The organism is Clostridium sp. D53t1_180928_C8 (assembly GCF_015667795.1).
GTDB lineage: Bacteria > Bacillota > Clostridia > Clostridiales > Clostridiaceae > Clostridium.
Genome location: NZ_JADPEL010000027.1, coordinates 1 through 40683 on the forward strand (window position 1 = coordinate 1; position 40683 = coordinate 40683).

The 40683-nt window shown below is 29.5% G+C and carries 42 protein-coding genes, 5 tRNA genes and 1 other annotated feature; of the genes, 36 read left to right on the top strand and 11 right to left on the bottom strand.

Annotated elements, in window-relative coordinates:
* Positions 1-584: 584 nt before the first annotated feature.
* The 7 genes from gyrA to dnaA form a co-directional block, all read right to left on the bottom strand.
* Complete coding sequence (gyrA, locus tag I4V51_RS14160) at positions 585-3131, bottom strand: DNA gyrase subunit A (RefSeq protein WP_195989090.1); 2547 nt, start codon at positions 3129-3131, stop codon at positions 585-587.
* Between the two features lie 34 nt (positions 3132-3165).
* The gene (gyrB, locus tag I4V51_RS14165) at positions 3166-5082 is read right to left on the bottom strand and encodes a DNA topoisomerase (ATP-hydrolyzing) subunit B (protein ID WP_195989091.1); all 1917 of its coding nucleotides are present in this window, start codon (positions 5080-5082) and stop codon (positions 3166-3168) included.
* Between the two features lie 53 nt (positions 5083-5135).
* Entirely contained in the window at positions 5136-5396 is a 261-nt protein-coding gene (locus I4V51_RS14170) for an extracellular matrix/biofilm biosynthesis regulator RemA family protein (RefSeq protein ID WP_133015125.1), read from the bottom strand.
* A gap of 13 nt (positions 5397-5409) precedes the next feature.
* Positions 5410-6495, bottom strand: a complete 1086-nt coding sequence (recF, locus tag I4V51_RS14175) for a DNA replication/repair protein RecF (protein WP_195989092.1) — start codon at positions 6493-6495, stop codon at positions 5410-5412.
* 66 nt (positions 6496-6561) lie between these two features.
* Positions 6562-6768 carry an RNA-binding S4 domain-containing protein gene (locus I4V51_RS14180; protein ID WP_195989093.1) on the bottom strand — a complete coding sequence of 69 codons (207 nt, stop codon included), beginning with the start codon at positions 6766-6768 and terminating at the stop codon, positions 6562-6564.
* 44 nt (positions 6769-6812) lie between these two features.
* On the bottom strand, positions 6813-7913 hold the full coding sequence (dnaN, locus tag I4V51_RS14185) for a DNA polymerase III subunit beta (RefSeq protein WP_195989094.1): 1101 nt from the start codon (positions 7911-7913) through the stop codon (positions 6813-6815).
* Between the two features lie 271 nt (positions 7914-8184).
* Positions 8185-9537: a chromosomal replication initiator protein DnaA gene (dnaA, locus tag I4V51_RS14190; RefSeq protein ID WP_195989095.1), complete on the bottom strand. Its 1353-nt coding sequence runs from the start codon at positions 9535-9537 to the stop codon at positions 8185-8187.
* 521 nt (positions 9538-10058) lie between these two features.
* Between dnaA and rpmH the strand changes: the two genes are divergently transcribed.
* The 12 genes from rpmH to I4V51_RS14250 all read left to right on the top strand — a co-directional run bounded on the left by rpmH (position 10059) and on the right by I4V51_RS14250 (position 19744).
* Positions 10059-10193, top strand: coding sequence for a 50S ribosomal protein L34 (rpmH, locus tag I4V51_RS14195; protein WP_032116814.1), 135 nt, complete (start codon positions 10059-10061; stop codon positions 10191-10193).
* A 64-nt stretch (positions 10194-10257) separates the two neighbouring features.
* Positions 10258-10611: a ribonuclease P protein component gene (gene rnpA, locus I4V51_RS14200; protein WP_195989096.1), complete on the top strand. Its 354-nt coding sequence runs from the start codon at positions 10258-10260 to the stop codon at positions 10609-10611.
* Positions 10608-10820 (top strand): membrane protein insertion efficiency factor YidD, encoded by a 213-nt coding sequence (gene yidD, locus I4V51_RS14205; RefSeq protein WP_195989097.1) that lies wholly within the window; start codon positions 10608-10610, stop codon positions 10818-10820. Before rnpA ends, yidD begins: the two co-directional genes overlap by 4 nt.
* Before the next feature lie 13 nt (positions 10821-10833).
* On the top strand, positions 10834-11601 hold the full coding sequence (gene yidC / locus I4V51_RS14210; protein WP_195989098.1) for a membrane protein insertase YidC: 768 nt from the start codon (positions 10834-10836) through the stop codon (positions 11599-11601).
* A gap of 30 nt (positions 11602-11631) precedes the next feature.
* The gene (gene jag, locus I4V51_RS14215; RefSeq protein ID WP_195989099.1) at positions 11632-12255 is read left to right on the top strand and encodes an RNA-binding cell elongation regulator Jag/EloR; all 624 of its coding nucleotides are present in this window, start codon (positions 11632-11634) and stop codon (positions 12253-12255) included.
* Positions 12256-12450: 195 nt separating this feature from the next.
* A complete protein-coding gene (gene mnmE, locus I4V51_RS14220; protein ID WP_195989100.1) occupies positions 12451-13830 on the top strand; it encodes a tRNA uridine-5-carboxymethylaminomethyl(34) synthesis GTPase MnmE in 1380 nt (459 codons plus the stop codon).
* 9 nt (positions 13831-13839) lie between these two features.
* Positions 13840-15729 carry a tRNA uridine-5-carboxymethylaminomethyl(34) synthesis enzyme MnmG gene (gene mnmG, locus I4V51_RS14225; RefSeq protein WP_195989101.1) on the top strand — a complete coding sequence of 630 codons (1890 nt, stop codon included), beginning with the start codon at positions 13840-13842 and terminating at the stop codon, positions 15727-15729.
* A 2-nt stretch (positions 15730-15731) separates the two neighbouring features.
* On the top strand, positions 15732-16451 hold the full coding sequence (gene rsmG, locus I4V51_RS14230; protein WP_195989102.1) for a 16S rRNA (guanine(527)-N(7))-methyltransferase RsmG: 720 nt from the start codon (positions 15732-15734) through the stop codon (positions 16449-16451).
* A gap of 161 nt (positions 16452-16612) precedes the next feature.
* Complete coding sequence (gene noc / locus I4V51_RS14235) at positions 16613-17383, top strand: nucleoid occlusion protein (RefSeq protein ID WP_195989103.1); 771 nt, start codon at positions 16613-16615, stop codon at positions 17381-17383.
* A gap of 153 nt (positions 17384-17536) precedes the next feature.
* Positions 17537-18298, top strand: a complete 762-nt coding sequence (locus tag I4V51_RS14240; protein ID WP_195989104.1) for an AAA family ATPase — start codon at positions 17537-17539, stop codon at positions 18296-18298.
* A 14-nt stretch (positions 18299-18312) separates the two neighbouring features.
* Entirely contained in the window at positions 18313-19200 is an 888-nt protein-coding gene (locus I4V51_RS14245; RefSeq protein ID WP_195989105.1) for a ParB/RepB/Spo0J family partition protein, read from the top strand.
* 40 nt (positions 19201-19240) lie between these two features.
* Positions 19241-19744 (top strand): DUF4446 family protein, encoded by a 504-nt coding sequence (locus I4V51_RS14250; protein ID WP_195989106.1) that lies wholly within the window; start codon positions 19241-19243, stop codon positions 19742-19744.
* Between the two features lie 76 nt (positions 19745-19820).
* Here the strand turns inward: I4V51_RS14250 and yyaC are convergent, their stop codons facing one another.
* Both yyaC and I4V51_RS14260 read right to left on the bottom strand, forming a co-directional pair.
* The gene (gene yyaC, locus I4V51_RS14255; protein WP_195989107.1) at positions 19821-20393 is read right to left on the bottom strand and encodes a spore protease YyaC; all 573 of its coding nucleotides are present in this window, start codon (positions 20391-20393) and stop codon (positions 19821-19823) included.
* 62 nt (positions 20394-20455) lie between these two features.
* On the bottom strand, positions 20456-21613 hold the full coding sequence (locus I4V51_RS14260) for an aminotransferase class V-fold PLP-dependent enzyme (protein WP_195989108.1): 1158 nt from the start codon (positions 21611-21613) through the stop codon (positions 20456-20458).
* Positions 21614-21799: 186 nt separating this feature from the next.
* On the opposite strand from I4V51_RS14260, the gene I4V51_RS14265 reads away from it, so the two are divergent.
* The 14 genes from I4V51_RS14265 to I4V51_RS14330 all read left to right on the top strand — a co-directional run bounded on the left by I4V51_RS14265 (position 21800) and on the right by I4V51_RS14330 (position 33993).
* On the top strand, positions 21800-22039 hold the full coding sequence (locus I4V51_RS14265) for a DUF3343 domain-containing protein (RefSeq protein WP_195989109.1): 240 nt from the start codon (positions 21800-21802) through the stop codon (positions 22037-22039).
* A gap of 21 nt (positions 22040-22060) precedes the next feature.
* Positions 22061-22945 carry a mechanosensitive ion channel family protein gene (locus I4V51_RS14270; protein ID WP_195989110.1) on the top strand — a complete coding sequence of 295 codons (885 nt, stop codon included), beginning with the start codon at positions 22061-22063 and terminating at the stop codon, positions 22943-22945.
* 11 nt (positions 22946-22956) lie between these two features.
* Positions 22957-23148, top strand: coding sequence for a DUF951 domain-containing protein (locus tag I4V51_RS14275; protein ID WP_195989111.1), 192 nt, complete (start codon positions 22957-22959; stop codon positions 23146-23148).
* Positions 23149-23248: 100 nt separating this feature from the next.
* Positions 23249-23536 (top strand): 30S ribosomal protein S6, encoded by a 288-nt coding sequence (gene rpsF, locus I4V51_RS14280; protein ID WP_133015217.1) that lies wholly within the window; start codon positions 23249-23251, stop codon positions 23534-23536.
* 13 nt (positions 23537-23549) lie between these two features.
* Positions 23550-23984, top strand: a complete 435-nt coding sequence (locus I4V51_RS14285; protein WP_195989112.1) for a single-stranded DNA-binding protein — start codon at positions 23550-23552, stop codon at positions 23982-23984.
* Between the two features lie 34 nt (positions 23985-24018).
* A complete protein-coding gene (rpsR, locus tag I4V51_RS14290) occupies positions 24019-24261 on the top strand; it encodes a 30S ribosomal protein S18 (RefSeq protein ID WP_005209834.1) in 243 nt (80 codons plus the stop codon).
* A 180-nt stretch (positions 24262-24441) separates the two neighbouring features.
* Positions 24442-24735 carry a MazG-like family protein gene (locus I4V51_RS14295; protein WP_195989127.1) on the top strand — a complete coding sequence of 98 codons (294 nt, stop codon included), beginning with the start codon at positions 24442-24444 and terminating at the stop codon, positions 24733-24735.
* 21 nt (positions 24736-24756) lie between these two features.
* A complete protein-coding gene (locus I4V51_RS14300) occupies positions 24757-26709 on the top strand; it encodes a DHH family phosphoesterase (RefSeq protein WP_195989113.1) in 1953 nt (650 codons plus the stop codon).
* A gap of 24 nt (positions 26710-26733) precedes the next feature.
* A complete protein-coding gene (gene rplI / locus I4V51_RS14305) occupies positions 26734-27180 on the top strand; it encodes a 50S ribosomal protein L9 (protein WP_195989114.1) in 447 nt (148 codons plus the stop codon).
* 12 nt (positions 27181-27192) lie between these two features.
* Positions 27193-29091 (top strand): Lon family ATP-dependent protease, encoded by a 1899-nt coding sequence (lonC, locus tag I4V51_RS14310; protein WP_195989115.1) that lies wholly within the window; start codon positions 27193-27195, stop codon positions 29089-29091.
* A gap of 158 nt (positions 29092-29249) precedes the next feature.
* Entirely contained in the window at positions 29250-30587 is a 1338-nt protein-coding gene (locus I4V51_RS14315; protein ID WP_195989116.1) for a replicative DNA helicase, read from the top strand.
* 92 nt (positions 30588-30679) lie between these two features.
* Positions 30680-31480: a pyrroline-5-carboxylate reductase gene (gene proC / locus I4V51_RS14320; protein ID WP_195989117.1), complete on the top strand. Its 801-nt coding sequence runs from the start codon at positions 30680-30682 to the stop codon at positions 31478-31480.
* A gap of 102 nt (positions 31481-31582) precedes the next feature.
* Positions 31583-31797: a binding site (T-box leader), on the top strand.
* A gap of 52 nt (positions 31798-31849) precedes the next feature.
* Positions 31850-33607, top strand: coding sequence for an arginine--tRNA ligase (argS, locus tag I4V51_RS14325; RefSeq protein WP_195989118.1), 1758 nt, complete (start codon positions 31850-31852; stop codon positions 33605-33607).
* A gap of 152 nt (positions 33608-33759) precedes the next feature.
* The gene (locus I4V51_RS14330; RefSeq protein ID WP_195989119.1) at positions 33760-33993 is read left to right on the top strand and encodes a hypothetical protein; all 234 of its coding nucleotides are present in this window, start codon (positions 33760-33762) and stop codon (positions 33991-33993) included.
* Positions 33994-34039: 46 nt separating this feature from the next.
* Here the strand turns inward: I4V51_RS14330 and I4V51_RS14335 are convergent, their stop codons facing one another.
* On the bottom strand, positions 34040-35212 hold the full coding sequence (locus I4V51_RS14335; protein WP_195989120.1) for a malic enzyme-like NAD(P)-binding protein: 1173 nt from the start codon (positions 35210-35212) through the stop codon (positions 34040-34042).
* A gap of 180 nt (positions 35213-35392) precedes the next feature.
* Here I4V51_RS14335 and I4V51_RS14340 point away from each other — a divergent pair, with 180 nt between their 5' ends.
* The 4 genes from I4V51_RS14340 (at position 35393) to I4V51_RS14355 (ending at position 38074) form a co-directional block, all read left to right on the top strand.
* Positions 35393-36679, top strand: coding sequence for an adenylosuccinate synthase (locus I4V51_RS14340; protein ID WP_195989121.1), 1287 nt, complete (start codon positions 35393-35395; stop codon positions 36677-36679).
* 111 nt (positions 36680-36790) lie between these two features.
* Positions 36791-36991: a hypothetical protein gene (locus tag I4V51_RS14345; RefSeq protein WP_195989122.1), complete on the top strand. Its 201-nt coding sequence runs from the start codon at positions 36791-36793 to the stop codon at positions 36989-36991.
* A gap of 80 nt (positions 36992-37071) precedes the next feature.
* Positions 37072-37254 (top strand): DUF1858 domain-containing protein, encoded by a 183-nt coding sequence (locus I4V51_RS14350; protein WP_195989123.1) that lies wholly within the window; start codon positions 37072-37074, stop codon positions 37252-37254.
* Positions 37255-37318: 64 nt separating this feature from the next.
* Positions 37319-38074 (top strand): acyl-ACP thioesterase domain-containing protein, encoded by a 756-nt coding sequence (locus I4V51_RS14355; RefSeq protein WP_195989124.1) that lies wholly within the window; start codon positions 37319-37321, stop codon positions 38072-38074.
* Positions 38075-38142: 68 nt separating this feature from the next.
* Here I4V51_RS14355 and I4V51_RS14360 read toward each other — a convergent pair whose 3' ends face one another.
* The gene (locus I4V51_RS14360; RefSeq protein ID WP_195989125.1) at positions 38143-39396 is read right to left on the bottom strand and encodes an NAD(P)/FAD-dependent oxidoreductase; all 1254 of its coding nucleotides are present in this window, start codon (positions 39394-39396) and stop codon (positions 38143-38145) included.
* Between the two features lie 151 nt (positions 39397-39547).
* On the opposite strand from I4V51_RS14360, the gene I4V51_RS14365 reads away from it, so the two are divergent.
* From I4V51_RS14365 to I4V51_RS14390, 6 genes are all read left to right on the top strand, one after another.
* Positions 39548-40129, top strand: coding sequence for a hypothetical protein (locus tag I4V51_RS14365; protein WP_195989126.1), 582 nt, complete (start codon positions 39548-39550; stop codon positions 40127-40129).
* Positions 40130-40254: 125 nt separating this feature from the next.
* Positions 40255-40329 (top strand) — tRNA-Glu (locus tag I4V51_RS14370).
* A gap of 8 nt (positions 40330-40337) precedes the next feature.
* Positions 40338-40413 (top strand) — tRNA-Val (locus I4V51_RS14375).
* A gap of 6 nt (positions 40414-40419) precedes the next feature.
* Positions 40420-40496: transfer RNA gene (locus I4V51_RS14380), tRNA-Asp, on the top strand.
* 35 nt (positions 40497-40531) lie between these two features.
* Positions 40532-40606, top strand: a tRNA-Thr gene (locus I4V51_RS14385).
* Between the two features lie 3 nt (positions 40607-40609).
* Positions 40610-40681: transfer RNA gene (locus I4V51_RS14390), tRNA-Glu, on the top strand.
* Positions 40682-40683 lie beyond the last annotated feature (2 nt).

Here is a 40683-nt window from a genome sequence, read left to right on the forward strand (position 1 = left end):
CCGCCAGCGTTCGTCCTGAGCCAGGATCAAACTCTCACTAAAAAGTTTAATCATTTGCTCAAATTACTTTGAGTCTTGTTTTAAGACTCTCAAAAGAATTGCTGGTTTACTTTAACTATATTCTGTTCAATTTTCAAAGACCATTTACTCTGTCGCACCGAAGCGACCTCTTTATCTTATCACTGCTTTCGACTCTTGTCAACAACTTTTTTCAAAAAAGTTTTTCTGACATTTGCTCAAGCAACGAAATTTATCTTATCACTTAACTCCCAACCTGTCAACAACTTTTCATTAAGTTTTTTCTGTTGGTCATCAGCGACGTGTTTTATCTTAACATGAAGTTTACTTTTAATATAAAACAAATACCTTTTGACAGCAAATTATATTATTAATTCTTTGCTTTTCATTAAAATTCTCTTTTTTTCTATTATTGATACGCTAGGATAAGAGTACTTATGAAACATACTATTTCCCCTTTATTTAATAGATTTATATATATAAAGTGGCAAGTTATAAGGTACTATTACTAGCATTTATAACTTGCCATCCATGAGCTTTACTAAATAATAAGCTTATTTTAGTAATTACTCTTCTGTATCTTCTTTTTGAGCTTCTTCAACTAATTTATCTAAACTAGTATCTTTATCCTCTATAGCAACTTCATTATCTGCACAAGCTTCTAATGTTAATTGCTCATCTGTTTCTTCTCCATCAGTACTACTTATCTTAGCAATAGCTACTATATTTTCTTCTTCTGAAGTTCTCATTAATCTAACTCCCATTGTAGCTCTACTAGTTACTGATATATCAGATATATTTATTCTAATTGCAATACCACTTGTATTTATAAGCATTAATTCATCCTCTGGCTTACAAACAGTAGCACCAATAACTTTTCCTGTCTTTTCACTTATTTTATAAGTAATAAGTCCAACCCCGCCTCTATTTTGTCTCTTATATTCAGTTAATGGAGTTCTCTTACCAAAACCATTTTCACTTATAACTAATAAATCTTCATCATTTGATGCTATATCCATACAAACAGCAACATCATCTTGTCTTAAGTTCATAGACTTAACACCTGATGCTGTTCTTCCCATAGGTCTTACATCAGTTTCATTAAACTTAATTGCATTACCATCTTGAGAAACTATTATTATATCTGCATCTCCTCTAGTTACTTTTACTTTAAGAAGTTCATCACCTTCTCTTAAGTTAATAGCAATAAGTCCACTCTTTCTTAAGTTCTTAAATTCAGATAATGGAGTTTTCTTCACTAAACCATGTTTAGTTGCCATGAATAAGTAACCTTCTACTATATTATCTCTAACAGTTAATACAGTTTCTATTCTTTCATCTTGTTCTATTTGAATAAGATTAATTACATTAGTACCCTTAGCAGTTCTTCCTGCATCAGGTATTTCATAAGCTCTCTTCTTATATACTCTACCTCTATTAGTAAAGAATAATACATCTGAATGAGTAGAAGTTACTAAAACATGTTCTACAAAGTCATCTTCTTTTGTAGACATTGCTTGTATTCCTCTTCCCCCTCTTCTTTGAGCAGAATAAGTATCAGCTGATATTCTCTTAATATATCCTGTATGAGTTAAAGTTATAACTGTTTCTTCTTCTTGAATTAAATCTTCAATATCAATATCATTTACAACTTTTTCTATTTGAGTTCTTCTTTCATCATTGTATCTAGCTTTTATTTCAAGTAATTCATCTTTAATTACTCCTAATAGCATTTCTTCACTTGAAAGTATTGAATTTAAATAATCAATAAGTTTCATTAACTCTGCATACTCTTCTTCAATCTTATCTCTTTCTAAGCCTGTTAATCTTCTTAATCTCATTTCTAAGATAGCAACAGCTTGTTTTTCGGATAATCCAAATCTTTCTATTAAAGTATTTTTAGCTATTTCACCAGTTTTTGAATTTCTAATAATACTAATTACTTCATCAATATTATCTAAAGCTATTCTTAACCCTTCAAGAATATGTGCTCTTGCTTGGGCTTTTTCAAGTTCAAATACAGTTCTTCTAGTAACAACTTCTTTTTGGAATTGAATATAGTTAGATAAAATTTGCTTTAAACTTAAAACTTGTGGTTCATTATTAACTAAAGCAAGCATTATAATTCCAAATGTATCTTGCATTTTTGTGTGTTTAAATAATAGATTTAAAACAACATTAGGATTTGCATCCTTCTTTAACTCTATTACTATTCTCATACCATCTCTATCTGATTCATCTCTTAAATCTGATATTCCAACAATTTTTTTATCTTTAACTAAATCAGCAATATTTTCTATAAGTTTAGCCTTATTAACTTGATATGGAATTTCAGTAACTATAATTCTATGTCTTCCATTTTCCTCTTCAATTTCAGTTTTAGATCTTACAACAACCTTACCTTTTCCAGTCTCATATGCAGCTCTTATACCTGATTTACCCATTATTATTCCACCAGTAGGGAAATCAGGACCTTTAATGCATGTCATAAGTTCTAATCCTGTAGTTTCTGGATTTTCTATTAACATTATAGTTCCATCTATAACTTCACCTAAATTATGAGGAGGAATGTTGGTAGCCATACCAACCGCTATACCTGATGATCCATTGACTAAAAGATTAGGATATCTTGAAGGTAATACAACTGGTTCTTGTTCTTCACCATCAAAGTTTGGCATAAAATCTACAGTATTCTTATTGATATCTCTAAGCATCTCTACTGCAATCTTATTCATCTTTGCCTCTGTATATCTCATTGCTGCGGCACTATCACCATCTACAGAACCAAAGTTACCATGACCATCTACAAGCATATATCTCATAGAGAAATCTTGTGCCATTCTTACCAAAGCATCATATACTGATGTATCTCCATGTGGATGGTACTTACCTAAAACTTCTCCAACTATTCTTGCACATTTTCTATATCCCTTATTTGGCTCTAGCCCTAATTCTTGCATTGCATAAAGAATTCTTCTATGAACTGGTTTAAGACCATCTCTTACATCAGGAAGGGCACGCCCAACGATTACGCTCATTGCGTAATCGATGTAGCACTTTTTCATTTCTTTATTTATATCGACATGTATAAATTTTCCTTCATTTAAGTTCATGTACTCACCTCAACTAATACTAAATGTTTTAGTACTATATATCTAAATTGCTTACTTTTTTAGCATTCTTTTGAATAAATTCTCTTCTTGGTTCAACCTTGTCACCCATTAATATAGTGAATATCTCATCTGCTGCAATAGCGTCTTCTACTGTTGCCTTTAAAAGAATTCTATGTTCTGGATCCATAGTTGTATCCCATAATTGATTTGCATTCATTTCTCCAAGACCTTTGTATCTTTGAATATTTATCGAATTATCCTTTCCACCAAAGTCTTCTAAAATTTTATCTAATTCTGGCTCTGTATATGCGTATTCTTCTCTCTTACCTTTACTAACTTTATATAGTGGTGGTTGAGCTATATATACATGCCCTCCATCTATTAGAGGTCTCATATATCTGTAGAAGAATGTTAATAATAGAGTTCTTATATGCGCACCATCTACATCGGCATCGGTCATGATTATTATTCTATTATATCTTAACTTTTCTTCATCAAAATCTTTTCCAATACCTGCACCAAAAGCAGTTATCATAGATCTTATTGTATCTGAGTTAAGTATTCTATCTAATCTTTGTTTTTCAACGTTTAAGATCTTACCTCTTAAAGGTAAAATAGCTTGGAACTTTCTATTTCTTCCTTGCTTTGCTGATCCACCCGCTGAATCCCCTTCGACTATATAAATTTCACATTCCATTGGATCCTTAGATGAACAGTCAGCTAATTTTCCTGGAAGTGTAGATCTTTCAAGAACAGATTTTCTTGTAAGTTCTCTAGCCTTTCTTGCTGCATCCCTAGCTCTTGCTGCCATTAACGCTTTATCAATTATTATTTTTCCTACAGCAGGATTTTCTTCTAAGAAAATACTTACACCCTCAGCTACTATTGAATCTACAACACCTCTTACTTCTGAATTTCCAAGCTTAGTTTTTGTTTGCCCTTCAAATTGAGGCTCTGATATTTTAACTGAAACAACGGCTGTAAGACCTTCTCTTGCATCATCACCAGAAAGGTTTTTGTCATTATCTTTAATATGCCCAAACCTCTTAGCATAATCATTTATTGCTCTAGTTAAAGCACTCTTAAATCCAGCTAAATGAGTTCCACCTTCAATTGTATCTATGTTATTTGCAAAAGAATATAAATTTTCATTATATCCATCATTATATTGAAGTGCTATTTCAGCTATTATGCCATCCTTCTCTCCCTCAACATAAATAGGAGATTCATGTAACACTTCTTTATTTCTATTTAAGTAAGAAACAAATTCTTTTATACCACCTTCATAGTGATATTTTTCAACTCTTTCTTCCTCTTCTCTTTTATCTGTTAAAGTTATAGCTATTCCCTTATTAAGGAATGCTAATTCCCTTAATCTGCTCGCTAATATTTCAAAATCAAATACAGTATCTTCGAATATTTCATGGTCTGGTTTAAATACTACTTTAGTTCCATGGTCATCTGATTCACCTATTTTAGTTAAATCACATAAAACATTTCCTCTAGAGTACTTTTGTTGCCATATGAATCCTTCTCTTGTTACTGTAACTTCACAATATTCCGATAATGCATTAACAACTGATGCACCAACTCCGTGAAGACCACCAGATACTTTATATCCGCCGCCTCCGAACTTACCACCAGCATGTAGTACTGTCATTATTACTTCTACTGTAGCCTTTCCCATCTTAGGATGTATACCAACAGGCATACCTCTACCATCATCAATTACAGTAATTGAATTATCTTCATTTATTGTAACTTCTATGTTTTTACAAAATCCAGCTAAAGCTTCATCAATACTATTATCTACTATTTCATATACTAAATGATGAAGCCCCCTAGAACTTGTGCTACCTATGTACATTCCTGGTCTTTTTCTAACAGCTTCTAAGCCTTCTAAAACCTGAATCTGACTTTCATCATAACTTTGCTTATTCTCTTCCAACATAAACTCCTCCTTATATTCTTATTCTTCTTAACTATGAAGGCTAAATATTGGACTTAAGGATTATAATCAATATTTGTTCTCTTAGTTAAAGTAGATGATGAAATAGGTGATAAATACACCTTACTCATTTTATTAACTTCTGCTATAACAAACGATTTAGGACTTTCCTTTGAAATTTTTTCAACAAATCCGTCTTCTTCAGCCATTCGTAAAAATGATATTGTATCTGAACTATACATTGATGTCTGTAAATCAAAAATACCAATTACATCCTTTATTGGTACTACTACGTTCTCTCCTAAATGTAAAAACATAAGATCTCCTCCCTTAGTTTAGGATTTCACCATCCTTAACTTTAAAAACTTTAGATTTATCATCTAAATATTCATACAAATCTTCTATTCCAGTACATGTGATAATTGTTTGTATATCTCCGATTGTGCTTAAAATATATCTTTTTCTACTAAAATCTAATTCTGATAATACATCATCTAAAAGTAATACTGGATGTTCTCCTGTAAGTTCTTTTATTATTTTCAACGATGAAAATTTAATAGTTAAAACAGCAGTTCTTTGTTGCCCTTGAGAACCGTAACTTTTAGTATCAATATCATTTATTAAAACAGTAAAATCATCTCTATGGGGTCCTACTGAAGTAATTCCTCTTTCGCAATCCCTAACTCTATTCTTTTCTAAAAGAGAATAGAAATTTTCTTTTATGTTTTCTAAATCTTTAATAGTGCTAGTATATTTAAATTCAATTTTTTCTTTACCGGAAGTTATTTCTGAATGGATTTTAGCTGAATATTTATTTAACTTTTGAATATATTCTAATCTATCTATTATTATATTATATCCAAATTCAACCAATTGCATATCATAAACATCTAAAATATCTTTATTTATATTTCTGTTTCTTAATATACTATTTCTTTCATTCAAAACTTTATTATACTGAACAAGATTATAATAGTATTTAGGATTTAATTGGCATAACTCCATATCAATAAATTTTCTTCTTACGCCGGGAGAATCTTTAATTATTTTTAAATCTTCCGGAGAAAACATTACAACATTAAAATTTCCAAATAGTTCTCCTATCTTTTTTATTTTAATCTTATTTATTTGTATTGCTTTTTTTCCGTCCTTAAGAATGCTTATATCTATTCTCTTGTCTAATCTCTCTCTACCAACCATAACACTTAATAATGCATTATCAGCGTTCCAATTAATAAGTTCTCTATCTTTTGACGTTCTGTGAGATCTTGCAAAAGCACAATAATATATGCCCTCTAATATATTAGTTTTTCCTTGAGCATTGTCACCCATAAAAACATTAACATGTGGACCTAAATTTATATCCAATACATTATAATTTCTATAATTAAGCATTTGCAATCTTTTTATAAACATCTTAAACACCTTTAATTATAACATATTAAATTTAACAAGCATAAGCGCTTTGGAAAAAAATAGTTTTTAAACTACTTTATACACTTCTCCATTAAATTCAACTATGTCACCTTTATATAGTTTTTTTCCTCTTTGTATGCAAATTTCATCATTAACTTTAACAAGTTCATCTAAAATATACATTTTAGCTTCTGAACCTAATGAAGCTGCTCCAGAAAACTTTAAAAATGAATCTAATTTTATAAATTCTGTATTAATTTTTATTTCATTCATAACCGACTTCTTGTATATTTATTCAGTATTTATACAAGTTCCTCCTATCTTACTAGTCTAACTGGTAACACTAGATATTTAGCATTATTACTATTTTTTCCCTTTATTACACATGGACTAACACTAGATGTCATCTCTACAACTACATCTTCCTCTTCCATATTCTTAAGAACATCTAATAAATATCTAGAGTTAAATGCAATTTGAACTCCATCACCTTGCAGATTTATATTAACTTCTTCCCTAACTTTTCCCAATTGAGAATTAGAAGTTATAACTAAAGTATCTTCTTGAACATCTAATCTTATTAAATTACTGTTTCCATCTTTAGCCATTAATGAAGCTCTTTCAATACCTTGCTGAAGGTCTTGTTTTTTAACATTTACTAATAATTTATATTCTTGTGGTAAAAGAGAAATATAATTAACAAATTTACCATCTAATAATCTTGAAATAATTTTTGTGTTATTTACATTAAATAATATATGGTTGTTAGTAAATGTGATTTTCACAATTTCAGTATTATCTTCTAATATTTTTGAAACTTCATTTAAAGTTTTTCCTGGAATAACAACCTCAATATTGTCATCTACATCTAATAATTCAGTTCTAACAGCTAATCTATAACCATCTAATGCAACTAAATTTAACTCTTTATTTTTTACTTCAAAAAGAATACCTTGTAATATTGGTCTAGCTTCGTCTTGAGCTATTGCAAATGATGTACCTTTTATCATATTTTTTAGTAAATTTTGAGGAACCTCAACACTTAAGTCTTCATTTATGCTTGGTAATGCAGGATAATCACTAGGATTCATGAAAACTAAGTTAAATACTGACTTTTCACATGTAATTTGAATTAACTCATTTTCTGATATCTCTATTTTTACATCTGAATTTGGTAATTTTCTAATAATTTCAGAAAAGATCTTTGAATCTATTACAATGCTACCTTCCTTGATAACATTTGCTTCAACCTTTGTTTCTATACTTACATCCATATCTGAACCAATAAGTGTTAAACCTTCTTTATTAGCTTCGATATATATACCTTCTAATACAGGCATTGTTGTTTTTCCTGTAATTGCTTTAGTTACTATAGAAATACCTTCTTGTAATTTTTGCTTTGAGCATATTATGTTCATAATCTTACCTCCTAAGTTATACACAGTTATACACATGAAACTATGCAATATAATAAGATAAATATAATAAATAAATATAATAATAGTAGTAGTAAGGGCTGTGGATTTGTGGATAAGTACCTTCAGCCCTTATATTTCAACAATTTTGGTGTAAAAAATACTGTGGATAAGTCGGTAACAAATTCATAGCCTTATCCACAGTTTCCACAATGAAAGACTAAGAAATGACTTATCCACAAAGTATTCACTAGTTATTATGTACAGTTGTTGATTATTTTTGTGTTAGCTTTTTTGTTATATCATTTATTGTGTGTTCTAAGCTTTCATCATTATTTAGACTTTCTGATATTTTTTCATAAGCATGTATAACAGTTGTATGGTCACGTCCTCCAAATTCCTCACCAATCTTAGGAAGTGACATGTCTGTAAGCTTTCTGCTTAAATACATAGCTATCTGTCTTGGATATGCTACGTTTCTAGTTCTTCTCTGTGATTTTAAATCTTCGACTCTTAAATTAAAATAAGCAGCAACTACATCTTGTATTAGATCAATAGTGATGCTTCTATTTTGTTTATTTGAAATTATGTCTTTTAAAGCTTCTGTAGCTAAATCTACAGTAATCTCTCTATTAGTTAGTGATGAATAGGCAACAATTCTAATTAATGCGCCTTCAAGTTCTCTAATATTAGACTTAATTTTAGTTGCTATATATACCATTACTTCATTAGGTACATTTAGATTTTCTACATCTGCCTTTTTCTTTAAAATAGCCATTCTTGTTTCAAAATCAGGGGCTTGAATATCTGCAATAAGACCCCATTCAAATCTTGAACGTAACCTATCCTCTAAAGTTGGAATTTCTTTAGGGGGTCTATCTGATGATAGAATTATTTGTTTGTTGGCTTCATGTAGAGTATTAAAAGTATGGAAAAATTCTTCCTGAGTTCGCTCTTTTCCTGCAATGAATTGAATATCATCTATTAATAGAACGTCTACACTTCTATATTTAGTTCTAAACTCTTCATTTTTATCATCTTTAATAGCATTTATTAATTCATTTGTAAATTTTTCAGATGAAACATATACAACTTTAGCGTTTGGATTATTTTGAAGTATATAATGTCCAATCGCATGCATTAAGTGTGTTTTACCTAATCCTACGCCTCCATAGATAAAAAGAGGATTATAAGCTTTAGCTGGAGATTCAGCAACGGCAAGAGAAGCGGCATGTGCAAATCTATTGCTATTACCTATTACAAAGGAATCAAAAGTATACTTTGGATTTAATGTACTAGACATTTCATCATTAACTGTAACAGCGATGCTATCCTTAGTATTTCCTTTTTCTTTTTTCTCTTCAGCTTCCTGTATTTCAGAAGCAATTAAAAACTCTAAACTATAAGTTTTAGAGCAAGCAGCTTCTATTGAATTTATAACTAAATCCTTATATCTTTTTTCCAATATATCTTGAGTGAAGGAGTTAGGGACACTGATTTTTATTGTGTTGGCTGATATGCATATTGGCTCGCAACTTTTAATCCAAGTGTTAAAACTAACCTCAGTTAACTCGCCTTTTATTATATTTAGGGTTTTTTCCCATAATTCTTTAAGCTCAGTCTCCATTTAAGTATCCTCCAAAAAAAGAAATTTTAAAAAATTATAAACAAGATATCAACAGAATTATTAACAGAAAAATGATTATGTTAACAAAGTTGAAAAAATTAATAACATATTAACAATTTATGTAGATAATATAATCTTAATATAGTTATCCACAGTTTTAAATATTATAAACATAGATATTATTAATAGCTAATAAACGCCCTATTTATGACAATAATATGTAAAAAACTAAATAAAAATAAAAAAAATCGAACAAGTTATTCACAGATTAATCCACAGTTGTGGATAAGTTAAGTTATTCACATATTTATTCACACTTATACTTAATAATATCATAAATCAATATGAGTTATCAATAAGTTATCCACAAATTTTAAACTGTTGATAACTTTATCAACACTTTTCCGGAATTTAATTCATATTGACAGTAAAAAAGTAAATATATATAATAATAAAGTAACTTTAATTTGAGATATATAGTTTTTACTATAAATAAATCACTCAAAGGGGGTGTATTTCGAATGTTCATGACATACCAACCAAAAAAGAGACAAAGAAAAAAAGAACATGGTTTCAGAAAAAGAATGAGCACTGCTTCAGGAAGAACTGTTCTTAAGAGAAGAAGACAAAAAGGTAGAAAAAAATTAACAGCATAAGGGCCGCACTTTGTGGCCTTTTTTCTGCAAGTGCAGGAATTTTAAGGAGAGTTTATTAAAACTTATGATATATAAATTAAGAAAGAATACAGAATTTAGACTTGTTTACAGAAGAGGAAAGTCTTATGCTAATAAGTTATTGGTCTTATATGTATTTAATAATAAAAAAAATGTAAATGAAGAAAATCTACAATATAATAAGGTAGGAATTTCAGTAAGTAAGAAAGTTGGAAATAGCGTAGTTAGAAGTAGAAGCAAAAGACTTATATATGAAAGCTATAGATTAAATATAAAAGATGTTAAAACTGGATATGATTTTGTTTTTGTAGCTAGAAGCGCTATAAATGAAAAAAAATATAGCGATGTAGAAGCTGCTATGATAAACTTATTTAAAAAGGCAGGAATATATTTGCAATGAAAAAATTGCTTTTAACAATTATAAACTTATATCAGAAATATTATTCTCCTATGCGTCCAAGAAGATGTATATTTGTACCTACATGTTCTCAGTATGCAGTTGAAGCTATTACTAAGTATGGGGCTTTAAAGGGAGGATTTTTATCTATAAAAAGGATTTTAAGGTGTAATCCTTTTAACAAAAACGGGGGATATGATCCGGTAAAATAAGGAGGCTATTAGAATGTGGAATGCCATAGTAAATGTAATGACGAAAATGTTTAACGCTTTACATAATGTAATTATAGCATTAGGGGTACCAGAACAAGCAGAAGGGGTTTCTTATGTATTAGCAATCATATTATTTACAGCAATAATTAGATTACTAATATTACCTCTTAATATCAAATCAACAAAATCAAATGCAAAAATGCAAGAAATTCAACCAGAAATGAAAAAACTTCAAGCAAAGTATGCAAATGATCCACAGAAGTTACAATTAGAAACTTCTAAATTAATGAAAGAAAATAATGTTAGTATGTTTGGTGGTTGTTTACCAACATTATTACCATTACCAATATTATTTGCTTTATATGGGGTATTTAGAACTATATCAGCTACACCAGGAGCAGATACATCATTCTTATTTATTCCAGATATTTTTGCTTATCCAAAGGGAATTGGATTTGTTTCAATAATATTAGCAATATTAGCAGCATTAAGTACTTATATACCTTCATTATTATTAAGTAAGTCAATGCCACAACAAGAAGGTGGTATGAATATGAGTACTATGAACATAGTTATGTCTGGTATGATGGGATTCATGTCACTTCAATTCCAACCAATATTAATAATTTATTGGATAACTGGTGGAGTAATTCAATTAATACAAACATATTTCTTAAATTACTTACCAGCAATTAAAAAGAAAAAAATAGAAGAAGAAAAACAAGCTCAAGCAAAAATTGAAAAAGCTAAAAAATCTACACCAAAAACTAAAAAGAGATAATTATCATATTTTCTAGGTGGTGAATAGGGTATGAAAGTAATTGAAATGACTGGTAAAACAGTTGATGAAGCTTTAAAGCATGCGTTAGATGAATTAAAGTTAACAAAAGATAAAGTTGATGTTGAAATAATTGATGAGGGTAGTAAGGGGTTATTTAATTTAATAGGTGCAAAACCTGCTAAAATTAAGGTTACTACAAAACCAGATGCTTTGGATGATGCAAAGACATTCTTAATAAATGTTTTAAACTCTATGAATATAGAAGCAAATATTGATATTAAGGAAGAAAATGATCTTATTAAAATTAATCTAAGTGGAGCTAAAATGGGATTAGTAATAGGATATAGGGGAGAGACGTTAGACTCACTTCAATATTTAGTTTCATTAGTAGTTAATAAGAATCATGCAAATCCATATAAGAGAGTTGTTTTAGATGCAGAGAACTACAGACATAAGAGAGAAGAAACTTTAGTAAGAGTAGCTCAAAAAACTGCATATAAGGTTAAAAAGTCTGGAAGGCCTTATAAATTAGAACCTATGAATCCTTATGAAAGAAGAGTTATTCATTCAGCACTACAAGAATATACTGATATTAACACATATAGTGAAGGTGAAGAACCTTTCAGAAGAATTGTTATAAGCTTAAAAAAATAATAAGAGAAAGCCTAAATTAGGCTTTCTCTTATTATTTTTTAGAATTTTGACTTATATAAAATAGTTTTGTAAAATGAATAATAGCGAAAATAGGGCATAATAAATAAAAAAGTGGAAAATTATAAGTGGCAAGTTTAAATTTGGGCTTGTAACTGTGAACTTACCACTGTACACTTATTAAATTCGGAGGAAAAAATGAAAGAATTTGATACAATATGTGCGATAGCTACAGCTTTAGGAGAAGGTGGTATCGCAATTATAAGAATATCTGGAGATAAAGCATTAGATATAACATCAAAAATATTTAGACCTAAGAGTAATGATGATATTAAAAATATGAAATCTTATACAATGAAATATGGTCATATATATGATATAGAAAATAATGAGTTGGTTGATGAAGTAATAATAAGCTTTATGAAGGGACCAAGAAGTTTTACAGCTGAAGATACAATAGAAATAAATTGTCATGGTGGTGTAGTATCTACTAATAAGGTTTTAGAAACTGTAATTAAGGCTGGTGCTAGACTTGCAGAACCAGGAGAGTTTACAAAAAGAGCATTTTTAAATGGACGAATAGACTTATCACAAGCTGAAGCTGTTATGGATATAATAACTGCTAAAACTGATTTAGCAATGAAGTCTGCTTTAATGCAAAGTACAGGTCATTTATCTAAAGAAATTAATAGATTAAGAGAATATATGTTAAATGTATTAGCGTTAGTAGAATTTGCAGTAGATTTTACAGAAGATGATGAGGAAGTAGATCCAAGTATTCCATTAAAAGTTGGAGAGAGTTTAGATAAGGCAATAAGTGAAATGAAGATACTTCTAAAAGGTGCCGATGAAGGAAAGCTTATTAGAGAAGGATTAAGCCTTGCTATAGTTGGAAAACCAAACGTAGGAAAATCATCACTATTAAATGCTCTATTAAGAGAGAAAAGAGCAATAGTAACTGATATTGCAGGAACTACAAGGGATATAATTGAAGAGTACATAAATTTAGATGGTATTCCACTTAAAATAATTGATACAGCGGGAATTAGAGAAACTGAAGATGTTGTTGAAAAAATTGGAGTAGAAAGATCTAGAGCTAAAATTCAAGAAGCTGACTTAGTTTTATTAGTCCTTGATTCATCAAGAGAATTAGATGATGAAGATAGAGAGATTGTAGAGGCTGTTGGAGATAAAAAATGTGTTGTTATATTAAATAAAATAGACTTAGAGCCTAAAATTAATACAAACATGATAAGCAATTTTGAAAACATAATAAAAGTATCAGCTAAAGAAGAAATTGGATTAGGTGATTTAAAGGAAACTATAAAAGAATTATTCTTTAGTGGAAAAATTGATGCGGAAAGTCTTATAATATCTAATTCAAGACATAAGCAAGCATTATTTAGAGCGTTAGAAAATGCAGAAAATGCATTAAATAGAGTAAGAATGAATGAATATTTAGATTTAATATCTATTTTTGTAACTTCATCTTTAAGGGCTTTAAATGAAATTACAGGAGATGAGCTAGAAGAGGATTTAGTAAATAAAATATTTGGAGATTTCTGTGTAGGAAAGTAGGAGTATAAAATGAGATATAATGCAGGTGAATACGACGTAATTGTAGTTGGTGCGGGGCATGCTGGATGTGAAGCAGGGCTTTCATCAGCTAGAATGGGGTTAAAAACATTAGTATGTACATTAAATCTTGATGCAATTGGTTTAATGCCTTGTAATCCAAACATTGGAGGAACAGCAAAAGGTCATTTAGTAAGAGAAGTTGATGCATTAGGTGGAGAAATGGGTATAAATATAGATAACACATTTATTCAATCAAGAATGCTAAATACATCTAAAGGACCAGCTGTACATTCTTTAAGAGCGCAAGCTGATAGAAAGAAATATCAAGAAAGAATGAAGGGTGTTTTAGAAAACCAAGAAAATTTAGAGGTTAGACAATTAGAAGTAGTTGATATTGAAGTAGAAGACGGAAAAGTTGTTGGAGCTTTAACTAAGAATGGAGCTTTCTTTAACTGTAAGGCTATAGTTTTAACAACAGGTACATATTTAAGAGCAAGAATAATAATTGGTGATGTAGATTATAATAGTGGTCCGAATGGATTAGCAGCAGCTAATGAGTTAACACAACATTTAATGGATCTTGGAATAGAAATGAGAAGATTTAAGACTGGAACACCAGCAAGAATTAACAAGAGATCTGTAGATTTTTCAAAAATGATTGAACAACCTGGAGATAAAAAGATAGTTCCATTTTCATTTATGCATGATAGCATAGAGAGAGAACAAGTTTCATGTTGGTTAACTTACACTAATGAAGAAACTCATAATATTATAAGAGAAAATATAGATAGATCACCTATGTACAATGGTAGTATTGAAGGTGTTGGTCCAAGATATTGTCCATCTATAGAAGATAAGGTAATGAAATTCCCAGATAAAACTAGACATCAAATATTTGTAGAACCAGAAGGCGAGGATACATTAGAAATGTATGTTGGAGGAATGTCATCATCACTTCCAGAGGATGTTCAAGTAAAGATGTATAGAACTTTAGATGGATTAGAAAATGTAGAGTTTTTAAGAACTGCTTATGCAATAGAGTATGATTCAATAAATCCGATGCAGTTAAAACCAACACTAGAGTTTAAAACAATAGAAGGTTTATATGGAGCTGGTCAATTAAATGGTAGTTCTGGATATGAAGAAGCTGCTGCACAAGGAATAGTTGCAGGAATAAATGCTGCATTAAAGATTAAGGGTGAAGATCCAATGATATTAACACGTTCTGATGCGTATGCAGGTGTTTTAATAGATGATTTAGTAACTAAGGGAACTAATGAGCCTTATAGAATGATGACTTCTAGAGCTGAATATAGATTATTATTAAGACAGGATAATGCTGATTTTAGATTAACTGAAATAGGTAGAAAAGTAGGTTTAGTAAATGATGAAAGATATAATAGATTCTTAAATAGAAAAGCGAATATAGAAAATGAAGTTGAAAGACTAAAGAATCTACAAATAACTAATAAGAGAGAGAATAATGAATTCTTAGTATCACTTAATTCTACAGAACTTAAAAAGCCTATAAGTATGTATGAGTTAATTAAAAGGCCAGAATTAGACTACTTTATGCTTTCACCATTAGATTCAGAAAGACCCAATTATACAGATGATATTGGTGAACAAGTTAATATAATAGCGAAATATGAAGGGTATATAACTAGCCAATTAGATCAAGTTAATCAATTTAGAAAGTTTGAGAAAAAATTATTACCAGAAAACATAGATTATAGCGATGTAAAAGGCTTAAGAGTAGAAGCTATTCAAAAGTTAAGTTCAATAAGACCTGTAAGTATAGGTCAGGCATCAAGAATATCTGGAGTATCTCCAGCTGATATATCAGTTTTATTAATATATTTAGAACATCAATATAAGAAAAGTAAGCAGGAGGACTAAGGATGGAGTTTTTTGAATTAATGAAAACAGCTTCAAATGATGTTGGATTAGAATTTACAGAAGGACAATACGAACAGTTTATTAAATATATGAGACTTCTTCAAGAATGGAATGAAAAAATAAATTTAACAGCGATAACTGAAGATGAAGAAGTTGTTAAAAAGCATTTTATAGATTGTATTAAAGCTTTTAAATCAGATAAAATAAAAAATGCTAAAACTATAATAGATGTTGGAACTGGAGCAGGTTTTCCAGGACTTCCAATTGCAATTATGAATCCAAATGTAGAAGTAACGCTTTTAGATTCTTTAAATAAAAGAGTTAACTTTTTAAATCTTGTAGTTGGAGAACTTGGATTAAAGAATGTAAAAACAATTCATTCTAGGGCAGAAGACGGAGCAAGAAATCCTGAATTAAGGGAAAAATTTGATATAGCAACATCAAGGGCAGTTGCTAATATGGCAGTTTTATCAGAATTTTGTATGCCATATGTAAAAAAAGGTGGTTATTTTGTAGCGTTAAAGGGTCCATCTATAGATGAAGAACTTGAAAATGGTAGTAACGCTATAAAAATATTAGGTGGAGAATTAAAAGATATAATAGAAATATCTATCGAAGAAACTGATTTAAAACATAATATAGTAGAAGTAAAGAAAATAAAAGGTTGTCCTAAGACGTATCCAAGAAAAGCAGGAACGGTTAATAAAAAGCCTTTACAATAGCAAGTTATAGAGGATAAAATTATTATAATGGGAATAATTTGTGTAGAAATATAATTAGACAAATTATATTTTAAGGAATATATAAAAGAAAAATAAAAGTATTGTTGTTAAAATATGGAGTTAATTGTTGATTAACAAATTATGAGGGATGGTCGTACAGTATGAATAAAGAAATAATGAACGTAAGGGTTGATAATATTTTTCCTAATACATATCAGCCAAGAAAGTTTTTTAATGAAGAAGCATTAAATGAGTTAAGCCAGTCTATAAAGGAACATGGAATAATTCAGCCTATTACTGTAAGAAAGATAGGAGAAAAGTTTGAGTTAGTTGCTGGGGAAAGAAGATGGAGAGCAGCTAGAATGGCTGAACTTGAATTTGTGCCTTGTAATGTAATTGAAATTACAGATACACAATCGGCAGAAATTGCATTATTGGAAAATTTACAAAGAGAAGATTTAAACTTCATGGAGGAAGCTGAAGCTTATTATAATTTAATTAATGATCATAAGTTTACGCAAGAAGAATTAGCTAAAAGGATGGGGAAAAAGCAATCCACTATAGCTAATAAATTAAGGTTGTTAAAGTTAAGTGAAAAGGTAAGAATTTTATGTCTTGAAAATAATTTAACAGAAAGACATGCAAGAGCGTTATTAAGCTTACCAAATGAAGAATTACAATTAAAAGTTGTAAAAAAGGTAATAGCAAATTCTTTAAATGTAAAAAAGACAGAAGAGTTAATTAACACTGAATTATTAAAATTAGCTGGCGAACAAATGAAAAAGAGAAAAGGAAAAGGTGTTTTACCTGGAAAGTTATATGTTAATACTATAAAGCAAGTATTAAGTAAGTTTAATATTCCAGCAGAGTACAAACTTCAAGATAAGGAAGACTGTATTGAAATAACAGTTTCTATCCCTAAAAATAAATAAAAAAGGCACTCTAAAGAGTGCTTTTTTTATGTTTCACGTGAAACATTTATATAAATTTTACTTGAATTTTATTATGGCTATCTTTAATTATTATATAAAAATATATATAATATAAATATGGGAAGGGGGTGAAGTCCTAAAATAGGGCTTTATATGAAAAAGATATGTATTTTTAATCAAAAGGGTGGAGTAGGTAAAACTACTACTAATATTAATTTATGTGCGTATTTAGCAATGGAAGGTTATAAAGTATTAACTATTGATATTGATCCTCAGGGAAATACAACAAGTGGGTTTGGAATAGATAAAAGAGATTTAGAGCATTCCATGTATGATGTGCTTACAGCAAATGTACCGTTAAAGGATGTTATTATAAAAAGTGAATTAATTACTAATTTATACATAGCGCCATCTACTATGGAATTAGCAGGTGCAGAAGTTGAAATAATTGGCGTGAAGGATAGGGAAACTATTCTTTTAAGGGAAATTTCATCCATACAAGATCAATATGATTTTGTATTTATAGATTGTCCACCATCATTAGGTGTCTTAACAATTAATGCTTTAACAGCAGTTGATTCAGTATTAATACCTATACAATGTGAGTTTTATGCATTAGAAGGGGTAGGACAGTTAATTAATACAGTACAATTAGTAAAAAAATCACTTAATAAATCGTTAGATATAGAAGGCGTAGTTATGACTATGTACGATTATAGAACTAATTTAAGTAATGAAGTATATGATGAGGCCAAGAAATTCTTTAATGATAAAGTATATAAAACAACTATTGCTAGAAATATAAGGTTAGCAGAAGCACCAAGTTTTGGATTACCAATTATGCTTTATGATGAAAAGTGTAAAGGCGCAGATGCTTATAAACGTTTTGCAAAAGAATTTTTAAGTAAGCAATAGGAGAGGTTAAAGATATGAGTAAAAAGTTTGGATTAGGCAAAGGTCTAAATGCTCTTATACCAGAAGATACTATTTTAAGTACATTAGAGAATAAAACTGAAAAAAATCAGGATATTAAAGAAAAAGGCTCTATATTAATAGATATTAATTTGATTAAGAGTAATGAAGAGCAACCAAGAAAATCTTTTGATGATGAAAAAATAATGGAGTTAGCAGAGTCTATAAAAAGTAATGGAATAATACAACCATTAATATTAAGAAAAGACAATAATGAATATATTATTGTAGCGGGTGAAAGAAGATGGAGAGCTGCTAAGTCAATTGGAATTAAAGAAGTACCAGCAATAATAATGGAATTGACGGAAAAGCAAGTTTTAGAAATATCGTTAATTGAAAATATTCAAAGAGAAGATTTAAACTCTATTGAAGAAGCAGTAGCTTATAAAAAATTAATAAGTGACTTTAATTTAACTCAAGAAGAATTAAGCAAAAGAATAGGCAAATCTAGGGTGACAATAACTAATACCTTAAGATTATTAAATCTTAGTGCAGATGTTCAACAATATATTATTGAAGGTGTAATTTCTGAAGGGCATGGTAGAGCTTTATTAGGAATAACAGATAGTAAGCTGCAATGCGAATTAGCACAAAGTGTTATAGATGATAAATTATCTGTAAGAGAATTAGAGATTTTAATTAAAAAGTTAAAGACTAGTTCTTCAAGAACTAAGACAAAATCATCTAAAGAGGCTAATCCGTATTATAAAGATGTAACTTACAAGCTAGAAAATTACTTTGGAACTAAAGTAAATATTACAAATAAAAATAATAAGGGTAAAATAGAGATTGAATACTACTCTGAAGAGGATTTACAAAGAATATTAGAGATAATTAATTTATAAAATGTTTCACGTGAAACATTTTGGAGGGAAGTAACATAAAATGGACAGCATAATAAATATGATTAATGAATATTCAATCTTCATAATAATAGGATTAGCGATAATAACATTATTACTTTTTGTAATTACAATAGTATTATTATCATCTGTAAATAAATTAGAAAAAAAATATAGAAAAATGATGAGAGGAGTTAACAATAAGAACTTGGAACAAGCTCTTAATGATAACTTAGATAATATTGAAAAAGCCTTAATTAAATCACAAGAAGCAATTGATAAATGCCAAAATATTTCGGAAGAGTTAAAAGGTTGTGTTAATAAGGTTGCTATAATGAGATATAAGGCTTTTGAAGATGTAGGTAGTGATTTAAGTTTTTCTATTGCAATATTAGACTCATACAATGATGGTGTTATTATAACTGGAATATATTCACGACATGATAGTACGACATATGCTAAACCAATAGATAAAGGAATATCAAGATATGATTTATCTGAAGAAGAGTTACATGTTTTAAATGAGGCTATTAATAGTAAAAATTAGAAATTAGAAATTAGAAAAGGTGATTATTTAATAAGAAATAATCACCTTTTTTTATGAAAATAATAACAAATTATTTTTAATCATAAGATATTAATGTAGTTTTTGATAAGGCCTTATTTATAAAATATATTATTGCACTTGAAATACAATCGGCTAAAGACATGACAACAAATAATCTAGTATTTTGCAACATCATAAAATCTAAATTGCCAGATATATTAACTACACCCTTTATATTCATTTCGCCTACTTCAGGTAAATCTTTATCTAAAGCTAAACCAGGATGAAGTGGTGAATCTTCAATAAATACTTTACCAATATTTTGAACACTTCCAAGAGAAGCATCTATACCAATAATAAAAGGATTTATAAAGCTAGTTTTAATTTTATTTAAAACCTCAGCTAGATTTATAGAATGTACAGGATACTCTAGAGAACCATAAATATAAATGTTTTTTCTTTCAATATTTTTAAGTTTATATCCAATTATAGGCCCTAATGAATCACCAGTAGCTCTATCAGTACCAATACATAGAAATATTATTGGTCTATTTTCTATAAGAAAATCTTTAAGTTTCATATATAAATATTCTCCTAATTCATGAGATGAATTAGGAGATAATGAATCTACACAAAAACAATTATTCATGTCATAACCTCCTTATTGAAAGTATCGACAAGAATAAGTGAACTTATTCACAAGTAAAAACTTTACTTATAAATTGAATTTATTTTATTTAGAGAGTCAATTGTATACTTAATTTCTTCTAATGTATTAAAATATCCTAAGCTAAGTCTAACTGTACCGTTGGGATAAGTACCTAAAGTTTTATGGGCTAGTGGTGCACAATGTAATCCGCTTCTATTGCTTATATTAAAGTCTGATTCTAAGATATAAGATAACTCACTAATATCTAACTTAGAATGGGTTATTGATACACAAGATGTTCCATGTTTTTTATCTAAAGCGCCACTAATTTTATAGTTAGGAATATTAAGAATTTCGGCTATTAAATAAGATCTTAAATAACTGTTATGTTCATAAATTGTATTTAATCCTTCAGACTTAATAAATTTTATTGCTTCACATAAACCTATTATTCCAGGAATATTTAATGTTCCAGACTCAAATTTATCAGGTAAAAAATCTGGTTGATTAAGAGAGTGGGATAAGCTACCGGTGCCCCCTAATAATAATGGATTACACATTTCATTTAATTTATCATCAATTATAAATCCACCTATTCCTTGTGGGCCTAAAAGGCTTTTATGGCCTGTAAAAGCTAAGGCACTTAATGATAAGTCTTTAAAATCAATATCTAATACACCAGCACTTTGAGCGCTATCTAATATGAAAAATATATCATGTTTTTTGCATAAATTACCTATTTGTTTTACTGGTTGAATGGAACCAGCAACATTTGATGCATGAGTCATAACTAGTAATTTAGTATTAGGTTTAATTAATTTTTCTATATCAGTTACATCTACAATTCCTAAAGTGTTTGCATTAACTATGTCTAGTTCTATATTTAAAAGTTTTTTCAAGTTATATAGTGGTCTGATAACAGAGTTATGTTCCATAGAAGAGGTAATTACATGATCACCAGGTTTTATTACTCCATTTAATAAAATATTTAAAGAAGATGTTATATTATTTGTAAAAATTACATTTTCGGGTTTATCATAATTAAATAAATCACAGATTTCTTCACGAGTAATATATAATGATCTATTTGCTTGTAATGCATTAGAATGATTAGATCTTCCAGGATTACCTCCTATATTAGTTAAATAATTATATATTGAATCGGCTACAACTTTTGGTTTGGGAAATGATGTACTTCCATTATCTAAATATACCTTCATTGTTTTCTCCTTTTTATATACAAGTAAAATATTGCTTCTTATATTATAATAAAATAAATAAATAAAATTGCAATAAACTATTAGAAAAATATGTAATTTTAAAATACTAATATTTAATATATTTATTAAAATATAAAAATAGATATAATATAATTAATATATATATTATAGGGAGGAGATTTTATAATGAATTATTATATTATAGTGTTTAAAAATACTCATGGTGCAATGTCAGCTGAACAAAAATTAAATGGTCTAAATTATCACTTTAGAATAATGCCTACTCCAACTTTAATAACTCAAAGTTGTGGGATTTGTATTAGAGTAGAAGAAGAAGAAAAATTAAATGAAATAATTGACAGTAAAGTAATTGAATTTAAGAATATATATAAAAAAGAAGATTCTAAGTATATACTAATTAAATAGACAAAGAGGTGAATTATTAGTATGTATGGACTTGTGGATGTATCCAGTATAAGTAAAAGTATAATTGATTTTTTTACCAAAAGAATAAACTTAGATGCTGTAGTTGAAAAATTAATATCTGTTATATTTATATCTATTTTAATGTATTTTTCAATAAAAATAGGAAATAAACTTATAAAGAAATTTGTTGATAGACAAGTTGCTAGTAAAAAGAGTTTTTCTTTAGAGCCACAGAAGGCATTAACTATAGGGGAAGTTTTAAAAAGTGTTTTGAAGTACACTGTATATATAATAGGTATAGGATCAATGCTATATGATATTTTAGCTAAGATACCTGTAGCATTAGCAAGTGCGGGAGGTTTTGCAATAGGTCTTGGTGCACAGAGTTTAGTAAAGGACCTTATTAATGGATTTTTTGTTTTATTTGAAGATCAATATGGAGTTGGAGATCACGTAACAATTGGACAATTTTCAGGAATAGTCGAGAGTATTGGTATACGAACAACTGTTCTAAGAGACTTTAGTGGTGATCTACACTTAATACCTAATGGATCTGTATTAGAAGTAACAAATCATTCAAGGGGAGATATAAGGTTTATAGTTGATGTAGAAATAGCTTATGAAGAAAATATAGATGTAGCTATAGAAGTTATTAAAAAGGCTAATTCACAATTTGAAGAAAAATATGAAGAAAAGCTAAGAGGTGAAATAGTTGTATTAGGAGTTCTTTCATTAAATGCATCAGGAGTAACAATTAGAGTTGTTGGAAGAGCGGAACCTTTAAGTCAATGGGAAATGGAAAGGGAGTTACGAAAAGAAATAAAAATAGCATTAGATGAAGCTGGAATAGAGATTCCATATCCAAAAACAGCTATTGTAAATAAAACTAAAAACTATAATATTTAGGGGGTATAAATATGATTGAAACATTTGATTTAGGTGATATTGTTGAAATGAAAAAACAACATCCTTGTGGAAGCAAAGAATTTGAAGTAATAAGATTAGGTGCTGATATTAAAATAAAGTGTGTTGGATGCGGAAGAATTGTAATGATACCACGCCTTAAATTCCAAAAAGATGCAAAAAAGGTGGTTAAAACTAATAAATGAAATAAAAATACTTGAAAAGAGTAGAATAAAGTGATAAAATCTTAAATTGTAATCCCTGCTACAGTAAAATGTAGCCGTTAGTCCAAAGGAGGTGAAAATGATGAGAAAGTACGAAACTATATTTATATTACACCCATCATTAGATGAAGAGGCTGTTAAGGCTGGAATCGAAAAATTCCAAGGTGTTATAGAAAACGGTGGAGGAAAAGTTGAAAATGTTGATTTCTGGGGTAAGAGAAAGCTTGCTTACGAAATAAACAAGGTTAACGAAGGTTACTATACTTTAATTAACTTCGAAGCTAATCCTGAATTACCAAAAGAGTTAGACAGAGTTTTCAGAATTACTGATGGTGTTATAAGACACATAATCGTTAAAAACGAAGCGTAAGAGGTGTATTGAAATGAATAAAGTTATACTTATTGGTAGACTTACTAAAGATCCAGAATTAAGATATGCAGCTGGTAGCGGTACTGCAGTTTGTAGATTTACTGTTGCTATAAACAGACAATTTAAAAAAGATGAAACAGATTTTATAAATTGTGTAGCATTTGGAAAAACTGGAGAAACAATTACACAATATCTTACAAAGGGTAGACAAATTGCTGTTACTGGAAGTATAAGAACAGGTAGTTATGATGCTCAAGATGGAACTAAAAGATACACTACTGATGTAGCTGTAGAAAGTTTCGAGTTCATAGGTTCTGGTGCTGGTGAAGGTAATAACAATAATTCATACTCAAGAAATTCTGATAACGCATGGGGCGCTCCAGCAGAAAGTCCTGATATGGGATTCGGAGATATGACTCCAGTAGATGATGGTGATATGCCATTTTAAAAAAAGTCTAATTATTTTATAAGGAGGGAACATCATGAGAGAAATGAAAAGATCTGGAAAAATGAGAAGATCTAAGAGAAAAGTATGTGCTTTCTGTGTAGATAAAGCTGAATCAATAGATTACAAAGATATCAACAAGCTAAGAAAGTTTGTTACAGAAAGAGGTAAGATTCTTCCAAGAAGAATTTCTGGTACTTGCGCTAAGCATCAAAGACAATTAACTGATGCTATCAAGAGATCAAGAAACATAGCTTTATTACCATTCACAACTGAATAGTAATAAGTTTATTAGCCCCTGATTTTCAGGGGCTTTTATTTTTATATTTCAAAATAATTACATAATTTGTAATTCCGACGCCTATTTAGTTGCATTAATAAAGAAAAATAATTAAAATAAAGATACAAGGGATTGAATAGGGGTGAGAATTTAGTGAAGAAAAAAGAAGAGCTAAATATTATGGCTAATATTAAAATTATAGAAGAGCTTAAAGCTAATTTGTTATGTATAATAGGTGAATTTTTCTCTCTGTTAACAAGAGGTACTAATGTAGCTAAGGATTCTATATTAAACTGTATATCAGGAGCAATTGTAATTTTATATGTATTAGCACAAAAGTTAGGTTATAGTTGTAATGAAGTAGATGACGACATGAGAAAAAAGTTAAAATTAGGAATAGCTGAAGAACATGAATATGAAAAAGAAGGTAAGAGTTTAACAAAACTTCAAAATCATATCAAGGGACGTTATTAATATAAAATTTAGGAGGCTTTTATGAAAAAAAAGCTCAAAAAGTATAGGAAGTTATTAATATCATTTGCAATTATTATTTTAGTAATAATTCTTTATTATATTAAGGCGTTTTATTTAGCAGGAACAGTTCTGCTAATATATGTAGTTTTTAATGAGTACTTAGATATTAATAGGGGAATATACAATGAAAAGGTAGATACTTTAACTGCAAGAATTAAGGCAAATATAAATGATAATATTTCTAATATGTCATATCCATTAGCTTTAATTGATAATGAGGGTAATATACTTTGGGCTAATAAGAGATTAAAAGAAGAATTAAATTTATTAGATTTGCAAGAGCAAAATATACTTAGTATAGGTAGAAATCTTGATTTGCAAAAGCTATTAAAGTGTGATAAAGATTTAAGGCAAAGAGTAAAAATAAAAGATTCTTTTTATAGCATATATGCTACTAATATAAGTAATGAAAATGAGTCATATGTTAAACAAAAATATATAGTATATTTTAATGAAGTAAGCAACTTAAGAGATTTATATTCAACTAGAGAAAGTATAATGTTAATAGAAGTAGATAATTTATCAGAAGCATTAGAGGTAACTGATGAAGCAAATAGACCAATGTTAGCCGCAGAGGTAGAAAAAGCTATAAATTCATATAGCAAAAAATTAAAATCTATGATTATTAAATATGAATATAATAAATATTGTTTATCAGTACAAGATAAATATATTAATGATGAAATTAATTGTAAGTTTAGCATATTAGATGAAATATCAAATATTGATAGAGGTAATAAGTTAGAAGTTACATTGAGCATTGGAATTGGTAGAGGTGGGGATAATTCACAAGAAAACTATAACAATGCAATGACTGCTAGAGAATTAGCACTAGGTAGAGGTGGAGATCAGGTAGTTATTAAAAATAACGAAAAGATAAGCTTCTTTGGTGGAAATACTCGAGAGCTTGAAAAAAGAACAAGAGTTAGGGCTAGGGTAATTGCACAAGCTTTAAGAGAGTTAATTTTTGAGAGTAGCAATATACTTATTATGGGACATAAAAACCCAGATATGGATGCATTTGGAGCATCAGTAGGTCTATGGTCAGCTATAAGGCAATTAGGAAAGAGTTGTAATATTATCATAGATAATGATATAAATGCGATTGATTATTATATGAATAAGCTTAAGAGTGATAGTAAGTATGATAATTTACTAATTTCCAGTAGTGAAGCTGAAAAAGCAATTAATGATAAAACATTATTAATAATAGTTGATGTCCATAATAAGGGATATGTAAGCAATTTAAATATAGCTGAAAAGATTAATAGAAAGATAATAATAGATCATCATAGAAGAAGTCCTGATATAATAGAAGGAGCATTACTAAATTATATAGAAGTTTATGCATCTTCTACATCAGAGATGGTAACTGAATTAATACAATATATGCTACAGAAGCCAAGGATATCAAAGATTGAAGCAGAAGGGCTTTTAGGTGGAATTTTTATGGATACTAAAGGGTTCCAGTTTAAGTCCGGGGTAAGAACTTTTGATGCTGCAGCTTTCTTAAGATCTTTAGGTGCAGATACAATAGAGGTTAAAAAGATGTTTACTGATAGTCTAGAAGATTATTTATTAATTTCAGAGACTATTAAGAGTGCCGAAGTACATGATAATCTAGCTATAGCAGTTTGTCCGAGTGATGTAAATAATACTGTAATTGTTGCAAGGGCTGCTGATGAATTATTGGGAATATCAGGTATAGATGTATGCTTTGTATTATGTGAAATAAATAATTCTATTATTATAAGTGGAAGATCAACTGGAGAGGTTAATGTTCAAGTTATATTAGAAGAGCTTGGTGGTGGTGGTCATATGAATATGGCTGGTGCTAAGTTAGATGAATCAATGAATGAGGCATTATATATGTTAAAAGAAGCAATAAAAAAACATTTAAAACTAAAAGAATAAAACTTTAAAGGATAGGTGTATAATATGAAGGTAATTTTATTACAAGACGTAAAGAAAATGGGTAAAAAAGGTGATGTTATAGAGGCATCAGATGGATATGCTAGAAACTATTTATTTCCTAGGAAATTAGCTGAAGAAGCAACAGCAAATGCATTACATGTTGTTAATGCTAAAAAGGAAAATGAAAGAAAAAAGAAACTTGCTGAATTAGAAGCAGCACAAAAATTAGCAGCTGAATTAAAAGGTAAAGAAGTTACTATAAATGCTAAGGCAGGAGATAACGGAAGATTATTTGGAGCAATAACTAATAAGGATGTAGCAGAAGTAGTTAACAGTCAATTTAATTTAAAAATAGATAAAAAGAAAATTGTTGTAAATACTATAAAGGTTGCTGGAGAATATGAAGTAGAAGTAAAATTATATCCAGAAGTATCTACAAAGATAAAAGTTATTATTGTTCCTAAACAATAAGGAGGATTAACATTGAATTTATATAACGAAGGGGTTAACTTAGAAGGAATACTAACAAGTGATTTACCAATAGAAGCAAAGGTTAATGTATTATTTGATGTACTTAAAAATGTTTTAGATGAAGGTGCAATCAGAGCTAGAACAGTAAGATTTAAGCTGCAAAAATACGTTAATTCAACAGAAATAAATGAGAGGATATATGCACTAAATGTTATAGCATCAGATGGAAATGGAGCTAAGGTTGTTCCAACAGATGAAACTGCACAAGAAGTGTTAGAGGATGTTATATATTGGATATCAGAAAATATAGCTAAAAAATATGTTCAAAATAAAATAGAGTCTGAAGTAGAAAAAGCTTTAGTTGAAAGACAAGATAAGTTCATGGATGAACTAAAAATGTCTATAATCAAAAAGCAAAAAGGAAAAGAAAATACAAAGACTACAGCAAAGTTAGAAAGATTAGAAAAGTTAGATGCAAAGCATATTAATAAAAATGTTATGTCACTTTTAAGACCAGAAAACTTTGATGAAGTAGTTGGGCAAGAGAGAGCAGTAAGATCATTAATTTCAAAAATGTCTTCGCCTTATCCACAACATATAATTCTTTATGGGCCACCAGGAGTAGGAAAAACTTCAGCAGCAAGACTTGCATTAGAAGCTGCTAAAAAATTAAGATTTACACCTTTTGATGAGGAATCAAAATTTGTTGAAGTTGATGGAACTACATTAAGATGGGATCCAAGAGAAATAACAAATCCTTTATTAGGTTCAGTACATGATCCTATATATCAAGGAAGTAAGAAAGACTTAGCAGAGGTAGGGGTACCTGAACCAAAAACAGGATTAGTTACCGAAGCTCATGGAGGAGTATTATTTATCGATGAAATTGGTGAATTAGATGATATCCTTCAAAATAAGTTGTTAAAAGTTTTAGAAGATAAAAGAGTAGAGTTTTCATCTTCTTATTACGATCCTGATGATGAAAATATACCAGAGTATATAAGATATTTATTTGAAAAAGGTGCACCTGCAGATTTTGTTTTAATAGGTGCAACTACAAAAGATCCAAGTCAAATAAATCCAGCATTAAGATCTAGATGTACAGAAGTATATTTTGAACCATTATCTTCACAAGATATAGATGGTATAGTTAATAATGCATCTGAAAAGCTTAATGTAGAGTTAGAAGATGGAGTTGGGAAGTTAATAAGCCAATATACAATTGAAGGTAGAAAGGCTGTAAATATATTATCTGATGCATATGGATATTCATTATTCAATAAGGATGAAGATGAAATAAGCAATAAAATAACTTTAAAGGATGTTGAAGAAGTTATTTCAATAGGAAGATATGCTCCATTTGAAAGATTAGATAATTTAGATAAATATGAAATTGGGCATGTATATGGATTAGGAGTAAGTGGATTCTTAGGTTCTACGATAGAAATAGAATCTACAGTATTCCCAGCTAAGAAAAAGGGTCATGGAACTATTAAGTTTAATGATACTGCAGGCTCTATGGCTAAGGACTCTGTATTTAATGCAGCATCTGTGATAAGAAAGATTACAGATAAGGATATTAAAGACTATGATGTTCATGTTAATGTAATTGGTGGAGGTCAAATTGATGGACCATCAGCAGGAGCTGCTATTACAGTTTGTATAATAAGTGCTCTTACAGAAAGGCCAATTCGTCAAGACGTTGCTATCACAGGGGAAATTTCTTTAAGAGGAAATGTTAAACCAGTTGGCGGTATATTTGAAAAGATATACGGTGCTAGAAGAAAAGGAATTAAACTTGTTGCTATCCCTAAAGATAATGAAAAAGAAGTTCCTCTAGGACTTGAAGATATAGAAGTTAAATCTATAAGTCACATAGAGGAACTAATGGAGATAGTATTTGAGAAGTAATGTAGATTAAGCTTCCTTTATAGGAAGCTTAATTTTATTATGTGAAGAAATAAATTTATTATACAAATGACCATAGCAAATTTGATTCATTTTGATATAATAGGTTATATGTGTAAAGAAGCAGAAATTATAATAAAAAATTGGGAGGTGGATTATTTATGGAAGCACCTATGATGAGAAGTTTACCACAAAGTATAGAAGCAGAGCAGTCCGTTATAGGGGCAATGATAATAGATAAAAGTGCCATTGCTCAAGTTTTAGAAAAGCTTAATGAAGAAGATTTTTATAGAGACGGACATAAGGCCATATATAAAGCGGTAAAGGAAATGTATGCTAAGGATATGGCAGTAGACTTAGTAACTATATTAGAGTATCTAAAGACTACTGATATGTTAGATAAGGCTGGAGGCGTTACTTATATATCTGAGTTAAGTTCATCTGTTCCTACAACAGCAAATTTAAGTTCTTATATAAAAATAGTAGAAGAAAAATCTACATTAAGAAAACTTATAAAGGCATCTACGTCTATTATTGAAGAAAGCTATAATAGTGGTGGAGATGTTGAGAAGGTAATAGATTTAGCTCAAAAAAAGGTTTTTGATATAGCTGAAAAGAAAGATTCTAAAGAATATGAGGCACTTTCTAATGTACTTGAAAGAGGATTTTTAGAAATAGAAAGATTATTTAATAATAGAGGTGCTATAACTGGAGTTGGTTCTGGAATTAAAGATTTAGATGCTAAGACATCTGGATTCCAAAAGGGTGATATGGTACTTATTGCAGCTAGACCATCTATGGGAAAAACAACATTCTCATTAAATATTGCAGAAAATGCAGCATTAAAGGAAGGAAAAAGTGTAGTAATATTTTCCCTGGAAATGTCTAAGGAACAATTAGCATATAAGCTTTTATGTTCACAAGCTAATGTTGATATGTTAAAGCTTAGAACTGGTAACTTAGAGGATGATGATTGGGAGAGAATTGCAAGGGCAACAGGACCATTAGCAAAGGCTAGAATCTATATTGATGATACTGCTGGTATTAGCGTTATGGATATGAGATCTAAGTGTAGAAAGATAAAAATGGAGCATGGTATTGATATGATACTTATTGACTACTTACAGCTTATGTCAGGTAGTGCTGGTAGCGATAATAGACAACAAGAGGTATCTGAAATATCAAGATCTATCAAGGCATTAGCAAAAGAGATGGAGTGTCCAGTAATTGCATTATCACAGTTATCTCGTGCGCCAGAGCAAAGAGCTGACCATAGACCAATGCTATCTGACTTAAGAGAATCTGGATCAATTGAGCAGGACGCCGATGTTGTTATGTTTTTATATAGAGATGAGTATTATAACAAAGAAACTGAAGAAAAAGGTATTGGTGAGTGTATTATAGCAAAACAAAGAAACGGCCCAGTTGGAACAGTTAAAATGGCTTGGATTGGAGCTCACTCTAAGTTTGCTGATTTAGACTTAGTGCATAAAGAATAGTTATTAAGTAACGATTTAATATAGTGACAAGTTTAGGAGTTTTAGAAATAACTTTACATTTATCAGATGTCACTAAATATAAGAGGTGTTGTATGAGTAAAAAGATTGGGTTTATAGGTTGTGGAAATATGGGCAAGGCTATGCTAGGTGCCTTAGTTAAGTCTAATGAGATTAATAAAAATGATATTATTGTATCTACAAAGAGTAAAACTTCAGCCCAAAAAATAAGTGATGAGTTTTCTATAAAAACAACAACAGTTAATCTTGAGGTTGCTGAAGTAGCTGATATATTATTTTTAGCAGTTAAGCCATATTTCTTTAAGGAAGTTATAGAAGAAATAAAAGATAGTATTAAAGACGATACTGTTATTATTTCTATAGCAGCAGGTATAACTATAGCTCAAATAGAGCAATGGTTTGATAAAGATGTTAAAGTTGTTAGAACTATGCCTAATACACCAGCATTAGTTGGTGAAGGAATGTCAGCGATATGTCCTAATGAATTTGTTGATGAAGATGAAGTAGAATATGTTGGTGGATTATATAATTTATTTGGAAAGTATGAAGTTCTTGAAGAAAAAGATTTTCATGCATTTATAGCATTATGTGGATCATCACCAGCCTATGTATTTATGTTTATAGAAGCAATGGCTGATGCTGGGGTTAAGTTAGGTATACCTAGAGCTAAAGCTTATAAGTTAGCAGAGCAAAGTATATTAGGTTCAGCTAAATTAGCATTAGAAACAGGAAAGCATCCAGGAGCGTTAAAAGATGAAGTTTGTTCACCAGGAGGAACAACAATAGAAGCAGTAATAGAACTTGAAAAGAATGGATTTAGAAATACTGTTATAAGTGCAGTTGAAAAGTGTGCAGAGAAATCTAAAAATATGTAATATATTAAATAATTGAAAATTAATTGTGGTAATATATGATTTTAAAATATATAATATAAGATAATGAATATATTATAAAAAAAATGAAATAATTAAAATATAAAAAATTCTATGAAAAGAAGAGTACTTATTCAATTATATTTTACAGCGAGTAGGGGTAGAGTGTAAGCCCTATAAAATATAGAGTAAGGAAGAGGAACTTGGAGAAGCTACCTGAGTATAAATTATGAGGGTATGTCGTTGACTGCGTTAAAGTTTTGAGTGAACTAATTTTTTAGTTAAATTGAGTGGTACCGCGGAAATATTCCGTCTCTTTGTATGAAAAGAGACGGATTTTTTATATGTTTAAGACAATAAGGAGGTAAAGTTATGAAAATATTTATTGATGAAATAAATGATGTAGTAAAAAGTGCTTTTGAAGAGCTTGGATACGAAAGAGAAACAGGAAAGGTAAATGTATCAAATAGACCTGATTTATGTCAGTATCAATGTAATGGAGCTTTAGCAAATGCTAAGAAGCATAAAAAGGCTCCAATGATAATAGCTCAAGAGATTGTTGAAAAATTAAATGATAATAATATGTTCTCAAAATTAGAGGCTGTAGCACCTGGATTTATTAACATTAATGTTAATGATGAATTCTTAATAGAATATGTTAATAAAATGAACAAAGATGAAAACTTTGGAGTTTCAAAAGCTACAGAAGTTAAGAAAATAGTTGTTGATTACGGTGGGGCAAATGTTGCTAAGCCATTGCATATTGGACATTTAAGATCAGCAATAATTGGTGAAAGTATAAAAAGAATTGCAAAATTCCTAGGGCATGATGTAGTTGGTGATGTTCATTTAGGCGATTGGGGTCTTCAAATGGGAATGGTAATATCAGAGGTTGAAAGAAGAAATCCATCTTTACCATACTTTGATGAAAGCTTTACTGGAGAGTATCCAGCAGAAGCACCATTTACAATAGATGAGCTTGAAGATATATATCCATATGCAAGCAAGCTTGCTAAGAGTGATGAAAAAGTTATGGAGGCAGCAAAACAAGCTACAGTTGAACTTCAACAAGGTAGAAGAGGATATGTTGCTTTATGGAAGCACATATTAAATGTTTCAGTTACTGATTTAAAGAAAAACTATGGAGCATTAGATGTTGACTTTGAATTATGGAATGGTGAAAGTGATGCACAAAAATTTATTCCAGAAATGATAGATGAATTAAAGCAAAAAGGATTTGCTCAAGAAAGTGAAGGAGCTTTAGTATTTGATGTAAGTGAGGAAACTGATAAGAGTCCAGTTCCACCACTATTATTACTAAAGTCTGATGGAGCATCCTTATATGGAACTACTGACCTAGCTACTGTTGTAGAAAGAGTTAGAGATATGAATGCTGATGAAATAATATACTTAGCAGATAAAAGACAAGGGCTACATTATGAGCAATTCTTTAGAGCAGCTAAGAAATCTGGAATAGCACATGAAGATACTGTTTTAGACTTTATAGGTTTCGGGACAATGAACGGAAAAGATGGTAAGCCATTTAAGACTCGTGAGGGTGGAGTAATGAGACTTGCAGATTTAATAAATATGATTAAAGAAGCAGGTAAGGAAAAGCTTAAGGACAATAAAAATATTGCAGAAGAAGATGTTGAAGAAATATCTTCAAAGGTTGGATTAGCTGCATTAAAATATGGTGATTTATCAAATCAAGCGGCTAAAGATTATGTATTTGATATAGAAAGATTTGCTTCATTTGAAGGAAATACTGGGCCATATATTTTATATACAATCGTAAGAATTAAATCTATATTAAATAAAGCAGAAGGCTTTAATGAGGAAAATGGTATTTTAGTACCTCAAAGTGAATCAGAAAGAGGATTAATGCTTCAATTAGCTAAATTTAATGAAGTTATTGAGTTAAGCTTTAGAGATAGAGCACCTCATAAGATATGTGAATTTATCTATGAATTATCTAATAACTTTAATAAGTTCTATAATGATACAAGAATATTATCAGAAGAAGATGAGGCTAAAAAATCATCTTGGTTAAGTTTAATAGATCTTGTTAAAAATGTTTTAGAACAAGGATTAGATTTATTAGGAATGGAAAGCGTAGAAAGAATGTAATTTAAATAAGCTGTATCAAAATTATAATTTTGATACAGCTTATTTTTATAAATTTATGGGATAATACATTGCTTATTTAAATAATATTTTTATCAATATTTTGAGGGTATAAAAATATAATGTATTGATTAATAGATTAAGGAGGTTAAGCAATGTATAGGATTGAAGTTAAAGAGTTAGGAAAAAATAAAGAATGTGTTTTAAAGGAACTTAAACATATAACTTATAAGGACTTATATAATTTAGTTAAACCGTATATAAGTGAAGAACACCTATCCTTTTCCCTTCCTAATGATTGTACAGATGGTAGGGAGTGGGGGTATATATATTCCCATGATATACCTATTGGAGAAATTTTGATAACCTATATAGAAGAAGAGAGATAGAATAAAGAAAAAGTATTAGATTCTTAAACCTAATACTTTTTTGTAATTATATAGTTGCAACGCCACTTTTAATTGCAGCGTCTTTGACAGCTTCAGCAACTTTCTTTTGAACATCTAAATTAAAGGCTTTTGGGATGATATAGTTTGGATTAAGTTCTTCATCTGAAACAGAATTAGCAATTGCATGAGCAGCAGCTATTTTCATTTCTTCATTTATTTCAGTTGCTCTAACATCTAAAGCACCTCTAAATATTCCAGGGAAAGCTAAAACATTGTTTATTTGATTTGGGAAATCAGAACGTCCAGTACCAATAACTTTAGCTCCAGCTTCTTTTGCATCATCAGGGAATATTTCAGGGGTTGGATTAGCCATAGCAAATAAAATAGCATCAGTATTCATAGATGATACCATTTCTTTTGAAACTATATTAGGAGCTGAAACACCTATAAATACATCAGCATTTTTAATAACATCCTTTAGGACCCCAGATTCATTGTTAGGATTAGTAATTTGAGATAGTTCTTCAAAATATTCATTAGAATAACTAGTATCTCTATTTAAAGCACCATCTCTATCACAAACAACTATATTTTTAGCACCATAAGATAATAAAAGTTTAGTTATTGCAGTTCCTGCTGATCCAGCACCATTAACTACAACTTTTAAATCTTTAATATTTTTATTAACTATTTTCAATGCATTTATTAATCCAGATAAAACTATAATAGCTGTTCCGTGTTGGTCATCGTGGAAAACAGGTATATTTAATCTTTCTTTTAATTTCTTTTCAATCTCAAAGCATCTAGGAGCAGATATATCCTCTAAGTTTATTCCTCCTAAAGTAGGTGCAATTCTAACTACAGTATCAACAATTTCATCAACCTCTTTAGTATCAAGAACTATTGGAAAAGCATCAACATTAGCGAATTCTTTAAATAATATAGATTTACCCTCCATTACAGGTAAAGAAGCTAAAGGCCCGATGTCTCCAAGACCTAATACTGCAGTACCATCAGAAATAACAGCAACTGTATTCCACTTTCTAGTGTATAAATAAGCTGTAGATGGATCTTTATGTATTTCTCTACATGGCTCTGCAACACCAGGAGTATAGGCAAGAGATAAATCTTTTGCATTAGTTATTTTAACTCTTGAAGTTATTTCTAATTTACCCTTTAATTTTTTATGGAATTTTAGTGACTCTTCATATATATTCATAATATGACTCCTCCCAAAAATATATTTACAGTATTATTATACGAATTATATTTAAAGAAGGCAAAAAAATATTCGTAAAAATCTTGAAATTTTATAATTACTTTGATACCATGTTATATGGGATTGTAATGTAATATAATATAATCCATTAGTAATGTCTTAAAAGGAGGCAATGTATAAATGTCAGCATTTATTGTTTTAGGAGCTCAATGGGGAGATGAAGGTAAAGGAAAGATGACAGACTACCTAGCTGAAGAGGCAAATGTAGTTGTTAGATATCAAGGTGGTAACAACGCAGGTCATACAGTAGAAGTTGGAGATAAGCAATACAAACTTCACTTAATACCATCAGGTATATTACACGATGAAAAGCTTAATGTAATAGGAAATGGTGTAGTTGTAGATCCTATGGCTTTCTTTTCAGAAATTGATTACTTACAAGAAGAAGGAGTTAAAGTAACTCCAGAAAAGCTAATAGTTAGTGATAGAGCACACGTTATTATGCCATATCATAAGATTCTAGATAAATTAAAAGAAAAAGCTAGAGGAAAAAATGATATTGGAACTACTGGTAAAGGTATAGGACCTTGTTATACAGATAAGTTTGAAAGATGTGGTATAAGAGTTTGCGATCTTATAGATAAAGAAGTGCTTAAAGAAAAACTTATGGAAAATATCGAAATGAAGAATAAGTATATCGTTAATGTTCTTGGTGGAGAAGCTTTAAGTTTTGACGAAATATATGAAGAGTATTCTAAATATGGTGAAAAATTAAAACCATTCGTAAAGGATACATCAGTAAGAGTTTATAATGAAATAAAAGATGATAAAACAGTTTTATTTGAAGGTGCACAAGGAATGTTATTAGACATAGACTATGGTACATATCCATATGTAACATCATCAAACACTACTGCAGGGGGAGTAGCTAATGGTGTTGGTATAGGACCAAATATGATAACTAATGCTGTTGGTATAGCTAAAGCTTATACAACAAGAGTAGGTAAAGGACCTTTCCCAACAGAATTAGAAAATGAAACTGGAGAATGGATAAGAGAAAAAGGTCATGAATATGGAGTAACTACAGGTAGATCAAGAAGATGTGGTTGGCTTGATATAGTTATACTAAAGACTTCAGTTAGAGTTAGTGGATTAACTTCATTAGCTGTAACAAAAATAGATACATTAGCTGGATTAGAAAAAGTTATGATGTGTGTTGGATATAAATTCAATGATGAAGTGATTGATTACTTCCCAGCTAGTTTAGAAGATTTAGCTAAGTGTGAACCTATATACGAAGAGTTTGATGGTTGGGATGAAAGTGTAGCAGAAGCAAGAAGCTATGAAGAATTACATCCAAATGCAAGAAAATACTTAGAAAGAATCGAAGAATTAACTGAAACTAGAATTTCTATAGTATCAGTAGGGCCAAGAAGAGATCAAACTATGAGAGTTAAACCTCTATAATATAATTATTTAGCCGTATAAAAATATTTTTATACGGCTTTTTGTAATTTGTATAATATTAATTTATAGTGTGCAAAATAATAATAAGTAAAATTATAAGAGGTGCATATTATGATTGATAAATATACAAGTTTATGTGATGCAATTGCGGAGAATCCTGTAGCAGCTAATATATTAATGAGTTATGGAATACCTACATATGATATTACAGAAAATCAATTTTCATCTTTAGAAGAGATATCAAAAAGGTATAATATCGATATTAATTCTGTGGTAAATCAAATTAACAGCGGATTAGCAAGCTTATACTAAGATTATTTATTTGAATTTTACATATATTTCATATAAAATAGTTTTATTAAATAATTTTATGAAAGCTAAGGTGATTAAATATGATTACTAAAGATATGACTATTGGAGAAGTAATAAAGATAAGTGATAATAAAGCTGAAATTTTAATGAGCTTTGGAATGGGATGTGTTGGTTGCCCATCAGCACAAGCGGAAACAGTTGAAGAAGCAGCATATGTTCATGGAATAAATTTAGAAGAATTATTATCAGCTTTAAATAGATAAAAAATATTTGAACCCATATTTATGGGTTCTTTTTCATAAATTAAAGTAAGAAGGGGAATAAAACATGGGAATAATTACAGAAAAAGAATATGAAGTACATTACTATGAAACTAATTATAGATTAGAATGTAAAATGTCATCTATAATTAATTATTTTTGTGACATAGGAACTAAGCAATCAGATAATCTAGGCGTTGGAATAGATTATTTAACTGAGAGAAAATTAGCATGGGTGTTTTATAAATATGATATAAAGGTAAAAAGATATCCTAAGTATGGTGAAAAAATAAAAGTAGTAACAATGGCAAAAAGCTTTAAAAAATTTTATGCCTCTAGGGCATATGAAATATATGACGAAAATAATGAAAAAATAGTAGATGGGGAAGGAATATTCTTATTAATAAATATAGATAAGAGAAGAGCAGTAAGAATTCCTGATGATCAATATATAGCTTATGGAGTTGATATTGAGACTTGTCCAGATATAAAAATTACTAAGCTAGAAAAATTAACAGAAGAAATGCATCAAAATAGATTTAAAGTTAGATATGGAGATATAGATTCTAACATGCATGTAAATAATGTTAGATATGTTGAGTGGGCAATAGAATCACTTCCATTAGAGATTGTTTTAAATTATGAGCTTAAAGAGTTAAGTGTCATATTTGAAAAAGAATGTAGATATGGGGCTGAAATAAGTGCTTCATATGAAATAAAAGAAAATGAAGATGAAGTATTAATTCTTCATAAAATTGCTGATAATGAAGGAAAAGAATTAACTGTATTAACTAGTAGTTGGAAGAAGTTAATTAATAATTAATATGAAAAAGTAGTAAGCTTAAAGAGCGTGTTTATTAGGCTTACTACTTTTTATTAAAATAAATTATGTTATTTATTTTCTGCAATTGATGTTGCTACAGTATATCCAGAGCTCCAAGCCCATTGAAGATTAAAGCCACCACAATCACCATGAACATCTAATATTTCACCACAGAAGTAAAGGTTAGGAACTAATTTAGATTCTAATGTATTATAATCAATATCTTTAGTATTAACTCCACCAACTGTAACTTGAGCCTGATTAAAATCATTAGTTCCAATGCAAGTGAATTTCCAACTCTTTAAAGTATTTACTAGCTTCATTTTTTCTTTCCAAGAAAGTTCATAACATGGCATTTGAAGATTAGTTATCCCACATTCTTTTAGTAAAATAGGAATTATCTTTTTATGTATAACACCAACTAAAGCATTAATTATAGGTCTATGACTAAGAACTGCAAAATGACATTCTAAGAAATCTTGTAATTCATCTTTAGAATAGCTAGGTAATAAGTCTACTACAACTTCAGTTTGCTTTTTAACAAAAGTACTTTGAGAAGCTAATGCTGATATTTGTAAAATAGGAGGACCAGAAATTCCATAGTCAGTAAAGAGTATTTCTCCAAAATCTTTTTTTACAACCTTATCATTAATTAATAAAGTCACATATCCATCAAATTTAACTCCAGATAAAGCCTTTAGATGAGGATAGTCTAATTTTAATTGAACTATTCCAGGAACTAATGATGTTATTGAATGTCCAAAACTTTTAGCAATATTATATCCGGTTCCATCAGATCCTGTCTTAGGTGCTGTTTTTCCCCCACATGCTAAAATAACTTTATTAGCTGTGAATAATTTATATTCTTCGCTACTTGTGGATAACTTAAAAATTTTACCCTTGTGGATATATTTTATTTTACAGTTTGTGTATAAAGGTATATTTCTATCTTCTATAGCCATTTTTAAAATATCCACAACTGAAGATGCTTGAAGCGACTGTGGATAAAGTTTGCCAGTAGGCAATGCTACAATTGGAAGACCTAAAGATAAAAAGAAATTTTTTGTATCTTCAAGTGAAAGTTTATCTAAAGCAGTAAATTGAAAATCTGAATTTGAACTATGGTAATTAATAAAAGGTGGTTTTATGCAATTATTTGATATATTACATCTACCATTACCTGTAGTTAAAATTTTTTTACCAACTCTATCAGTACCTTCAACAATTGCTACATCTATTCCAAAATCTTTGGCAGTAATAGCTGCAACTAATCCTGAAGCACCACCACCAACAATTATTAAATCATGATGCAAATTAAACACCCCTTTCGTATAACTAAATTGCAAAGCAATATTTTTCGATTAACTATATCTTAATATTTAGCATTATGTTCTGCAATAAGAATTATGTAATTGTAGCATAATAATAAAGTAATGAAATTAAGAAATACTAAAATATAGAGGTGATATTAAAATGAAAGTTAAGATAATAAATTCTAATTCTGAAGATTATCAAAAAGAATTTAAATTAAGAAGAATGAATTATGATCAAGTAGTAGTTAATTATCCCGGAGGAAAAGGAATAAAAGTTTTTGATAAATTAGAGGTAAAATTTATAACAGAAAGTGAAATTGATGAGTTTTTAATTAAATATAGTGATTTTTTAAAAATAAAATTAAATAGAGGAATATCAGTTGCGTTATATAAGGCTATTCTAGATACAATAGAAAATGAATTGAAAATTAATTTTGAGAGTTTAAATTTATTAAAGGATAAATATGCCGTAAATAAGAGAGGAATATGGGAAAAAGAAATTTTATGTGTAATTAATGAAAACATGCCGATAAAGATAATAGCTGATGGACAAAATTTTAAGAAAAGTGGATTTAATATAAATATTGAAGAAGTAGAAAAAGCAGAATTTTTAGAAGTTTGTGCATTCGAAATAAAAAAAATAAATAAAGAAATTAAAGAAAAAGAGGATTTATTGAAGAGATATGGAGAAGGAATAGAGAAAATTAAAAATCCTAAAAACCTAGTAAAAATGCTAGTTTAGACAGAAGTTAAAAAACATAATAAAAAATATATAAAAAAAAATTAAAAAAAGTGTTGACACTATATATAATTTTAGGTATTATAGGTAATGTGCTCGGGAGAGCGCAGCAGAAAAGAAAAAACCTAGGCCCCTTGGTCAAGCGGTCAAGACACCACCCTTTCACGGTGGTAACAGGGGTTCGATTCCCCTAGGGGTCACCATTAAATTTGGAAGCATAGCTCAGCTGGGAGAGCATCTGCCTTACAAGCAGAGGGTCACAGGTTCGATCCCTGTTGTTTCCACCAATACGCGGCTCAGTAGCTCAGTTGGTTAGAGTGCCGGCCTGTCACGCCGGAGGTCGAGGGTTCGAGCCCCTTCTGAGTCGCCATTTTAAAACTATATAATATAAAGTATAATGGATACGCTTCATTGGCTCAATGGCAGAGCAGCTGACTTGTAATCAGCAGGTTGTTGGTTCGACTCCGACATGAAGCTCCACTAGGCCCCTTGGTCAAGCGGTCAAGACACCACCCTTTCACGGTGGTAACAGGGGTTCGATTCCCCTAGGGGTCACC

What these genes read in the sequence shown, in the direction of transcription:
- I4V51_RS14345 (WP_195989122.1), top strand. Translation starts at nt 36,791, where the DNA reads ATGATTGATAAATATACAAGTTTATGTGATGCAATTGCGGAGAATCCT.
- dnaA (WP_195989095.1), bottom strand. Translation starts at nt 9,537, where the DNA reads ATGGAGACTGAGCTTAAAGAATTATGGGAAAAAACCCTAAATATAATA.
- rpmH (WP_032116814.1), top strand. Translation starts at nt 10,059, where the DNA reads ATGTTCATGACATACCAACCAAAAAAGAGACAAAGAAAAAAAGAACAT.
- rsmG (WP_195989102.1), top strand. Translation starts at nt 15,732, where the DNA reads ATGGAGTTTTTTGAATTAATGAAAACAGCTTCAAATGATGTTGGATTA.
- I4V51_RS14335 (WP_195989120.1), bottom strand. Translation starts at nt 35,212, where the DNA reads ATGAATATATATGAAGAGTCACTAAAATTCCATAAAAAATTAAAGGGT.
- yyaC (WP_195989107.1), bottom strand. Translation starts at nt 20,393, where the DNA reads ATGAATAATTGTTTTTGTGTAGATTCATTATCTCCTAATTCATCTCAT.
- I4V51_RS14365 (WP_195989126.1), top strand. Translation starts at nt 39,548, where the DNA reads ATGAAAGTTAAGATAATAAATTCTAATTCTGAAGATTATCAAAAAGAA.
- gyrB (WP_195989091.1), bottom strand. Translation starts at nt 5,082, where the DNA reads ATGTTGGAAGAGAATAAGCAAAGTTATGATGAAAGTCAGATTCAGGTT.
- I4V51_RS14330 (WP_195989119.1), top strand. Translation starts at nt 33,760, where the DNA reads ATGTATAGGATTGAAGTTAAAGAGTTAGGAAAAAATAAAGAATGTGTT.
- mnmG (WP_195989101.1), top strand. Translation starts at nt 13,840, where the DNA reads ATGAGATATAATGCAGGTGAATACGACGTAATTGTAGTTGGTGCGGGG.
- argS (WP_195989118.1), top strand. Translation starts at nt 31,850, where the DNA reads ATGAAAATATTTATTGATGAAATAAATGATGTAGTAAAAAGTGCTTTT.
- I4V51_RS14265 (WP_195989109.1), top strand. Translation starts at nt 21,800, where the DNA reads ATGAATTATTATATTATAGTGTTTAAAAATACTCATGGTGCAATGTCA.
- rpsR (WP_005209834.1), top strand. Translation starts at nt 24,019, where the DNA reads ATGAGAGAAATGAAAAGATCTGGAAAAATGAGAAGATCTAAGAGAAAA.
- I4V51_RS14285 (WP_195989112.1), top strand. Translation starts at nt 23,550, where the DNA reads ATGAATAAAGTTATACTTATTGGTAGACTTACTAAAGATCCAGAATTA.
- I4V51_RS14275 (WP_195989111.1), top strand. Translation starts at nt 22,957, where the DNA reads ATGATTGAAACATTTGATTTAGGTGATATTGTTGAAATGAAAAAACAA.
- I4V51_RS14270 (WP_195989110.1), top strand. Translation starts at nt 22,061, where the DNA reads ATGTATGGACTTGTGGATGTATCCAGTATAAGTAAAAGTATAATTGAT.
- proC (WP_195989117.1), top strand. Translation starts at nt 30,680, where the DNA reads ATGAGTAAAAAGATTGGGTTTATAGGTTGTGGAAATATGGGCAAGGCT.
- mnmE (WP_195989100.1), top strand. Translation starts at nt 12,451, where the DNA reads ATGAAAGAATTTGATACAATATGTGCGATAGCTACAGCTTTAGGAGAA.
- I4V51_RS14250 (WP_195989106.1), top strand. Translation starts at nt 19,241, where the DNA reads ATGGACAGCATAATAAATATGATTAATGAATATTCAATCTTCATAATA.
- I4V51_RS14245 (WP_195989105.1), top strand. Translation starts at nt 18,313, where the DNA reads ATGAGTAAAAAGTTTGGATTAGGCAAAGGTCTAAATGCTCTTATACCA.
- noc (WP_195989103.1), top strand. Translation starts at nt 16,613, where the DNA reads ATGAATAAAGAAATAATGAACGTAAGGGTTGATAATATTTTTCCTAAT.
- I4V51_RS14300 (WP_195989113.1), top strand. Translation starts at nt 24,757, where the DNA reads ATGAAAAAAAAGCTCAAAAAGTATAGGAAGTTATTAATATCATTTGCA.
- I4V51_RS14315 (WP_195989116.1), top strand. Translation starts at nt 29,250, where the DNA reads ATGGAAGCACCTATGATGAGAAGTTTACCACAAAGTATAGAAGCAGAG.
- I4V51_RS14240 (WP_195989104.1), top strand. Translation starts at nt 17,537, where the DNA reads ATGAAAAAGATATGTATTTTTAATCAAAAGGGTGGAGTAGGTAAAACT.
- jag (WP_195989099.1), top strand. Translation starts at nt 11,632, where the DNA reads ATGAAAGTAATTGAAATGACTGGTAAAACAGTTGATGAAGCTTTAAAG.
- I4V51_RS14180 (WP_195989093.1), bottom strand. Translation starts at nt 6,768, where the DNA reads ATGAATGAAATAAAAATTAATACAGAATTTATAAAATTAGATTCATTT.
- I4V51_RS14355 (WP_195989124.1), top strand. Translation starts at nt 37,319, where the DNA reads ATGGGAATAATTACAGAAAAAGAATATGAAGTACATTACTATGAAACT.
- yidC (WP_195989098.1), top strand. Translation starts at nt 10,834, where the DNA reads ATGTGGAATGCCATAGTAAATGTAATGACGAAAATGTTTAACGCTTTA.
- recF (WP_195989092.1), bottom strand. Translation starts at nt 6,495, where the DNA reads ATGTTTATAAAAAGATTGCAAATGCTTAATTATAGAAATTATAATGTA.
- dnaN (WP_195989094.1), bottom strand. Translation starts at nt 7,913, where the DNA reads ATGAACATAATATGCTCAAAGCAAAAATTACAAGAAGGTATTTCTATA.
- rplI (WP_195989114.1), top strand. Translation starts at nt 26,734, where the DNA reads ATGAAGGTAATTTTATTACAAGACGTAAAGAAAATGGGTAAAAAAGGT.
- I4V51_RS14170 (WP_133015125.1), bottom strand. Translation starts at nt 5,396, where the DNA reads ATGTTTTTACATTTAGGAGAGAACGTAGTAGTACCAATAAAGGATGTA.
- rnpA (WP_195989096.1), top strand. Translation starts at nt 10,258, where the DNA reads ATGATATATAAATTAAGAAAGAATACAGAATTTAGACTTGTTTACAGA.
- I4V51_RS14350 (WP_195989123.1), top strand. Translation starts at nt 37,072, where the DNA reads ATGATTACTAAAGATATGACTATTGGAGAAGTAATAAAGATAAGTGAT.
- yidD (WP_195989097.1), top strand. Translation starts at nt 10,608, where the DNA reads ATGAAAAAATTGCTTTTAACAATTATAAACTTATATCAGAAATATTAT.
- I4V51_RS14295 (WP_195989127.1), top strand. Translation starts at nt 24,442, where the DNA reads ATGGCTAATATTAAAATTATAGAAGAGCTTAAAGCTAATTTGTTATGT.
- I4V51_RS14260 (WP_195989108.1), bottom strand. Translation starts at nt 21,613, where the DNA reads ATGAAGGTATATTTAGATAATGGAAGTACATCATTTCCCAAACCAAAA.
- rpsF (WP_133015217.1), top strand. Translation starts at nt 23,249, where the DNA reads ATGAGAAAGTACGAAACTATATTTATATTACACCCATCATTAGATGAA.
- gyrA (WP_195989090.1), bottom strand. Translation starts at nt 3,131, where the DNA reads ATGAACTTAAATGAAGGAAAATTTATACATGTCGATATAAATAAAGAA.
- I4V51_RS14340 (WP_195989121.1), top strand. Translation starts at nt 35,393, where the DNA reads ATGTCAGCATTTATTGTTTTAGGAGCTCAATGGGGAGATGAAGGTAAA.